General features: G+C 32.5%; 51 protein-coding genes, 2 tRNA genes and 3 pseudogenes (2 of these 56 running past the window's edge). 41 read left to right on the forward strand and 15 right to left on the reverse strand.

Annotation, left to right across the window (positions count from 1 at the left end; all coding sequences use genetic code 11):
* The 5 genes in view from AC3VI6_RS08355 to AC3VI6_RS08375 are tightly spaced (at most 57 nt apart) and all read right to left on the reverse strand, a layout consistent with a single transcriptional unit that may run on beyond the window.
* Positions 1–256 carry the start of a hypothetical protein gene (locus AC3VI6_RS08355; protein WP_497705838.1) on the reverse strand. Its footprint begins 725 nt before the window's first position, so 256 of the gene's 981 nt are visible here — the first part of the coding sequence; its start codon is at positions 254–256; its stop codon lies off the left edge, out of view.
* Between the two features lie 57 nt (positions 257–313).
* Positions 314–910 carry a hypothetical protein gene (locus AC3VI6_RS08360; protein WP_497705839.1) on the reverse strand — a complete coding sequence of 199 codons (597 nt, stop codon included), beginning with the start codon at positions 908–910 and terminating at the stop codon, positions 314–316.
* A gap of 11 nt (positions 911–921) precedes the next feature.
* Positions 922–1,839, reverse strand: coding sequence for a hypothetical protein (locus tag AC3VI6_RS08365; protein WP_497705840.1), 918 nt, complete (start codon positions 1,837–1,839; stop codon positions 922–924).
* Between the two features lie 11 nt (positions 1,840–1,850).
* Positions 1,851–2,720 (reverse strand): DUF4412 domain-containing protein, encoded by an 870-nt coding sequence (locus tag AC3VI6_RS08370; RefSeq protein ID WP_435254307.1) that lies wholly within the window; start codon positions 2,718–2,720, stop codon positions 1,851–1,853.
* A complete protein-coding gene (locus tag AC3VI6_RS08375; protein WP_497705841.1) occupies positions 2,717–3,766 on the reverse strand; it encodes a hypothetical protein in 1,050 nt (349 codons plus the stop codon). Before AC3VI6_RS08375 ends, AC3VI6_RS08370 begins: the two co-directional genes overlap by 4 nt.
* A 363-nt stretch (positions 3,767–4,129) precedes the next feature.
* Between AC3VI6_RS08375 and AC3VI6_RS08380 the strand changes: the two genes are divergently transcribed.
* From AC3VI6_RS08380 to AC3VI6_RS08390, 3 genes are all read left to right on the forward strand, one after another.
* On the forward strand, positions 4,130–4,870 hold the full coding sequence (locus AC3VI6_RS08380; RefSeq protein WP_298999700.1) for a LytR/AlgR family response regulator transcription factor: 741 nt from the start codon (positions 4,130–4,132) through the stop codon (positions 4,868–4,870).
* Positions 4,871–4,877: 7 nt separating this feature from the next.
* Positions 4,878–6,374 (forward strand): sensor histidine kinase, encoded by a 1,497-nt coding sequence (locus AC3VI6_RS08385; RefSeq protein WP_497705842.1) that lies wholly within the window; start codon positions 4,878–4,880, stop codon positions 6,372–6,374.
* 112 nt (positions 6,375–6,486) lie between these two features.
* Positions 6,487–7,275 carry a tRNA pseudouridine synthase A gene (locus AC3VI6_RS08390; protein ID WP_497705843.1) on the forward strand — a complete coding sequence of 263 codons (789 nt, stop codon included), beginning with the start codon at positions 6,487–6,489 and terminating at the stop codon, positions 7,273–7,275.
* A 48-nt stretch (positions 7,276–7,323) separates the two neighbouring features.
* On the opposite strand, the gene AC3VI6_RS08395 is transcribed toward AC3VI6_RS08390, so the two are convergent.
* Positions 7,324–8,466: an acyl-CoA dehydrogenase gene (locus tag AC3VI6_RS08395; RefSeq protein ID WP_274635115.1), complete on the reverse strand. Its 1,143-nt coding sequence runs from the start codon at positions 8,464–8,466 to the stop codon at positions 7,324–7,326.
* Positions 8,467–8,560: 94 nt separating this feature from the next.
* On the opposite strand from AC3VI6_RS08395, the gene AC3VI6_RS08400 reads away from it, so the two are divergent.
* The 35 genes and pseudogenes from AC3VI6_RS08400 (at position 8,561) to rfbB (ending at position 41,596) form a co-directional block, all read left to right on the forward strand.
* The gene (locus AC3VI6_RS08400) at positions 8,561–9,625 is read left to right on the forward strand and encodes an anhydro-N-acetylmuramic acid kinase (RefSeq protein WP_497705844.1); all 1,065 of its coding nucleotides are present in this window, start codon (positions 8,561–8,563) and stop codon (positions 9,623–9,625) included.
* Between the two features lie 180 nt (positions 9,626–9,805).
* Positions 9,806–11,033: pseudogene (locus AC3VI6_RS08405) on the forward strand (Glu/Leu/Phe/Val dehydrogenase dimerization domain-containing protein).
* Between the two features lie 175 nt (positions 11,034–11,208).
* Positions 11,209–11,892 carry a MotA/TolQ/ExbB proton channel family protein gene (locus AC3VI6_RS08410; RefSeq protein ID WP_274635118.1) on the forward strand — a complete coding sequence of 228 codons (684 nt, stop codon included), beginning with the start codon at positions 11,209–11,211 and terminating at the stop codon, positions 11,890–11,892.
* On the forward strand, positions 11,892–12,284 hold the full coding sequence (locus AC3VI6_RS08415) for an ExbD/TolR family protein (RefSeq protein WP_299011675.1): 393 nt from the start codon (positions 11,892–11,894) through the stop codon (positions 12,282–12,284). The genes AC3VI6_RS08410 and AC3VI6_RS08415 overlap by 1 nt, the downstream gene beginning before the upstream one ends.
* On the forward strand, positions 12,285–13,103 hold the full coding sequence (locus tag AC3VI6_RS08420; protein WP_497705845.1) for an energy transducer TonB: 819 nt from the start codon (positions 12,285–12,287) through the stop codon (positions 13,101–13,103).
* Positions 13,104–13,195: 92 nt separating this feature from the next.
* Positions 13,196–14,521, forward strand: a complete 1,326-nt coding sequence (locus AC3VI6_RS08425; RefSeq protein ID WP_497705846.1) for a UDP-glucose dehydrogenase family protein — start codon at positions 13,196–13,198, stop codon at positions 14,519–14,521.
* Positions 14,521–15,531: an NAD-dependent epimerase gene (locus AC3VI6_RS08430; protein ID WP_497705847.1), complete on the forward strand. Its 1,011-nt coding sequence runs from the start codon at positions 14,521–14,523 to the stop codon at positions 15,529–15,531. Before AC3VI6_RS08425 ends, AC3VI6_RS08430 begins: the two co-directional genes overlap by 1 nt.
* A 34-nt stretch (positions 15,532–15,565) precedes the next feature.
* Positions 15,566–16,774 (forward strand): bifunctional folylpolyglutamate synthase/dihydrofolate synthase, encoded by a 1,209-nt coding sequence (locus tag AC3VI6_RS08435; RefSeq protein ID WP_497705848.1) that lies wholly within the window; start codon positions 15,566–15,568, stop codon positions 16,772–16,774.
* Between the two features lie 617 nt (positions 16,775–17,391).
* Positions 17,392–17,466, forward strand: a tRNA-Val gene (locus tag AC3VI6_RS08440).
* A gap of 94 nt (positions 17,467–17,560) precedes the next feature.
* A tRNA-Val gene (locus tag AC3VI6_RS08445) sits at positions 17,561–17,635 on the forward strand.
* Between the two features lie 46 nt (positions 17,636–17,681).
* A complete protein-coding gene (locus AC3VI6_RS08450) occupies positions 17,682–17,933 on the forward strand; it encodes a GIY-YIG nuclease family protein (protein WP_497705849.1) in 252 nt (83 codons plus the stop codon).
* A 124-nt stretch (positions 17,934–18,057) separates the two neighbouring features.
* The gene (locus tag AC3VI6_RS08455; RefSeq protein ID WP_497705850.1) at positions 18,058–18,309 is read left to right on the forward strand and encodes a GIY-YIG nuclease family protein; all 252 of its coding nucleotides are present in this window, start codon (positions 18,058–18,060) and stop codon (positions 18,307–18,309) included.
* Between the two features lie 124 nt (positions 18,310–18,433).
* A complete protein-coding gene (locus tag AC3VI6_RS08460; RefSeq protein ID WP_497705851.1) occupies positions 18,434–18,574 on the forward strand; it encodes a GIY-YIG nuclease family protein in 141 nt (46 codons plus the stop codon).
* 234 nt (positions 18,575–18,808) lie between these two features.
* Positions 18,809–19,060, forward strand: coding sequence for a GIY-YIG nuclease family protein (locus tag AC3VI6_RS08465; RefSeq protein ID WP_497705852.1), 252 nt, complete (start codon positions 18,809–18,811; stop codon positions 19,058–19,060).
* Between the two features lie 807 nt (positions 19,061–19,867).
* Positions 19,868–20,008, forward strand: a complete 141-nt coding sequence (locus tag AC3VI6_RS08470) for a hypothetical protein (protein ID WP_497705853.1) — start codon at positions 19,868–19,870, stop codon at positions 20,006–20,008.
* Positions 20,009–20,797: 789 nt separating this feature from the next.
* Positions 20,798–21,781 (forward strand): SDR family oxidoreductase, encoded by a 984-nt coding sequence (locus AC3VI6_RS08475; protein WP_497705854.1) that lies wholly within the window; start codon positions 20,798–20,800, stop codon positions 21,779–21,781.
* Between the two features lie 189 nt (positions 21,782–21,970).
* On the forward strand, positions 21,971–23,254 hold the full coding sequence (locus tag AC3VI6_RS08480; protein ID WP_497705855.1) for a nucleotide sugar dehydrogenase: 1,284 nt from the start codon (positions 21,971–21,973) through the stop codon (positions 23,252–23,254).
* Between the two features lie 5 nt (positions 23,255–23,259).
* Positions 23,260–23,831, forward strand: a pseudogene (locus AC3VI6_RS08485) (acyltransferase).
* 2 nt (positions 23,832–23,833) lie between these two features.
* A complete protein-coding gene (locus tag AC3VI6_RS08490) occupies positions 23,834–24,928 on the forward strand; it encodes a DegT/DnrJ/EryC1/StrS family aminotransferase (protein ID WP_497705856.1) in 1,095 nt (364 codons plus the stop codon).
* A gap of 8 nt (positions 24,929–24,936) precedes the next feature.
* Entirely contained in the window at positions 24,937–25,908 is a 972-nt protein-coding gene (locus AC3VI6_RS08495) for a Gfo/Idh/MocA family protein (RefSeq protein ID WP_497705857.1), read from the forward strand.
* Between the two features lie 150 nt (positions 25,909–26,058).
* Positions 26,059–27,138 (forward strand): hypothetical protein, encoded by a 1,080-nt coding sequence (locus AC3VI6_RS08500; protein ID WP_497705858.1) that lies wholly within the window; start codon positions 26,059–26,061, stop codon positions 27,136–27,138.
* Positions 27,135–27,893, forward strand: a complete 759-nt coding sequence (locus AC3VI6_RS08505; protein ID WP_497705859.1) for a hypothetical protein — start codon at positions 27,135–27,137, stop codon at positions 27,891–27,893. The genes AC3VI6_RS08500 and AC3VI6_RS08505 overlap by 4 nt, the downstream gene beginning before the upstream one ends.
* An 82-nt stretch (positions 27,894–27,975) precedes the next feature.
* Positions 27,976–28,365 carry an O-antigen polysaccharide polymerase Wzy gene (gene wzy, locus AC3VI6_RS08510; RefSeq protein WP_520436162.1) on the forward strand — a complete coding sequence of 130 codons (390 nt, stop codon included), beginning with the start codon at positions 27,976–27,978 and terminating at the stop codon, positions 28,363–28,365.
* Entirely contained in the window at positions 28,337–29,299 is a 963-nt protein-coding gene (locus AC3VI6_RS08515) for a glycosyltransferase (RefSeq protein WP_497705861.1), read from the forward strand. The genes wzy and AC3VI6_RS08515 overlap by 29 nt, the downstream gene beginning before the upstream one ends.
* A 75-nt stretch (positions 29,300–29,374) precedes the next feature.
* Positions 29,375–30,013, forward strand: a complete 639-nt coding sequence (locus tag AC3VI6_RS08520; RefSeq protein ID WP_497705862.1) for a PIG-L deacetylase family protein — start codon at positions 29,375–29,377, stop codon at positions 30,011–30,013.
* A gap of 14 nt (positions 30,014–30,027) precedes the next feature.
* Positions 30,028–30,849, forward strand: a complete 822-nt coding sequence (locus tag AC3VI6_RS08525) for a hypothetical protein (RefSeq protein ID WP_497705863.1) — start codon at positions 30,028–30,030, stop codon at positions 30,847–30,849.
* 135 nt (positions 30,850–30,984) lie between these two features.
* Positions 30,985–31,383, forward strand: coding sequence for a MaoC family dehydratase (locus AC3VI6_RS08530; protein WP_497705864.1), 399 nt, complete (start codon positions 30,985–30,987; stop codon positions 31,381–31,383).
* A 25-nt stretch (positions 31,384–31,408) separates the two neighbouring features.
* The gene (locus AC3VI6_RS08535; protein WP_497705865.1) at positions 31,409–32,632 is read left to right on the forward strand and encodes a glycosyltransferase family 4 protein; all 1,224 of its coding nucleotides are present in this window, start codon (positions 31,409–31,411) and stop codon (positions 32,630–32,632) included.
* A gap of 2 nt (positions 32,633–32,634) precedes the next feature.
* Entirely contained in the window at positions 32,635–33,585 is a 951-nt protein-coding gene (locus AC3VI6_RS08540) for an MraY family glycosyltransferase (RefSeq protein ID WP_497705866.1), read from the forward strand.
* 7 nt (positions 33,586–33,592) lie between these two features.
* Positions 33,593–34,177 (forward strand): PglD-related sugar-binding protein, encoded by a 585-nt coding sequence (locus AC3VI6_RS08545; protein WP_497705867.1) that lies wholly within the window; start codon positions 33,593–33,595, stop codon positions 34,175–34,177.
* A 27-nt stretch (positions 34,178–34,204) separates the two neighbouring features.
* Positions 34,205–35,206: pseudogene (gene galE, locus AC3VI6_RS08550) on the forward strand (UDP-glucose 4-epimerase GalE).
* A 1,782-nt stretch (positions 35,207–36,988) separates the two neighbouring features.
* The gene (gene rfbA / locus AC3VI6_RS08555) at positions 36,989–37,864 is read left to right on the forward strand and encodes a glucose-1-phosphate thymidylyltransferase RfbA (RefSeq protein ID WP_497705868.1); all 876 of its coding nucleotides are present in this window, start codon (positions 36,989–36,991) and stop codon (positions 37,862–37,864) included.
* Between the two features lie 3 nt (positions 37,865–37,867).
* A complete protein-coding gene (rfbC, locus tag AC3VI6_RS08560) occupies positions 37,868–38,422 on the forward strand; it encodes a dTDP-4-dehydrorhamnose 3,5-epimerase (RefSeq protein WP_497705869.1) in 555 nt (184 codons plus the stop codon).
* 1,253 nt (positions 38,423–39,675) lie between these two features.
* Positions 39,676–40,548 (forward strand): dTDP-4-dehydrorhamnose reductase, encoded by an 873-nt coding sequence (rfbD, locus tag AC3VI6_RS08565; protein WP_497705870.1) that lies wholly within the window; start codon positions 39,676–39,678, stop codon positions 40,546–40,548.
* Position 40,549: 1 nt separating this feature from the next.
* Complete coding sequence (gene rfbB / locus AC3VI6_RS08570) at positions 40,550–41,596, forward strand: dTDP-glucose 4,6-dehydratase (protein WP_497705871.1); 1,047 nt, start codon at positions 40,550–40,552, stop codon at positions 41,594–41,596.
* A 1,872-nt stretch (positions 41,597–43,468) separates the two neighbouring features.
* Here rfbB and AC3VI6_RS08575 read toward each other — a convergent pair.
* The 6 genes from AC3VI6_RS08575 to porV form a co-directional block, all read right to left on the reverse strand.
* Positions 43,469–44,293 carry a hypothetical protein gene (locus tag AC3VI6_RS08575; protein WP_497705872.1) on the reverse strand — a complete coding sequence of 275 codons (825 nt, stop codon included), beginning with the start codon at positions 44,291–44,293 and terminating at the stop codon, positions 43,469–43,471.
* On the reverse strand, positions 44,256–45,293 hold the full coding sequence (locus AC3VI6_RS08580) for a LysM peptidoglycan-binding domain-containing protein (RefSeq protein ID WP_497705873.1): 1,038 nt from the start codon (positions 45,291–45,293) through the stop codon (positions 44,256–44,258). The genes AC3VI6_RS08575 and AC3VI6_RS08580 overlap by 38 nt, the downstream gene beginning before the upstream one ends.
* 35 nt (positions 45,294–45,328) lie before the next feature.
* Positions 45,329–46,864, reverse strand: a complete 1,536-nt coding sequence (gene guaA / locus AC3VI6_RS08585) for a glutamine-hydrolyzing GMP synthase (protein ID WP_497705874.1) — start codon at positions 46,862–46,864, stop codon at positions 45,329–45,331.
* Positions 46,865–46,935: 71 nt separating this feature from the next.
* Positions 46,936–48,000: a 3-oxoacyl-ACP synthase III family protein gene (locus tag AC3VI6_RS08590; RefSeq protein ID WP_497705875.1), complete on the reverse strand. Its 1,065-nt coding sequence runs from the start codon at positions 47,998–48,000 to the stop codon at positions 46,936–46,938.
* A 174-nt stretch (positions 48,001–48,174) separates the two neighbouring features.
* On the reverse strand, positions 48,175–48,657 hold the full coding sequence (gene cdd, locus AC3VI6_RS08595) for a cytidine deaminase (RefSeq protein WP_497705876.1): 483 nt from the start codon (positions 48,655–48,657) through the stop codon (positions 48,175–48,177).
* Between the two features lie 80 nt (positions 48,658–48,737).
* Positions 48,738–49,838, reverse strand: coding sequence for a type IX secretion system outer membrane channel protein PorV (gene porV / locus AC3VI6_RS08600; RefSeq protein ID WP_497705877.1), 1,101 nt, complete (start codon positions 49,836–49,838; stop codon positions 48,738–48,740).
* Positions 49,839–50,192: 354 nt separating this feature from the next.
* On the opposite strand from porV, the gene gldJ reads away from it, so the two are divergent.
* Together gldJ and AC3VI6_RS08610 are read left to right on the forward strand one after the other, a co-directional pair.
* A complete protein-coding gene (gldJ, locus tag AC3VI6_RS08605; protein ID WP_274635211.1) occupies positions 50,193–51,896 on the forward strand; it encodes a gliding motility lipoprotein GldJ in 1,704 nt (567 codons plus the stop codon).
* Between the two features lie 63 nt (positions 51,897–51,959).
* Positions 51,960–53,213, forward strand: a complete 1,254-nt coding sequence (locus tag AC3VI6_RS08610; protein ID WP_497705878.1) for a UDP-N-acetylmuramoyl-tripeptide--D-alanyl-D-alanine ligase — start codon at positions 51,960–51,962, stop codon at positions 53,211–53,213.
* Here AC3VI6_RS08610 and AC3VI6_RS08615 read toward each other — a convergent pair.
* On the reverse strand, positions 53,210–54,061 hold the full coding sequence (locus AC3VI6_RS08615; protein WP_497705879.1) for an N-acetylglucosamine kinase: 852 nt from the start codon (positions 54,059–54,061) through the stop codon (positions 53,210–53,212). The two genes, AC3VI6_RS08610 and AC3VI6_RS08615, sit on opposite strands and share 4 nt — an antisense overlap.
* Before the next feature lie 150 nt (positions 54,062–54,211).
* Here AC3VI6_RS08615 and AC3VI6_RS08620 point away from each other — a divergent pair, with 150 nt between their 5' ends.
* A complete protein-coding gene (locus AC3VI6_RS08620) occupies positions 54,212–54,967 on the forward strand; it encodes a tyrosine-protein phosphatase (RefSeq protein WP_497705880.1) in 756 nt (251 codons plus the stop codon).
* Positions 54,968–54,995: 28 nt separating this feature from the next.
* Here the strand turns inward: AC3VI6_RS08620 and AC3VI6_RS08625 are convergent, their stop codons facing one another.
* Both AC3VI6_RS08625 and AC3VI6_RS08630 read right to left on the reverse strand, forming a co-directional pair.
* Positions 54,996–57,371 carry a GumC family protein gene (locus AC3VI6_RS08625; RefSeq protein WP_497705881.1) on the reverse strand — a complete coding sequence of 792 codons (2,376 nt, stop codon included), beginning with the start codon at positions 57,369–57,371 and terminating at the stop codon, positions 54,996–54,998.
* Positions 57,372–57,378: 7 nt separating this feature from the next.
* A protein-coding gene (locus AC3VI6_RS08630) for a polysaccharide biosynthesis/export family protein (protein WP_497705882.1) crosses the window boundary here: on the reverse strand, positions 57,379–57,671 show its 3' end. Its footprint extends 475 nt past the window's final position; 293 of the gene's 768 nt are visible here — the last part of the coding sequence; its start codon lies beyond the right edge, outside the window — the gene reads right to left on this strand; the stop codon is at positions 57,379–57,381.

The raw sequence follows: 57,671 nt of genomic DNA on the forward strand, positions 1-57,671 counted from the left end.
GGAGTTTATCCATCAAAATGAAATGTACTTCGTTGGATAAGTTTTTATACCTTAAATTATTCCAGCCAGATTTAAGTGTGTCTACCGATTGAAAATCCATGTTTTGGGTTATTACCTCGAAATAATCACTTTCGACTTTTGTTTCTGTCTTTAAATCACTACTTGCATCTTTTTTTTCGGTTTTACAGTTACTAAATACGATAGAAAATAGCAGTACTATTGCAAATGTACTTAGGAGTTTTTTTGTTGTTAACATGTTTGTTTATTATTAGTTAATTGATACCTAAATATACGTGTTTGTTTTTTGTGCTACTTAGAGCTCGTTAAGTTTACTGTTGTCTAACCTTTTAATAAGTTCCCAAAGCTCATCATTACTTAAGCCATAACTTTCTACAGTTATACCAAAACGCATATCATATAAAAATAACACTCTGTAAAAGTTATCTTTTTTTACATAAGTTTCTAAAACTTTTAATCCGTTTCGTTCATAGGTTTTTTCGTAGCCAGATGCTTTTTTGCTATTAATTTTTATGTTTTGAGCCATATAATGAGTGTTTATAGCTAATAAACCGTCTTTACTTGCTCCGTCGACTATGGAAATTTCTAGTTTATGATTTTCATCGTTTTTGTAAATAGCGCCTGCGGAAGCGATATTGTCTTGTGAAATACGACTTGTTGTAAATGTTTCTCTTTTAAAATCACCCAAGTTTTCAGGTAACCAGTTTTTAAGTTGTGCTTCAGTGGCGGGCTCTGTAGCTTTTAAACGTTCTCTAAAATCATTAGTCTTAGGTGCTTTCTTTACTGCTTTTACAGTTTCTTGAAGAATTTCTTTGTTTTCTTTTTTATCGGTATTGCATGACCAAATAAAGAATAAGTACAGTATGATAAAATATGTTTTTTGTGGTTTCATTTGTATAGTTGTTATTTAGATATGCATTTAAGCTTTCCGTTTTCATTTGCTATTTCAAGTGTTTTTTTTACTAGAAACTCTGGAGTGAACATTTTGCCGACAAAGTTTACTATAGGTTGCCCTGCTTCAGAATTTGCCAAGTTATTTAACTCTAATTGTTCATTAGCAAACTTGAATTTATAATATAATACCATATGAGGAAGTTCATGTTTTACGGTTTCACTGAAATCAAATTGTAGTTTCTTTAACCATAAATTAAATGTCTCTTTATCTTTTGGGTCAAGATCTGAATATCTTCTCTTACCTTTATCTTTTAAAAATTTAGCTAAGGCGTCATTATACATGTTTTTTGCTCTATTGCCTAATTCGAAAAGCTCTATTTGGTTTTCACCCAAAACTATAGAGTCGTCATATAAAGTTTGATTTCCAAAAAAGTAGTTCCTAATTTTTATCTCATATTGTTTAGAAACTCCATCATCTTTATCACCATCGGCAGATAACCCATAAAATTCTTGCGGGCAGTAATTAATTGCAGTACCAGCAAAGAGCACCATGGATTCTATTCCTAACCAATCTTTCTTTTTGCACGGATCAGTTTCAGTTTCTGCCTTTAAATCACAGTAAGCCAACATTTCTGCATATGCTCCCATTATTTGTAAGCATTTTCCTGTTTTAGATTCGTTAGAGAATTTATTTAAAGCTTCAGAAAAATTTCCCATTAAGTTTTTAAACTTCCGATCTTCAATTTTTTTGTTTATTTCTTTCATGGTATTTCCCCATTCAGCGTCCGTATCTGCCTGTTCTTTTCCTGCGTCTTTTGCTTCTCCAAAAGCATCTTTGGCTGCATTCAATATATCACTTAGTTCTTGTGCTTGTAATGAGCTGCAAAACAGCAATAGAATAATTATGATGTCGCTAATTTTTTTCATGATATTTGATTTTAGTTGTTAGAAAAACCTTGAGCTTTGTATTCACTTTTGTTAATAACTAGGTTTTGTTGTTTAATATCTGTACAAACCATACTAAAAGCGCCCTTTTTGTCTTTTTTAGAAGTATGATTCATTTCCATTAGCATCGTATTTTCACCAAGAGGTAAAATACTATTTGCTGCTTTACCCATGCCACTTATTCCTCCTAAAAAGCCTACTGGAGTTTCATCAGTAATCCAAATTCTTGTCACTCCTTCTTTTGAGGTTATTTGAAATCCTTTACAGAAATAGCCTAAAATTGTTTTGCTGGGTATAGAAGTTATTTTAACATCACTATTTTTTACATCAGCTTTTTGGTTTAGCTTTTTAGTGTATTTGGCCATCATGCCATAATTCATTGGTAAATTCATTGCTGTTTTTTGTTCTCCGTTGTCACTAAATAGTACCATGAGTTTGTTTTTCATGTCCATTACTGTAATATTATTTTGTTTTCCATCAGTCATAGAATTTCCAAAATATGCTTTGTTTGGTTCCAACCAATATTTCATGTCTGTTTCTTTTTTATCCGTATCAACCTTCATAGTACACAGGTATGAGAATTTATAGGTATCAGGAACAGCATCAAGTCCGCCACCAAACATTTTTGACATTTTTTGCTGCATAGCACCTTCTTTTCCTTTGTTTTTTTTCGAAGGATTACTAGTTGTAGCACTGTCTATAACCTGCTCTGTTTTTTTGGTAACGACTTCATCTGTTTTTTTTAAAATGGTTTTTTCTGCTGCTTCTTGAGCTTTCTTTTTTAATTTTTTAAAAAATTGGGCTTCTGCTGTATAACTCATACTTAAAAAAAGTAAGGTTAATATTATGTGTTTTGTTTTCATGGTTTTAGTTTTTTTATGGTTTTTAAAACAACTATTCCGTTTTTATTTTCTTTAATTTTTGTTTTAGTAATTCTTATATCAAACTGATCACCAGAGATGAATTGATCTCCTGGAATAAACTGATCGCCCGGGATAAACTGATCACTAGGAATAAACTGGTCACCGGGGATGAATTGATCTCCAGGTATATAACTATTTTTAATATCAAAAGCTAATACAGTATTATTTGTAGGAACTAAAGAGTAATTTCCGTAGAGCATTCCTTTGTAAAAGGAACTATTAGGATATTTCTTTTTAACTATTTCTGGGTTCTGCATCGTTTCAAAAAGCTCAATATTTTGTATTTTATTTGTATTGTTGTCTACAATTAAGATAATTTTTGAACCGCTAAGATTAGAAGAGTTGTTTTTAATACTTGTTATTCTAAAATTAGCAATCCCTACTTTAGCATCGTATTTAGAATCATTAATAGCCCCACCAATAGAAACCATGGTAGGTTGCATTTTAAATCGAGGTAAGTTTAAAATTAATTTATTGTCTAAAAATATTTTGAGGTTACTGTTTTTACATGCTATTTTAACATGACGCCAAATAGGTTCTAATGTATGTAGATCTTTAAAAAAGTTCTCGGCTTTACCTGATTCGGGTTGTAACCAACTAGTAGATATTCCATTTCGTTTTATAACAAAAGGATTATAACAAATAGTACCTTGTTTATGGCTGTATTTTCCGTTCCATAACCTAACAATAATACGTTGACCGTATATAGAACTTGTTTTACCAAAAAAAGCATCAAACTCTATGGTAAAATCACCATTAATATAATGGTTAGTTTGGTTGTTAACCACGGGTTTAATAATACTGCCATGTAGTAAACTTATAGTATTAAAACCTTCAATTGTCTCAACAGTTGCCATACCAGTAATTACATCCCATTTACTGGGGAAATCCCCCATAGTTTCCCCTGAAACATCATCAAAAAATATTTGAGAATAGCCTACATGTGAAGCTATAATCATGATTAAGAATAAAAACTTTGCTTTCATAGTATCTGTTTTTAGTTATTACTATTTGGAGGAGTAAAAGAGGGATGATGTTTATTTGTATTAATAAACATAAATGCAAAAGGATGAAGTTAAAAGGAGTATAATTTCAAAAGAAACTATTTAACTACATGCAACTTAAAAGTAAAATTAATAGTTAAGTTGTTAAGAGGTTTATTTATAGTTTGTTTTAACCAGTACATACTTTGTATGCTGAAACTTATGAATCGTTTTTTGCAAAGTTACAAGATGAAGTTTTCAAATTAGGAGGGTTTTTGTTGATTTTATAAAGTGAAATACACTAAAAATGAAGTGGTTATGTTATACTGAATTTTTATAAGTATATTTAAGGAAACGATGTAAGGTATGATTCGAGCAATTATTATAGACGATGAATTTAATGCCGTTAAAAACTTAAAATGGGAAATAGAAAGCTTTTGTAGTGATATAGAAATATGTGACACATTTACCAATCCTTTAGAAGCAATATCGGGGATTAACTATCTAAAACCCGATTGTGTTTTTTTAGATATTGAAATGCCAGAGATGGATGGTTTTCAGTTGTTAGAAAGATTAACTTTTAGAGATTTTGACTTGATCATTACTTCAGCATACGATAATTATGCAATAAAAGCTTTTAAAGAACATGCGGTAGACTATTTACTAAAACCGATAGATTCAGAAGACTTGCTTAAGGCAATAAATAGAGTGCGTCAAAACCAACAAGGAAATACACTAGGTAATCAGTTAAAAAATATTATAAAATCATACATACCTGAAAAAAAGTTCGCACGTTTGGCAATGCCACTTTTAGGAAAAACCATTTTTGTTGATTTTAAAGATATTATATACTGTAAGTCTGAAGGAAGCTATACAGAAATACATTTTAACGAAGATAATATGGAGTTACTTTCTAAAAAGTTAAAAGAGATTGAAGCGCAAACAGACGATTCATTTTTTAGAGTACATAATTCGTATTTAGTTAATTTATATTACGTAAAAGAGTATGTGAAAAATGACGGACCTTATTTGGTATTAACAAACGGGGCGACAATCCCGATATCAAGAGCCAAAAAGAATGAATTATTGCAGTTGTTAAATTCCTAACATCACATTGGAACAATCTTCGCTAACATATTTTTTTAGCCAACCGCATCAAAATGGCTTTTTAGTATTTACTTTAGGGATACTTTTTATTTTAACAGTTTATCACTTTTTACTGTATTTTCAGCATAAAGACAAGCTCTACCTTTTGTACGGGGGCTATACGTTTTTTATTTTTTTATCACAATTACAATGGCTTAGAGAGGTGTTTTTATACCACTTTTTTAAACCAGTAGAAGAAGTAATTAAGTTTCCTGAAATTTTTACAGAAACCTACTATATAATGTATGTTTTCTTTGCTTTTAAATTTTTAGAGATAAAAAAGGAGCAACCTCTTTGGTATAAATGGAGTTTTAACGGACTGTATGTAATCATAGTGTATTGTGTGCTTAAACTCTTAGTTTTTATAATTACAGGAAATAGGAATATATTATTCTCAGGATACTTCTATTTTACGGTGATGATGACAGTTTTAGGAATCATTATGTACATTCCTTTTTTTAAATCGAAAAGTGTGTTAAAGTATTATATGATTGGCGGATCTATGGTACTTTTCATAACATCGGTTTCATCATTGTCTTACTACTTATATTTAAATAGAATTGGAGAAAATGTAGAGCCTGCGTATAGTATTTTATATATAGGATTTATTCTAGAAAACATCATTTTTTCATTGGGATTAGGACACAAACAAAAGCTAATTTTAGAAGAACGAAACGAATCGCAAAGACAATTAATTCAGCAGTATGCAGAAAATGAAGAATTGCGAAAAGAGGGTCAAAAAAAGTTAGAATTAGATATTGAAGCGCTGAGTAAACAAACAGAACTTAAAAAGTTAGAAGAGGTTAAAATGCAATACGATAAAGAGTTGGCAGAATTAAAAGTAGCAACATTGCGCAACCAAATGAATCCGCATTTTATTTTCAATTCGTTAAATTCTATCAAACGATACATTATTGATAACGATAAAGTAGAAGCCGTTTTTTACCTCAATAAATTTTCAAAGCTGATTCGAAAAATTTTAGCGAGCACTATAGATACAGAATCTTCTTTACAAGAAGAATTGGAGATTTTAGAGTTATACATGAGCATAGAAAATACAAGACTTGATAATACAGTAGATTTTTCGTTAAGTGTAGATGAAGCACTGAATTTAAGAATGATAAAAGTTCCGCCTTTAATAACCCAACCGTTTATTGAAAATGCGATTTGGCACGGACTCGCATTAAAAAAAGGGAATCGGAAACTAACCGTACAGGTTTTTAAAGTAAACGAGAATCAAGTGCAAATAGATATTGTAGATAATGGGATTGGTAGAGTGAGATCAAGAGAGATTAAAGAGAAAAAAATACACCAACGATCTTCTATCGGAATTAAACTTACCGAAGAACGCTTGCAACATTTTGCTAAAAATTATAAAAGTAAATCAACGATTGTTTTTACAGATTTGTACGCAAAAAATCAACCTGCAGGTACTAAAGTGTCATTGTTAATTCCTTTGATGTAGTCCAAAACATTTATACAAAAGTCATCATATTAATCTTGTTAAAAGCTGTAGTTTTGTCTAGTAAAAAAACAAGTTGTTATGATTTTACATCTCAAAACGGATAAAATACAGAATGAATTATAAGTATGCTTATTTAGTTCGATTTCAATATTTAGGATTTCGATTACACGGTTGGCAAAAACAACCTAATTTAAAAACAGTTCATTTTTTTGTAGATAAAACGTTGAAATTTGTTTGTAAAGGAATCCGTTGTAAATCGGTGGGAGTTGGAAGAACAGATGCCAAAGTTTCATCAACCGATTATTATTTTCAGTTGTTTATTGATGAAAAGCTAGACGAGGCTTTTTTTATGGAAGATTTCAATCGAAATTCTCCTTCTGATATTCGTGTGGTTGCTGTTGAGCAAATAGAGGATGAAACATTTAATATCATTCAACATCCAAAAACAAAAGAATACCGCTATTATTTTTCTCACGGAGAAAAGAACCATCCGTATGGTGCAGCTTTCTTAACAGGATATTTGGAAGAGTTAGATGTAGAATTGATGAAACAGGGAGCACAATTGTTTCAAGGCTTTCATAATTTTAAGCATTACTGTACCAAACCATCACCTGAAACAAAAGTTGAGAGAGAGATAGATGTTTGTAAGATTGAAGAAAACACAGAGCTAACTGCTTCATTTTTTCCAGAGAAAAGCTATGTGTTAATCATTAGAGGAAGTGGTTTTTTACGTAACCAAATCCGTTTGATTATGGGAGCTTTAGCAGAACTAGGTAAAGGGAATTATGATTTAGAGTTTATAAAGAGAAGTTTGAGTCCTGAAAATAGTGATATTGACTTTATGAAAACTATTGCTCCAGCTTCTGGGTTACATTTACATAAAGTAGAATTTAAAAAATAAAGCTTGTCAATCGACAAGCTTTATTTATACTATATTTTTAAAGTAGAATTACTCTTTAATTAAACTTCTTGAGATTACAATCTTCTGAATTTCTGAAGTTCCTTCGTAAATCTGAGTAATTTTTGCATCACGCATTAAACGCTCAACGTGGTATTCTTTAACGAAACCATTACCTCCGTGAATTTGAACTGCCTCAACAGTTTGTTCCATTGCTACTTTAGAAGCGTATAATTTTGCCATAGCCCCTTCACGATCGTAATTTTCACCAGCATCTTTCTTGCAAGCAGCAGCCATTACTAAATGACGAGCAGCAGCAATTTCAGTATACATATCTGCTAATTTGAAAGCGATAGCTTGGTGGTTACAAATTTCAGTTCCGAAAGCTTTACGTTCTTTAGAGTATTTTAAAGCTAATTCGTAAGCTCCAGAAGCAATTCCTAAAGCCTGAGCAGCAATACCGATACGTCCACCAGATAAGGTTTTCATTGCAAATTTGAATCCGAATCCGTCTTCACCAATACGATTTTCTTTAGGAACTTTTACATCGTTAAATTGTAACGTGTGTGTGTCAGAACCACGAATACCTAATTTATCTTCTTTTGGTCCAACGTGAAAACCTTCCATACCTTTTTCAACGATAAAAGCATTGATTCCTCTATGACCTTTAGCTCTATCTGTTTGAGCAATTACTAAGTAAACATCTGCACGACCACCATTAGTAATCCAGTTTTTAGTACCGTTTAATAAGTAGTGATCTCCTTTGTCTTCAGCAGTAGTTGCTTGCGAAGTTGCATCAGAACCCGCTTCTGGCTCACTTAAACAAAAAGCTCCTATTTGCTCACCAGTAGCTAATTTTGTTAAATATTTTTGTTTTTGTTCTTCAGTACCATAAGCTTCTAAACCATAACATACTAATGAATTGTTTACAGAAACCATTACTGAAGCAGAAGCATCTATTTTAGATAATTCTTCCATAATTAACACGTAAGAAACCGCGTCCATTCCGCTTCCTCCGTATTTAGGATCTACCATTACTCCCATAAAACCTAACTCTCCCATTTTACGTACTAACTCGTCTGGGAATTGTTGTTTCTCATCTCTTTCTATAACTCCAGGCAATAATTCGGTTTGAGCAAAATCACGTGCAGCATCACGAATCATTAAATGCTCTTCTGTAAGATTAAAATCCATTATGTTTTTATGTTTTATTAAATTATTCGTAAAAATTGTGCTCAAAGATACTTTTTTAATAGCAAATTTTCAATAGAGTTGCTATTTTTACTTTATGCAAGAAAAATATATTTACTGCATCGGATTGATGTCGGGAACTTCGCTAGACGGAATTGACTTGGCGTATATAAAAATGCACGCTTCTTCATACAAAGATTTTGAAATTTTAAAGGCGGAAACCATACCATATTCCAAAGAATGGAAAACGAAACTGCAAGTAGCAGTTGCTTACAGTAATGATGAGTTGAAATTAGTAGATGTAGCTTATGGTAATTTATTGGGTGAAGTACTAAATGATTTTCTTAAGAAGAATGCTATTAATAATTTAGATTTCATAGCATCGCACGGACACACTATTTTACATCAACCTGAAAACGGAATCACGCTACAAATAGGAAATGGACAGGTTATAGCCAATAATACTCAGCAAAAAGTAGTATGTGATTTTAGAACACAAGATGTACAACTAGGAGGACAAGGTGCGCCTTTGGTACCGATTGGAGATAGCTTGTTGTTTGCTGATTATGACTATTGTTTAAACTTAGGAGGTTTTGCAAATATTTCCTATGAGAAGGAGAATCAAAGAATTGCTTTTGATATTTGCCCTGTAAATATTGTGTTGAATCATTACACACGTACAATAGGACTGGAATATGATGATGAAGGAAGAATAGCTTCCGAAGGAAAAATCAATACTCAATTATTAGAACAACTGAATTTACTTTCTTTTTATCAAGAAACACCTCCGAAGTCATTGGGGTTAGAGTGGGTTCAGAAAAACATTTTTCCTTTAATAGATGAATACGAAACGGATATTCCTACAGTTTTAAGGACTTTTATTGAGCATACAGCTCTACAAATAGGGAATGTTGTAGAGGATGAAGCTACTATTTTGGTAACAGGCGGAGGAGCTTTTAATACTTTTTTAATGAGTAGGGTTGAGTTTTATGCAAAAACAAAAATCAAACAAGCAGATAAAGAACTTATCAATTATAAAGAAGCGCTCATTTTTGCATTATTGGGGCTGTTAAAAGTTCAAAACAAAGTAAATTGTTTACAATCAGTAACTGGGGCAAAAAAAGATCATTCTTCTGGTAAAGTTTTTTATCCGAAGAAATAATGTAAAGTATTTTGAGGAATATTGTTTTTTATGATAAATTTGTTCGGAAACAACTACACATTAAAACTATAGTAAAATGAATCAACTTTAGCTTCCCCAAAGGGGAAAAATCACAACTCAATTTTTAAGCAAGAAAAAGAAACAGATAAAGTTGAAAATCATCTATTATAACATTAAACAATGAAAGAATTATTAAAGCAATACGAAGAAAAGCAACCAGAAATAGTATTTAATTGGAAAGACCCTGAAACTGAAGCAGAAGGATCGAACCGTTATAAACTCGTTAAGAGGAGGTGCTGCTGGTGGTGGTACACGTATGCGTAAAGGATTAGATAAATATGAGGTAACATCGCTTGCAAAAACGATGGAAGTAAAGTTTACCGTATCAGGACCAGCAATTGGAGGAGCAAAATCAGGAATTAATTTTGATCCGCAAGATCCTCGTAAAAAAGGCGTTTTAGAGCGTTGGTACAAAGCGGTAGCTCCATTATTAAAAAATTACTACGGAACAGGGGGTGATTTAAACGTTGATGAAATTCACGAAGTAATTCCAATTACGGAAGATAGCGGTGTTTGGCATCCACAAGAGGGCGTTTTTAACGGACACTTCAAGCCAACAGAGGCTGATAAAATCAACCGTATTGGTCAGTTACGTAACGGAGTAATTAAAGTACTAGAAGATAAAAACTTATCACCAGATATTATTAGAAAATATACGGTAGCTGATATGATCACAGGCTACGGTGTTGCTGAAGCAGTGCGTCATTACTATGATATTTATGGAGGAACTGTAGTAGGAAAGCGTGCTGTAGTTCAAGGTTTTGGTAACGTAGGTTCTGCTGCTGCTTATTATTTAGCGCAAATGGGAGCTAAAGTAGTGGGAATTATCGACCGTGTTGGTGGAGTTATCAAAGAAGAAGGATTCTCTTTTGAAGAAATTCAAGAATTATTTTTAAACAAAGATGGTAATACCTTAGTATCTGAAAACATGATTCCGTTTGAAGAAATGAACGAGCGAGTGTGGAATTTACCTTGTGAAATTTTTGCGCCTTGTGCAGCTTCAAGATTAGTTACACAAGAACAAGTTAACAAAATGATCGGTTCTGGTTTAGAGGTTATTTCATGTGGAGCGAATGTTCCGTTTGCAGATAAAGAAATTTTCTTCGGCTCAATTATGGAAGATACAGATAAAAAAGTAAGTTTAATTCCAGATTTTATATCTAACTGTGGTATGGCAAGAGTATTTGCGTATTTTATGGAAAGAAGAGTAGAAATGACGGATCAAGCTATTTTTGAAGATACGTCAAATACGATTAAAAAAGCGTTACAAAGAACACATGCTAGAAGTGCAGCAAAAACTCAAATAAGCGAAACTGCTTTTGAAATTGCGTTGAAAGAACTAGTGTAAAACTAACAGTTTTTACAAGAGTTACATAGCTGTTTTTAGCAAACAAGCACAATAAAAAATAAAAGTCTTCCTTTAATGTAAATAATAAGGAAGACTTTTTACATCAAACAATTTTAAACAAAACAAATCGTTAATTATTTAGCGAAAACATTACATAAACCCTAATTTAGTATTCATGCTATTATTTCAAGAAACTCAAGAGTTGGTAGAGGAAGTTCCTCAAGAAAAAACCTTATCAATCTATAATTTAATTATGGATGGCGGTATAGGTGGGCAAATTATTATTGCGTTGTTATTTGTGTTGTTAGCAGTGGCGTTATATATTTATTTTGAACGTTTTTTTGCCATCAAAGAAGCTTCTAAAGTTGATGTTAATTTCATGGATCAAATTAGAGACCATGTAACCAACGGAAGAATAGATAGCGCAAAATCACTTTGTGATAATACGGTAACCCCAACAGCTAGATTAATAGGAAAAGGAATTTCTAGAATAGGAAAACCTTTAGAAGATATTAACACAGCTATTGAAAATGCGGGTAAATTAGAGGTGTATCAATTAGAAAGAAATGTTTCAGTATTAGCAACCATCGCTGGAGCTGCCCCAATGATTGGGTTTTTAGGAACTGTAATTGGAATGATAGTTGCGATTCATGAAATAGCAAATTCAGGGGGACAAATTGATATTAAGATGTTATCGGATGGTTTGTATACAGCAATGACAACGACAGTTGCAGGATTAATTGTAGGAATTATTGCATATATAGCTTACAACCATTTAGTAGTTCGTACAGATAAGGTTGTTTATCAAATGGAAGCAAAGTCTGTTGAGTTTTTAGACTTATTAAACGAGCCAGTATAATGAATTTACGAGGAAGAAATAAAGTCAATCCAAATTTCAATATGTCATCAATGACTGATATTGTTTTTTTGTTATTGATCTTTTTTATGCTAACATCAACATTGGTTACAGTGAGTGCGATTGATGTGTTGTTGCCTAAAGCAGGAGGAAAAACTGAAAATCAAACTTCGGTAGCAGTAACCATAACAAACGATGCGTCATTTTATATAGACAAAACAAAAGTTAGTAACGTAAATTTAGAAAGAGAGTTGTTAACTAAAGTAGGTGTAGACAAAAAGAAGACAGTGGTAATTCGTGGCGATCAAAATGTGCAATATAAAAATGTAATGCAGGTGATTGATATTGCGAATAGAAACAAGTTAAAAATGATTTTAGCTGTTAAAGGTAAATAAATGACAGTTTTAGATACCCAACATAAACGCAAATCAGCTGTTATAACAGCAATTATTCTGATATTGTTCATTATTGGAATATTCAATTACGGAATGAAATATCTCGATCCACCAATTGAATATGGTTTAGCGATTAACTTTGGTACTTCTGAAGTAGGAAGTGGAGAACCTGTTGAAAAAACCAAAGCTCAAGCAACTCCACAACAAGAAGAAGTTGTTGAAGAACAAGTAGAAGAGACTCCAGAGGAAACAATAAAAGAAGAAATTATTACAAATGATACTGCTGAAGAAGTTCCAGTGCTTGAAAAAAAAGAAGCAAAGAAAGAGGCTGTAAAAGAAACTCCGAAAGAAGAAAAACCTAAAGAGCAACCAAAGCCAAAACCATCTAAAGAAACAACAGATGCTTTAAATAGTTTATTAAACGGAACATCAAAAGATGGAGCAAATTCCGGCGAAGGAGATGATAAACAATCAGGTGTAAAAGGAAACGAAAAAGGAGACCCAAATTCAGATAAATACTACGGAAATTCTGGAAGTGGTTCAGGAGGTAATTATAACCTTGCAGGAAGAAAAGCTTTGTCAAAACCTATTGAAAAACCCGATTGTCAAGAAGAAGGGACAGTGGTGGTAAGCATCGAGGTTGATAGAAATGGAAAAGTAACAAAAGCAATCCCTGGAGCTAAAGGGACTACAAATTCAGCTTCATGTTTATACGAAGCGGCAAAAAAAGCAGCTTTAAGAACGAAATGGAATGCTGATAGTAATGCGCGAGTAAAAGAGATAGGGACAATTATCTACAAGTTTTCTCTATCAAAATAAACTATCTTTGCCAAATAGTTGCAACAAAAAGGTATTCAAGTAGGTTGTGCAAACTGAAGGCACAACTGTTGAAGAAATAAAAATACAAATACATGAAACTAACTGTCATCGGAACAGGCTATGTAGGATTGGTATCAGGAACTTGTTTCTCAGAAATGGGGAATAAAGTAACCTGTGTAGATATCGATCAAGAAAAAATAAACAAACTGCATCAAGGAATCATTCCTATCTACGAACCAGGATTAGAAAAAATGGTGTTGAAAAACGTAGAAAAACAAAACTTATTCTTTACGACGAAACTAGAAGAGGCGATTGAAGAAGCCGAAATTGTTTTTATTGCGGTCGGAACTCCAATGGGAGAAGACGGTTCTGCAGATTTACAATACGTGTTAGCGGTAGCAAAAGAGATTGGTCAAAAGATGAATCACAGATTAATTGTAGTTGATAAATCTACCGTACCTGTGGGTACAGCCGATAAAGTAAAAGCAACAATTCAAGCAGAATTAGATAAAAGAAATGTAAAAATTGAGTTCGATGTAGTTTCAAATCCTGAATTTTTAAAAGAAGGAGATGCAATCAACGATTTCATGAAGCCAGATAGAGTCGTAATTGGAGCAGAGTCGGACTATGCGTTTGAAAAAATGCGTCAGTTATACACGCCATTCACCATGTCACACGAACGTTTTATAGCAATGGATGTTCGTTCTGCGGAAATGACGAAGTACGCAGCAAATGCCATGCTAGCAACAAAAATTTCGTTTATGAATGAAATGGCTAATATTTGCGAACGAGTAGGAGCTGATGTAAACAATGTTCGAGCAGGAATCGGTTCTGATTCAAGAATAGGGTACAGTTTTATTTATCCTGGAGCTGGTTATGGAGGTTCTTGTTTTCCGAAGGATGTGAAAGCATTGAAAAAAATTGCGGAAGAAAACGGTTATGAGGCACAATTGATAAGGTCAGTTGAAGAGGTAAACAATCGCCAGAAGTTTGTAGTAGCAGAGAAAATCATCAAAAGATTTGGAGAAGATTTAACAGGAAAAACTTTTGGTTTATGGGGATTAGCATTTAAGCCAGGAACCGATGATATGCGTGAGGCTCCAGCAATTTATGTCGTAAAAGAACTGGTAAAAAGAGGGGCAAAAGTGCAAGCTTATGACCCGAAGGCGATGGAAGAAGCACAACATTTTTATTTAAAAGATGTTGAGAATATCGCCTATAAAAATTCAAAATACGAAGTGTTAGCCGATGCTGATGCATTGATATTATTGACAGAATGGAAAGAATTCCGTTCCCCAGATTTTTCTGAAATTGAAAAACAATTGAAAACTCCCGTTATTTTCGATGGAAGAAATCAATACAATAGCTATAGTTTAGAAGAAAGAGGATTTGAATATTATCAAATAGGAAAGAACTAATGAAAATTTTAGTAACAGGAGCAGCAGGCTTTATTGGATTTCATTTAAGTAAAAAATTATTAGCATTAGGGCATACAGTTGTCGGGATTGATAATATCAATGATTATTACGATATCAATTTAAAGTACGCTCGATTAAAAGAGTTGGGAATTGATAGAGAGAATGCTGAGGTTTTTTATCAAGAATCGATTAGTTCGACAAATGAAAACTTCAAGTTTATCCGATTAAACTTAGAAGATAAAGAAGAACTACTTCAATTATTTACTGCTGAAAAATTTGAAGTGGTTTGTAACCTTGCAGCACAAGCAGGGGTCCGTTATAGCATCGAAAATCCTGATGCATACATTCAAAGTAACATTGTTGGTTTTCTAAATATTTTAGAATGTTGCAGATATCATGAGATTAAACATTTGGTGTATGCGAGTAGTTCAAGTGTGTACGGAGCCAATAAAAAAGTACCTTTTTCCGAAGAAGATAGTGTAGATAATCCTGTGAGTTTGTACGCAGCAACGAAAAAGAGTAACGAACTCATGGCGCATACCTACAGCCATTTGTATAAGATTCCAACAACAGGATTACGATTTTTTACCGTTTACGGACCTTGGGGAAGACCTGATATGGCACCGATATTATTTGCTGATGCTATTTCAAATGATCGTCCAGTCAAAGTGTTTAACAACGGGGATATGGAACGTGATTTCACCTATATAGATGATATTGTAGAAGGAGTAAAGCGAGTAATAGAAAAGTCGGTTGAAAATAGAGAGCTGTATAAAATCTATAATATAGGAAATAATGATTCCGTAAAACTGTTAGATTTTATCACCCAAATGGAAATGAGCTTAGGGAAAGAAGCAACCAAAGAAATGTTACCGATGCAGATGGGTGATGTAAAAAGAACTTGGGCAAATGTTGATGGTTTAATCAGTGATTACGAATACAAGCCTCAGGTAAAGGTAGCAGAAGGAGTACGTCGTTTTGTGCAATGGTATCAAAAATATCATAGTTAGTTTATAAAGGTTTCAATTATAATATAATTGTTTAATGACTTACCAAGAAGTACTAGATTGGATGTTTGCTCAGTTGCCAATGTACCAACGTCAAGGACAAACAGCATTTGAAAAAGATTTAACCAATATTGTTGCATTGTGTGAAGAGCTTGGGAATCCACATAAAAAGTTCAAAACGATTCATGTAGGAGGAACGAACGGGAAAGGATCCACTAGTCATATGCTAGCTTCTATATTACAAGAGGCGGGTTATAAAGTTGGATTGTATACGTCTCCACATTTAAAAAACTTCACAGAACGCATTCGAATCAACGGAGAAGAGATTTCCAGAGATGCGGTAATTGATTTTATAGTAAACAATAAAGCCTTTTTAGAAAAGCAAGGATTGTCTTTTTTTGAAATGACAGTAGGGATGGCGTTTGAAGAATTTGCCAATCAAAAAGTAGATATTGCGATTATTGAAGTAGGTTTAGGAGGAAGATTAGATTCTACCAATATAATTACGCCTGAAGTTTCGGTAATTACGAACATCGGGTTGGATCACACCCAATTTTTAGGAGAAACCTTACCAGAAATAGCTTTTGAAAAGGCAGGAATCATCAAACAGAATATTCCTGTAGTTATTGGTGAACGTCAAAAAGAAACAGAGAATGTTTTTATCGCTAAAGCGGAAGTATGTAATGCTTCTATTGTTTTTGCTTCAGATAACCCAAAAAGCTATACAACGGATTTACTAGGAGACTATCAAAAGCACAATGTAGCCACAGCGGTAACTACGATTCAACAAGTAAAAGAGTATAAAGTTTCTGAAGAAAATATCAAAAACGGATTGTTAAACGTAGTAAAAAACACCAATTTAAAAGGACGTTGGCAGGTGTTACAGAACAATCCGAAGGTAATTTGTGATACAGCACATAACAAAGAAGGATTATTTTATACCTTAGAACAATTAAAAAAGGAAAATTATAAGCAATTACACATCGTTTTAGGAGTAGTTTCAGATAAAAATTTGAGTGAAATTTTACCCATGTTTCCAAAAAATGCGATGTATTATTTCTGTAAACCAAATATTCCTCGTGGGTTGTCAGCAGATGAATTAAAAGCCCAAGCTAACGAATTTGGATTGGTAGGAGAGGTGTTTGATTCTGTAATTCAGGCACTTGAAAAGTCTAAAGCAAATGCATCTGAGAAGGATGTAATCTACGTAGGTGGAAGCACATTTGTAGTGGCAGAAATTTTATAGAAAAAAAAATGAAAAAAGTTATTGCCAATCTCTAAAACTGTTATATATTTGCATCCGCAATTAACAAGTAAGATTGCGTAGCTCAGTTGGTTCAGAGCATCCCGATTAACATCGGGAGGGTCAGGGTTACTACTCGAATCCTTAACGAGTTTAAATAAAAAAGGGCGCGTAGCTCAGTTGGTTCAGAGCATCCCGATTAACATCGGGAGAGTCAGGGTTACCACTCGAAACCTTAACGAGTTTAAATAAAAAAGGGCGCGTAGCTCAGTTGGTTCAGAGCATCCCGATTAACATCGGGAGAGTCAGGGTTACCACTCGAAACCTTAACGAGTTTAAATAAAAAAGGGCGCGTAGCTCAGTTGGTTCAGAGCATCCCGATTAACATCGGGAGAGTCAGGGTTACCACTCGAAACCTTAACGAGTTTAAATAAAAAAGGGCGCGTAGCTCAGTTGGTTCAGAGCATCCCGATTAACATCGGGAGAGTCAGGGTTACCACTCGAATCCTTAACGAGTTTAAATAAAAAAGGGCGCGTAGCTCAGTTGGTTCAGAGCATCCCGATTAACATCGGGAGAGTCAGGGTTACCACTCGAAACCTTAACGAGTTTAAATAAAAAAGGGCGCGTAGCTCAGTTGGTTCAGAGCACTTGGTTTACACCCAAGGGGTCAGGGGTTCGAATCCCTTCGCGCCCACAACTCTTAAAAGAGTTAAATGTAATCATCATCCAGATTAACATCGGGAGAGTCAGGGTTACCACTCGAAACCTTAACGAGTTTAAACAAAAAAGGGCGCGTAGCTCAGTTGGTTCAGAGCACTTGGTTTACACCCAAGGGGTCAGGGGTTCGAATCCCTTCGCGCCCACAGATAAAACCTCTACAAAATGTAGAGGTTTTTTTATTTTACAGCTATGAATTACTTCGTTTATATTTTGTATTCAAAAACTTTAGATAAATATTATATCGGTTCTACGAATGATGTGGAAAACCGATTAAGAAAACATTTGTCAAATCATAAAGGATATACATCAAAAGCAAAAGACTGGATTGTGGTGTATCAAGAAGTGTGTGGTTCTAAAGAGTTAGCGGTTAAAAGAGAGTTTTCGATTAAAAAATGGAAGAGTAGAAAGATGATAGAGGTTTTAATTGAGAAGAATAGGTAGAGAGTCAGTGTTTATCCCGATGCTAATCGGGAGGTTCGAATCCCTTTCCCGAAATGAATTCGGGACAAGCAGCGCCCACAGATAAAACCTCTACATTTTGTAGAGGTTTTTTTATTTTACAGCTATGAATTACTTTGTTTATATTTTGTATTCAAAAACTTTAGATAAATATTATGTCGGTTCTGCGAATGATGTGGTAAACCGATTAAAAAAGCATTTGTCAAATCACAAAGGGTATACATCAAAAGCAAAAGACTGGATTGTGGTGTATCAAGAAGTGTGTGGTTCTAAAGAGTTAGCGGTTAAAAGAGAGTTTTCGATTAAAAAATGGAAGAGTAGAAAGATGATAGAGGTTTTAATTGAGAAGAATAGGTAAAGGGTCAGTGTTTATCCCGATGCTAATCGGGAGGTTCGAATCCCTTTCCCGAAATAAATTCGGGACAAGCAGCGCCCACAGATAAAACCTCTACAAAATGTAGAGGTTTTTTTATTTTACAGCTATGAATTACTTCGTTTATATTTTGTATTCAAAAACTTTAGATAAATATTATATCGGTTCTGCGAATGACGTGGAAAACCGATTAAGAAAACATTTGTCAAATCATAAAGATATACATCAAAAGCAAAAGACTGGATTGTAGTGTATCAAGAAGTGTGTGGTTCTAAAGAGTTAGCGGTTAAAAGAGAGTTTTCGATTAAAAAATGGAAGAGTAGAAAGATGATAGAGGTTTTAATTGAGAAGAATAGGTAAAGGGTCAGTGTTTATCCCGATGCTAATCGGGAGGTTCGAATCCCTTTCCCGAAATAAATTCGGGACAAGCAGCGCCCACAGATAAAACCTCTACAAAATGTAGAGGTTTTTTTATTTTACAGCTATGAATTACTTCGTTTATATTTTGTATTCAAAAACTTTAGATAAATATTATATCGGTTCTACGAATGACGTGGAAAACCGATTAAGAAAACATTTGTCAAATCATAAAGGATATACATCAAAAGCAAAAGATTGGATTGTGGTATATCAAGAAGCGTATATTTCCAAAGAAGTAGCAGTTAAAAGAGAATTTGAGATTAAAAAATGGAAGAGTAGAAAGATGATAGAGGTTTTAATAGAGAAGAATAGGTAGAGGGTCAGTGTTTATCCCGATGCTAATCGGGAGGTTCGAATCCCTTTCCCGAAATGAATTCGGGACAAGCAGCGCCCACAGATAAAACCTCTACATTTTGTAGAGGTTTTTTGCTTTATAGCTATGAGTTACTTTGTTTATATTTTGTATTCAAAAAGTTTGATATTTCAAAGTGTTTCCGACCTACCGAAAATTTAGATAAAGGTTCGTAAGTCTAGATTTTTTTGGTTCGTTTTTTCATCGATGGAAAAAATGAACAGCATAAAAGAAAATTAAGTCATTTCGACTGTAAGGAGAAGTCTTTAGGTTCAGCGTAGCTAAATCCTTAGATTCAGTGTAGTTAATCTCAACCCCGACCTATTTTCATTTAGTAGAACCCAAGAATAATAACTTCTTTTTCATAAGAATAGTACGCAAAAGCTTCGAGATTCAGGTGAGCATCGCCGCGAAGTTTTGCGTACGGTTCTGCATGGCAGAAATTCCTATTGAAAAAGTGTCCTTTTTTGATTCGTTTTTTGGACAAGCAAAAAATGAATGGAGGGTAAAAAAAAGATCCTTATCACAAACTAACACTGAACGCTGTACCCTGAGCGTATTCGAAGGGTAATTAAAAGAAAGAGTGCTTCATCCTGTTCCGAAATTTCGGAAGATTTCAGGATCTCATTGTATAGAACCGTCAAAAACAACCCCGACCTACTTTTCATTTTAGTAGAACCCAAGAATAATAACTTCTTTTTCATAAGAATAGTACTCAAAAGCTTCGAGATTCAGGCGTGAAACGCCGCGAAGTTTTGCGTACGGTTCTGCATGGCAGAAATTCCTATTGAAAAAGTGTCTTTTTTTGATTCGTTTTTTGGACAAGCAAAAAATGAATGGGGGAATAAAAAGAAAAGACCGTTACCACAAACTGATACTGAACGCAGCACCCTGAGCGTAGTCGAAGGGTAATCAAAAAGAAAGGATACGTCATCCTGTTCCGAAATTTCGGAAGATTTCAGGATCTCATTGTATAGAACCGTCAAAAACAACCCCGACCTATTTTCATTTAGTAGAATCCAAGAATAATAACTTCTTTTTCATAAGAATAGTACTCAAAAGCTTCGAGATTCAGGTGTGAAACGCCGCGAAGTTTTGCGTACGTTTCTGCATGGCAGAAATTCCTGTTGAAAAAGTGTCCTTTTTTGATTCGTTTTTTGGACAAGCAAAAAATGAATGTGGGGAATAAATAGAAAAGACCGTTGCCATAAACTGATACTGAACGCTGCACCCCGAGCGTAGTCGAAGGGTAATCAAAATGGCAGTAATACAATTTTAAGGACAAGAGCGTAAAAGAATAACCCCGACCTACCGAAAATTTATCGTAAAATTTGAAGTGAAGTTCCCGTAAAATTTTAGGCTGTTTGAGCCTAAACGGAGTTTTATTTAAAGTACTGCTTTGTAAAGGCGAGTTCCTAAAATTTAGAGAACGAGCAAGAAATTTAGATAAAGGTTCGTAAGTCTAGATTTTTTTGGTTCGTTTTTTTATCAATGGAAAAAATGAACAGTATAAAGATTGTCACATCAAGTGATTTCTCGGAGAGAAGGGGAGAATCCCGACGCCTCGGAAGTATCTTTATATCTTGTGGAATAAAAAAATAACTTATACAGCCTTTTTTGTTTTATAACCTTTTATTAATATTGTTTTTTGTAGTTTTGCGGACTAATAAAAGAGAAAAAGAAATTTTTAACTTCTTAAAAATGAATATAGATCTTTCCGAAAAGAAAATAGTAGTTACTGGAGGTGCTGGTTTTATAGGTTCCAATCTTTGTGAGGTACTATTAGAAAAGAACAACAAAGTAGTGTGTTTAGATAACTTCGCTACAGGAAAAAGAGAAAATATAACGCACCTTCATGATAATCCAAATTTCAAGTTAATAGAAGGTGATATAAGAAACTTAGAAGATTGTAAGAAAGCTGTTGAAGGAGTAGACTATGTACTACATCAAGCAGCTTTAGGTTCGGTGCCTAGATCAATTAACGATCCTATTACTTCTAACGATGTAAATGTGGGAGGATTTCTAAATATGCTAGTAGCTTCAAGAGATGCAGGGGTAAAACGTTTTGTATACGCTGCCAGTTCTTCAACCTATGGAGATTCAAAAGGGTTGCCAAAAGTAGAAGATGTGATAGGGAAACCATTATCTCCTTATGCTATCACAAAATATGTGAATGAATTGTATGCAGATGTTTTTGCAAAAACCTATGGTTTAGAAACGATCGGACTCCGTTATTTCAATGTATTTGGTAGAAAGCAAGATCCAAATGGAGCGTATGCAGCAGTAATTCCAAAGTTCGTAGGGCAATTTATGAAAGGTGAGTCACCTACAATTAACGGAGATGGGAATTATTCAAGAGATTTCACCTACATTGATAATGTAATTCAAGCAAACTTATTGTCTTTAGTAGCGGATAAACCTGAAGCAATAAATACAGTATATAATGTAGCGTACGGAGATAGAAACACGTTGAATGATTTGGTAGGGTATTTAAAAGATTACTTATCAGAGTTCGACGACTCTATAAAGAATATAGAGGTACAACATGGACCTAATAGAGTAGGGGATATTCCTCATTCTTTGGCAAGTGTAGAGAAAGCAACAAAATTATTGAATTATAATCCACAATACTCACTTCAGCAAGGGTTAAAAGAAGCGGTGAAGTGGTATTGGGAAAATTTGTAATTGGAAGGTATTTAGTCTAAGAATAAATTATATTTCAGAAGTAGACTTTTTAAAAGTTTTAGAAACAATAATTAGCTTGCAAATAAGAATAGTTGGATTAAGAAAGAAAATAGTTAATAAGTAAAATAAGACCAGTCTAAGTCTAAGTCATAGTCTTTGTTTTAGTCATAGTCATAGTCAAAAAAAATAATGAAGCAACCAAAAATAGCCGTTATAGGATTAGGGTATGTAGGATTACCGTTAGCAAGATTATTCGCTACAAAATATCCTACCGTTGGTTTTGATATCAATAAAGAACGTGTAATTGAATTAATGTCGGGAACAGATACTACTTTAGAAGTAGAGGATGAGATATTACAATCAGTATTAGTAGAAAAGCCTTCAGATTCAAATGGATTGTTTTGTTCTACTTCTTTGGAAGATATTAAAGAGTGTAACTATTATATAGTAACAGTACCAACTCCTGTTGATAAGAACAATCGACCTGTATTAACTCCCTTGGTAAAAGCGAGTGAAACGGTAGGGGCAGTGTTAAAGCAAGGAGATATTGTAGTATATGAGTCGACAGTGTATCCTGGTGCAACTGAGGAAGAATGTATTCCTGTGTTAGAAAGAGTATCTGGATTAGAATTCAATAAAGATTTTTACGGAGGATACTCGCCAGAACGTATCAATCCAGGAGACAAGGAGCATACGGTTGAAAAAATTTTGAAAGTTACTTCAGGGTCTACACCTGAAATAGGAAAAAGAGTAGACGACTTGTATAAATCGGTGATTACTGCAGGGACACATTTAGCACCAACAATTAAAGTGGCGGAAGCAGCCAAAGTGATTGAAAATTCTCAAAGAGACATCAATATTGCTTTTGTAAATGAGTTAGCTAAAATTTTTGGATTGATGGATATCAATACACACGATGTGCTAGAAGCAGCTGGAACCAAATGGAACTTTCTACCATTCAAACCTGGATTAGTTGGAGGGCATTGTATAGGAGTTGATCCTTATTATTTAGCACAGAAAGCGCAAGAGTATGGATACCATCCAGAAATAATCTTGGCAGGGCGTAGATTGAATGATAGCATGGGTGAATATGTAGCTTCTGAAGTGGTAAAGCTGATGATTAAAAAAGATATTCGCGTAAAAGATGCGAACGTTTTAGTGTTAGGAGTAACCTTTAAAGAAAATTGCCCTGATGTACGAAATACTAAGGTAGTGGATGTGGTTGCTGCGTTAAAAGAGTACGGAACGGATATTACTATTTACGATCCTTGGGCAAACGAAGAGGAAGTAAGGCATGAGTACGGATTGGTTTCAACAAGGGAGCTACCAAAAGAATCTTTTGATGCGATTGTATTAACAGTAGCACATAAAGAGTTTGAAGACTTAGACTTTTCATCATTACGAAATGAAAAATCAGTAGTATACGATGTAAAAAACGTATTAGCTACTACTATAAAAGATAAAAATCTGTAATTAAAATGGAGTATTTTGTTCACGAAACAGCTATAATCGATAAAGAAGCTGTAATAGGAAAAGGTACAAAGATTTGGTGTTTTTCACATATTATGTCAAATTCTACTATAGGGGAAAAATGTAATATAGGACAGAATGTAGTAGTGTCACCAGATGTTGTTTTAGGAAATAATGTTAAGGTACAAAATAATGTTTCTATATATACTGGGGTAATTTGTGAAGAAGATGTTTTTTTGGGCCATCCATGGTATTTACTAATGTGATTAACCCAAGAAGTGCTGTTAATAGAAAAAGCGAGTACAAAAAAACAATAGTAAAAAAAGGAGCTAGTATTGGAGCTAATGCAACCATTGTTTGTGGGAATGATATAGGAGAGTATGCTTTTATTGGTGCGGGAGCTGTTGTGACAAAAACAATCAAACCTTATGCTTTGGTTGTAGGCAATCCATCAAGACAAATAGGTTGGGTAAGTGAATATGGACATCGTCTCCATTTTAATGATCAAGGATTTGCGGTTTGTGAAGAAAGTGGTCAGAAGTATAAAATCGAAAACGAGAAGGTTAGTAAAATAAAATAGGTATGAACATAGACTTTGCAAACTTAAATTTAGCATATCAAGAGCATAAAAATGAACTTGATTTAGCATTAAAGGGGGTAATTGATAACTCATCCTTTATAATGGGTAAAGAAGTGTATGATTTAGAGAAATCGCTTAGTGAATTCATTGGGGTAAAACACTCAATTGCTTGTTCTAATGGAACGGATGCTCTATTGTTAGCAATGATGGCTTTGGATATAAAGCCAGGAGATGAGGTTATCACAACTCCATTTACTTTTATAGCTACAGCAGAAACCATAGCTTTTTTAGGAGCTGTACCAGTTTTTGTTGATATTGATGAAGTGACTTATAATATAGACGCTTCTAAAATAGAAGCTAAAATAACAGAAAAAACTAAAGCTATTATGCCTGTCTCTTTGTATGGTCAAACGGCAGATATGGATAGTGTTAATGCTATTGCAGATAAGTATAGTTTAGCTGTAATTGAAGATGGTGCGCAGAGTTTTGGAGCTACTTATAAAGGGAATAAAAGTGGAAACTTATCAACGATTGGAACTACAAGTTTCTTTCCAGCTAAACCTTTAGGTTGTTTTGGAGATGGAGGTGCTGTTTTTACTAATGATGATGTTTTAGCTGAGAAAATGAAGAGTATGCGTGTACATGGACAAACAAAACGTTATCATCATAAATACATTGGTATGGGAGGAAGACTTGATACGCTACAAGCAGCAGTGTTAAACGTTAAGTTAGCTCATTATACCAAAGATATAGAAAGAAGACAACATGTTGCAGAAGAGTATACGGAGCTATTAAAGGGTAAACTAAAAACCCCAGTAGTTTTAAAGGAAAGAACTTCTGTTTGGGCTCAGTATTCTATTCGAGTAAAAAATAGAGATAATATACAGCAAAAACTAAAAGAAAAGGGTATTCCTACAGCTGTACATTATCCAAAGCCATTACACCTACAAGAATGTTTTTCTTATTTAGGAGGTAGTGTTGGAGATTATCCTATTTCTGAAAAAATAGCTACTGAAATTATGAGCTTACCTATGAATCCGTACTTAACATTGGAAGAACAAAAATATATAGTAAAAAACTTAATTGAATTAATATAAAATTGACAATGAAAAATTTTGCATTGATAGGAGCATCAGGTTATATAGCTCCAAGGCATTTAAAAGCAATTAAGGATACAAATAATAATTTAGTTGCCGCATTAGATAAGTTTGACAGTGTAGGGATTATGGATAGTTATTTTCCAGATGCTGATTTTTTTGTAGAAACTGAGCGTTTTGATAGACATATTGAAAAACTAAAGTATGATAAAGGAGTAAAACTTGATTATGTGAGCATTTGTACTCCAAACTATTTACATGATTCCCACATTCGTATGGCATTAAGAAGGGGAGCCGATGCGATTTGTGAAAAGCCTTTGGTGTTGAACCCATGGAATATTGATGCTCTTGAAAAAATGGAGAAAGAATCAGGACAGAGAGTGTGGAATATTTTACAATTAAGAGAGCATCAAAGCATTATAGAATTAAAAAATAAAGTAGATAATGCTCCAGGCGACAAAATTTTTGATGTTGATTTAACTTATTTAACTTCAAGAGGAAACTGGTATTATACATCTTGGAAGGGAGATGTTCATAAGTCAGGAGGTATTGCTACTAATATAGGTGTCCATTTTTATGATATGCTTTCTTGGATTTTTGGAGAAGTAAAGCAAAACATTGTACATGTACACACTCATGATAGAGCTGCTGGATATTTAGAGTTTGAACGAGCAAGAGTACGTTGGTTCTTGTCAATAAACTATGACGTGTTACCAAAGGAGATTAAAGCTAAAGGACAAAGAACGTATCGCTCAATAACGATTGAAGGTGAAGAATTGGAGTTTTCAGGTGGGTTTACAGATTTACACACAAGAGTATATGAAGGAATAATAAATGGAAAAGGGTATGGATTGTCTGATGCTCGTCAAGCAATTGAAATTGTTCACGATATAAGAAGTTTAAATCCTGTAGGGTTAAAAGGAGAATACCATCCTTTTGCAAAAAAAGAATTAGTTAAGCACCCATTTAATATAATTTAATTGATTAAACTAATTATAAAAAATAAGGCATACCTAACTTTACTGTTAATTAATTTATTTTCTGCTTTAGGAGCAATATTGTTATACCGAGGGATAAACGAAAAATATGGTGAAGTAGATATGTATTTATTTACTTATTACAAAAGAATAATGTCTTTTTTAGCTCCAGTATCTTTAATAGGCCTAGGGGTTACTTTGGTAAGGAAGGTAAGTGTAGATGTTGAAAATTCTATTAATTATGTAGTATTGTCTTTATTAGCTACACTAATTTTGCCAATTGTTTTACTATGTGTGTTCATTATTTCTCCTGATATATTTGATAAGATCTTTTTTGCAGGAGAACCTTATGGATATCTGGTAATACCTCTAATAGTTAATTTAATAGGGTTAAGTTTTTTTGCCATTTTAATGAGTTATTTAAGGGGGGTTAGTAAGTTTATTTATGCAAGTAGTTTGAATTTGGTTTTTGTAATCTGTATTCCCTTTTTGTTGTTATTATTTAAATTAAACTTAGTAACTTATTTAAACCTTTACGGAGTATTATTGATTATAGCTTCATTTTTAATAGTTTTAGAATTAAAAAAAGAAAAGGTAGAATTCAAAGTTATTAAATACAGAGACTTTTTTATAGAAGGTTTACATAGACTAATTGGAGATATAAGTTATTACTTTTTATTATTAGCTCCTTCGTATTTTTTATTGCTATTTACTAAAGATATTGTCATTACAAGTGCAATAGGTTTTTGTCAGGTAATAATGAACTCAACTACAATTTTAATTAAACCTATATCATTTGTTAAGCTAACTAGTTCTGCAAAGATGAGCTACAATAAAGACTATTATCTTCTAAAAAAAGATTTTTTTAATGTAACTTTTTATACTTTTATAATATTTGTAATTATTACTATTATTTTATCTCTGTTAATTGAGCTAATAATAGGGCATCTTTTTTCTAAAAATATTTTAACCTTTTTAGAAGATATAAAACTTTTTTTAGTAGTTATACCTTTTTTTGGTGTTTATGTAAGTGGTAGAAGTTATATTGATGGAATTACTAATAAGGCAGTTATGTCTTTTGTGAATTTTATGGGGTTATTAGTGTTTCTGTTGTTAACACTTTCTTTGACGAATTGGCTGTCTTCTTTTTTAGTCATTACTTTAGCATTTATATCGGCTTTTGTAGCAATGGATTTAATAATGATTTTTTATATGAAAAAGTATAAAATATGATTTTGTTGTTTGTCTATTTATTAATCATTAAACTAGTTTTAAATAAATTTGAAAAAAAACTAGGCATTTTCAATTTTATTTTCTTTTTCACAGTTTTTCATGTCGCTTACACATTAATGATTCCATTAGAATTACTTTTTTTAGATGTTAGTAGGTTTGATGTTATTTACTTAAAACCTAATAAATACATTTTTTGGTCATTAATTTCTTATCTAGGGTTCATCATTCCATTTTATTTATTTAGAGTTGAAAACTTCATTAATACAACAGAGTTTAAGGTTTCTACGAATAGAATTAAAAGAATAAATTATATTTTAGGTTTTTATTTTTTTTTAGGAATAGTTTTTTTTAGAAATTCATTATTAAAAGTTAATACATATCAAGGAAATATTGAATTATCAGAGAACTCGTTATATAAATTTTACATAAACTTAGGTATATTTTTTTCTTCTATACTTATATCTCTCTACATCAGAAATAAAAAATATAAGCAAGGAGGTGTATTAATAATAATATTAGTGTTATGGGGTCTTTATTCAAGTGATAAGAATCCTATTTTAATTGGAGGTTTAGGCTTTTTGTTTGGAATTAATAATAGGTTTAAAAAGAAAAAGTCTTTTCTTTTTCTTTTTTTTATAATATTAATTATTCCTGTTTTATCGATACTTTTTAGCAGTTATAGAGCTGGAAATATAAGCAATGTTGATATTTATAGAAGTATGTATAGTAATTCAGATCCTAAAGTGACCATTTAGGAGTGTTATTTATGCAGAACAAAACTTAGAAAAAAATGAACTTTTATATGGGGAAAGCTACTTGAACTCATTGGTAACTTGGGTGCCAAGTAAAATTTGGAAAAGTAGGCCTGAAGATCTATCAATCAAATTTGCAAAAGAAAATATATCAGACTATCATAAAGGTTTGGGGTTAGGTTTTAGCCCAGTAGCTGAAGGCGCTGTTAACTTCGGTTATATAGGTCCCTTTTTTCATTATTTATTAACAGCTAGCAGCTTAGTTATATTAATTTTTTTTCTAAAACAGTTAAAGTTAAACCAATTGAGTAATTACAGTTTAATTTTTTTTGTAATGGTATATGTTGTTTTAATGCATAGATCTCCTTTTAATTTAATGGCTGACATTATAAGAGTGTTGGTTCCTACTTTATTATTTTTTCATTTTACAAAATTTTCTTTTCAACATGAAGGTGTTACACGTTTATCCAATTAATAAAGAAGGAGAAAAGCCTTCAAGCTTCAGAAGAAGTCAGATTAACTCTTTAGAAAAATACGTAACTAGTAATAGTTTTTTTCCAGTTTTAAAGCGAAAAAGTATTTTTCATTTAATAATCTATGGTGTGAAACTAAGAAAATATATAAAGAAAGAAAAAATTGATATTGTACATTGTCATTGGGGTACAACCTTGGCTTTTTTTGGAGTATTATTTTCACAAGTACCATTTATTGTTAGTTTTTGTGGTAGTGATTTACTGGGAAATTATACGATTGGTAAAAAAAGAACATTGAAAGGTAGAGTAAGTACTTTATTTAGTATTTTGGCATCGTATTTATCAAGTCATATTATAGTTAAAAGTAAAGAGTTGTTAGAAGCTCTTCCCAATGTGGTTAAAAGTAAAACAGATATATTACCTAATGGAGTAGATTCATCTTTTTTCTATAAAAGAGATAAAGTAGAATCACGGTTGAAATTAGATCTACCTTTGGATAAAAAGATAATAATTTTTGTTAATAGACCAGGAGCTTGGGTAAAAAATCCAGACAAAGCTAGGCGAATAGGAAGTATATTAGAGTCTAGGAATTGGGGTATATTTAAGGAAATTGCAAATGTTAAACACGATCTTATACCTTATTACTTTTCAGCAGCTGATTTTTTGTTAATAACTTCAATACATGAAGGTTCTTGCAATGTGTTAAAAGAAGCTCTTTTTTGTAATTTAAAAATAATCACAACACCTACTGGTGATTCAAAAGAAAGGTTAAAAGGTATTCCAGAATGTTTTATTTCAAACTCTGATACCGATATAGTAAATTTCGTGTTAAATTCAAAAGATGATGAATTTATAACTCCTCAATTTGCTCTAGAACCTATAGAACTTGGTAGTATAGCAAAAAAAATAATAGATATTTATTCAAAGTATAAATAATAATGTTGAAAATTTTGTTTTTAACATAGACATAATATTATATAATATATTAATTGTTAATTAAGAATATAAATAATGATGTTTAAAGATATTGATAGAGTTTTAGTTTTAGCTCCACATACAGATGATGGAGAATTTGGTTGTGGTGGGACAATTTCAAAGCTAATTGGGGAAGGAGTTGAGGTGCATTATGTTGCGTTTAGTGCTTGTGAGCAGTCAGTATTGCCTCAATTTCCTTCAGATATTCTAATAACGGAGGTAAAAGAAGCAACAAAAGTATTGGGGATTAAAAGAGAGAATTTACATCTGTTAAAATATGATGTAAGAACATTTAATTATAAAAGACAAGAAATTCTTGACGATATAATAAAGTTTAAAAAAGATATTAATCCTGACTTAATATTTATACCCTCTCTAAATGATATACATCAAGATCATGCTACAATAGCAAATGAAGCTGTGAGAGCATTTAAGTTTACAAATATTTTGTCGTATGAAATGCCTTGGAATAATTTTAATTTTGCAACTACAAATTTTTTTGTCTTAACAGAAAATAATGTTCAAACCAAGGTAGAGGCATTAAAAAAATATAAATCCCAAGAGCATAGACCTTACGCAAATGAAGAATTCATCAGATCTTTAGCAAGAACAAGAGGGGTGCAAATAGGAAAACAATATGCAGAAGTTTTTGAAGTAATTAGATTGATTAACTAAAATTTTATAAGATAATGTTGTACTCAAATAATTTTAAAATTAAATCCTCCGAACTACTAAAGTTATTTAATAAAAATCAAATACATGGTTTTAAAGATATTATGCTATTAAAAATAGCTTCATTAGATAAACCCTCAGATAACTCAATTTTTTTTATTAAAAAAAAATCAGATAACACTATAAAATTACTAAAAGAAGTAAAAAACTCAGTTTTTTTTGTAGATGAAATTATTCAGAGTGTAGATAATATTATTATAAAAACACCTAACCCCAGACTTGATTTCACGAAGTTTGTGGAGTATATTTATAATAATTATGATGATGATTATAGTAGGGAAGGAGGAGAGATGTTGGAGTCTAATATTTTTATATCCAAAAGCGCTAAAGTACATCATAGCGCTAAAATATTTCCTAATGTTTATATAGGCCCAAATTCAATAATTGGAAAAAACACTGTTGTTTACCCGAATGTTTCCATTATAGGGAACTCATTCATAGGAGACAACTGTAATATTGGTGCTAACACAGTTATAGGTAATCATGGATTTGGTGGTGAAAGGGGGGGGAATGATGAAATTTTTATGATGCCTCATCTTGGAGGAGTCTTTATAGATGATAATGTTAGAATAGGAGCTAATAATACAATAGTTTCAGGGACAATAAACCCAACAAGAATTGGAGAGAACACAAAGTTTGATGATCATGTACATTTTGCACATAATTGTATTGCTGGTAAATCATGTTTCATTACAGCAAGCGCTCAATTTAGCGGTAGTGTAGTCTTGGGTGATAGAGTGTGGGTTGCTGCTGAATACATCAATAATTCAAGGAATTAAAATAGGTAATGACTCGACAATTGGAATTGGAGCGGTAGTTACAAAGGATGTGGAAGAAAAACAAGTAGTGGCTGGTAACCCAGCAACTGATCTTAAAACATTTATAAAGCAAAGGAAATTTTTAAAAAAAATATAATGAAAGATATAAAAATTAACCAAATAGCATCATTCTCTAAGACATTAACAGAATATGATGTTTTGTCATTTGCCGGAATTACTGGAGACTTTAATCCAGTACATGTTGATAAAATCAAGGCAAAAGAATCAATATTTAAAGATAGAGTGGCTCATGGTATGTTAACGGCGAGCTTTATTTCGACTGTTATCGGAATGTATTTACCAGGTACAGGAAGTATATACTTAGAACAAAATATTAAATTTTTAAAGCCTGTTAAAATTGGAGATACGATTACTGCGTTTGTTGAGGTAATAAAAATTGACTATAAAAAAAGTATTTACACATTGTCTACTTATGTGAAAAATAATCAAGGAGAGATTGTGGTTAATGGAGATGCGAAAATTCTTTATAAATAGTTTTAAGTAGGTAGAGTTTGAGAATATGAAGAAAAATATATGGTTAATTAATCAATATTTGTGTACTCCAGAGCTTAATGGAGATGAACATAGACACTCTTTTTTGGCTGAAGAATTTATTAAGAAAGGTTATGATGTAACTCTTATTACATCATCTTTTTCCCACGTACCGTATAGAGAGAATAAATTTTCTGGAATTTTTAAACTTTTGGAGGGAGATATTCGAACTCTTTTAATAAAAGGAAATACTTATAAAAGTACTCAGGGTTTTTCTAGAGTACTTAGTTGGTTGATCTTTTGTTTCTTATTGTTTTTTATACCATCTCGTAAACTTCCAAAACCCGATATTATTATAGTTTCATCTAATTCTTTACTTCCTATTTTAAACGTAGTTTTTTATTTTAAAAAAAGATTTAAAAAAGTTAGGTTTGTATTAGAAATTAGAGATATTTGGCCTTTATCATTAATTGAAATTGGTAATTTTTCTGAAAAAAATATTATGATTCGCTTTTTAGCTTGGGTAGAAAAAATAGGGTATAAAAGAGCAGACTATATAGTTTCTTTATTATCAGATTGTGATAAACATATTGAGAAGGTTTTAAAGCATAAAGATTTTAAATATTCATGGATTTCTAATGGCTATCAATTAAAAGAAGAATCATATTATGAAGAGTTGCCTGTTTCAATGACAAAAGTAATCCCAAAAGATAAATTTATAATAGGTTATGCTGGTTCTTTAGGGAAGGCAAACGCTATGGAGCATATTATACAGGCGGTTAATGAAATTCAAGATGATAATGTAGTATTATATATATTAGGTAATGGAGATGAAAGAAATAACCTTATTAAGTTATCACAAGGAGCTAATAATATTTTCTTTTTAGATAGAGTTCCAAAAAATCAAGTTTTATCTTTTTTAGAGAAATGCGATTTATTATATTTTAGTTCTAAAAACTTATCTCTATATTCTTATGGTATATCAGCTAATAAGTCTTTTGATTATATGTATGCTGAAAAACCAATATTGATATCAGCACCCCACCACAAAAGTGTTGTTGATCTTTCAGGTTGCGGAAAGCTAATTCCTGCAGAAGATGTAACAGAGCTAAAAAATACCATTAAAAAATTCTCTACAATGGATGATAAAGAGTTAAAAATAATGGGAGAAAAAGGGAAAAAATATTTAAAGGAAAATTTTACTTATGAATTATTAGCTGAAAAATTCATAAAAATTTTTGAAAGTTTTTAATTATGAGTTATATCTTACTTTCATTAGTGTTAATTGTTTTTTCTGTTATTTATTTAAAGTTAGCAGATAAATTAAATATTATAGATAAACCAAACCACAGAAGCTCACACACCTCACCAACAATTAGGGGCGGAGGTATTTTATTTTTTTTAGCAATACTTATTTTTTTTGTTAGTTCAGGATTTCAGTACCCTTACTTTGTACTAGGAGTTTCATTAATTGCTATTGTAAGTTTTGTAGATGATATAATTACACTAAGTTCTAGCTTTAGATTACCTTTTCAGTTTTTGGCAATAGTTTTATGTTTGTATCAAATAGGGTATTCTCCAAATGATTTGTTAGTTTTAATTCCATTGTTAATTGTTGGAGTAGGGTTTATTAACATATATAATTTCATGGATGGAATTAACGGGATAACGGGACTGTATAGTATTGTAAGTTTATTAGGAATTTTACTTATAAATAGTAAAGAAAATATAATTGATAATAATTTAATTGTTTATAGTTTAATGTCTCTAGTTGTTTTTGGATTCTATAATTTTCGGAAAAAAGCAAGAATGTTTGCAGGTGATATTGGAAGTATCTCTATAGCAGTATTACTATTTTTTATAGGGGTTTACTTTATAAAAGAGCTAAAGGCTCCAGTAATTATTCTTTTAGTAGCTGTTTATGGAGCAGATACAATATTAACTATAATATATAGAAAATCGATAGGGGAAAGTTTAACTCAAGCGCATAGGCTCCATATCTATCAAAAAATGGTGCATACCTTAAATTTATCACATTTAAAGGTTTCAACAATTTATGTGTTAATACAAATGATAATTAACACTATAGTGTATTATACTTATGACTTAAAAATTTCTTATCAATACTTAATAATCGTATTAGTTTCACTAATATTAGCAGTTTCCTATTATTTTATGTTTAAAAGTGTAGAAAAAATAAAATAATAGCATAATGAGAAAAATTGCAATAGTAGGTTCGGGAGGACTGGGGAGAGAAGTTTTAGGAATTCTAGAGAGTATTAATAGGAAAAAAAAGCACTGGGATATTATAGGTTTTTTTGATGATAACTTTCATGATGATTTGATAAATGGTTTGCCTATAATTGGAAATATAGATTCGATAAATCAAATTAACGAAGATTTAGCGATTGTTATAGGGGTAGGAAATCCAAATATAAAAGAAAGAATAATAAACAGAATAGAGAATCAGAACATAAGTTTTCCAACTATTTTGCATCCAACAGTAGAAATTTATTCAGAGAATACAATAAGTTTAGGAAAAGGAATTGTAATTGGAGCTAATTCTGTTTTAACTACAAATATTAGTGTTGGAGATTTTGTATACATAAATACAGCTTCTATTATATCGCATGATACTAAAATAGGAAAGTATAGTATGATTATGCCTGTAGTGTCAATTTCGGCAGGAGCTACAATTGGAAAAAAAGTATATATAGGTAATGGAACAAAAATTGATCAGCCAGTTATTATTGAAGATAATGGTTTTATTAAAGCAGGAACAGTTTTTTCTAAATAAGGTTTAATACGTACAGAATGAAAAAAAATACTAGTAACAGGAGGTTTAGGTTTTATCGGTTCACACGTAGTGGTAGAACTACAAAGTGCAGGCTTTGAAGTAGTAATTATTGACGACTTATCGAATTCTAAAATTGAAGTATTAGAGCAAATTACTGAGATTACCAATGTTAAACCAGACTTTCACCAGATAGATTTACGAGATAAAGAAGTTGTAAGTAGCTTTTTTAATGAGAATATAATTGATGGAGTGATACACTTTGCAGCTTTTAAAGCGGTAGGAGAGAGTGTGCAAAAACCGTTGGATTATTATGAAAATAATATCAATGCCTTAGTATATCTGTTACAAGAAATGAAAGATCGAAATATAGATCATTTTATCTTCAGTTCATCGTGTACTGTATATGGACAAGCAGATGAGTTACCAATTACAGAAGAAGCACCTATTAAACCAGCAGAGTCTCCTTATGGAAATACCAAACAGATAGGAGAAGAAATTATAAAAGATAGTTGTAAAGCGTATGACATGAATGCCATAGCTTTACGATACTTTAATCCGACAGGAGAGCATGAGTAAATTAAAATTGGAGAGTTACCATTAGGAGTACCACAAAATTTAATTCCATTTATCACACAAACAGCGGCAGGAATCAGAGAAGAACTAGCAGTTTTTGGAGATGATTATCCAACCCCAGATGGTACTGCAATTCGTGATTATATCCATGTAGTTGATTTAGCAAAAGCGCATGTAAAAGCTTTGGAACGCTTGTTGAATAAAGAGAATGAAGAAAATTTCGAATTTTTCAATGTAGGAACAGGAAAAGGAAGCTCTGTAATGGAAATCATAAAAACCTTCGAAACTGTAACGCAACAATTGTTGAATTATAAAATAACTGATAGAAGAGAAGGAGACATTACAGCTGCCTATGCAGATACTACAAAAGCCAATAAGGTATTAGACTGGAAACCCCAAGAAACATTAGAAGAAGCCTTATTTTCAGCTTGGAAGTGGCAACAAAAACAGAAATAATAAGAGAAACTTGTCATTTCGACCGTAGGGAGAAATCTTTAGGTTTAGTGTAGTTAAATCTTTAGGTTATGAGTTACTCCTCTTAATAAGATTTCTCACATTCGTTACCACTCATGTTCGAAATGACATTTTGTTTGTTATTTCGAATGCAAGGAGAAAATTTCTTTTTCAAAGAATAGGATGCAAAAGCTTCGAGATTCAGGCGTGAAACGCCGCGAAGTTTTGCGTACGGTTCTGCGTAGCAGAAATTCCTATTGAAAAAGTGTCCTTTTTTGATTCGTTTTTTGGACAAGCAAAAAATGAATGAGGAATAAAAAGAAAAGACCGTTACCACAAACTGATACTGAACGCAGCACCCTGAGCGTAGTCGAAGGGTAATCAAAAAGAAAGGGTACGTCATCCTGTTCCGAAATTTCGGAAGATTTCAGGATCTCATCATATAGAACCGTCAAAAACAACCCCGACCTATTTTCATTTAGTAGAATCCAAGAATAATAACTTCTTTTTCATAAGAATAGTACTCAAAAGCTTCGAGATTCAGGTGTGAAACACCGCGAAGTTTTGTGTACGGTTCTGCGTAGCAGAAATTCCTATTGAAAAAGTGTCCTTTTTTGATTCGTTTTTTGGACAAGCAAAAAATGAATGAGGGAATAAAAAGAAAAGACCGTTACCATAAACTGATACTGAACGCTGTACCCTGAGCGTAGTCGAAGGGTAATCAAAATGGTAGTAATACAATTTTAAGATAAGAGCGTAGAAAATAAATTCCGACCTATTTTCATTTTAGTAGAATTCAAGGTTATGGAGTACAAGAGAATCCAAAGAGTTTACGGTCTGGTTTCGAATACGGAATACAACGTAGAATTCAAAAAAAGGAAAATACGTCTAGATTTTTTTGGTTCGTTTTTTCATCAATGGAAAAAATGAACAGTATAAAAGAAAATCACATCATTTCGACCGCAGGGAGAAATCTTTAGGTTCTGTGTAGCTAAATCCTAAGGTTATGAGTTACTCCTTTTAATAAGATTTCTCACATTCGTAACCACTCATATTCGAAAAGACGTTTTGTTTGTTATTTCGACCGCAAGGAGAAATTTTTGTGTTAAACGTAGTTAAATCTTAAAGTTGTAAGAGATTCCATTTGATAAGATTTAGCTGCGCTGAACCTAGCGGTTTCTCACATTCGTTATCACTTAGTTCGAAATGATGTTTTGTTCATTATTTCGATTCAAACGAGAAACCTCTTTTTCAAAGAATAGGAGGCAAAAGCTTCGAGATTCAGGCGTGAAACGCCGCGAAGTTTTGCGTACGGTTCTGCTCGGCAGAAATTCCTATTGAAAAAGTGTCCTTTTTTGATTCGTTTTTTGGACAAGCAAAAAATGAATGGGGATGAAGAGAAAAGTTTGTTTTTCATCAATGGAAAAAATGAACAGCATAAAAGAAGACCACGTCATTTCCACAGTAGGGAGAAACCTTTAGGTTAATCGTAGCAAATTTTATATCGAACTAAAGATTTTGAAATTCTTCATCACTTTGTTTGAATCCCTCACTAAAAACTAAAAATTGAGAAGCTCAAAACCCCTAATAGTTTATTTTTTCTATACTTTAGCAATACCATTTGTATAAATTAAACCTATTTTTTATTGGTAGTGTTTGAAAAGAACAAGTGTCAGTTCGAGTGATTCCGATAATAAATCGGAATAGTATCGAGAACAGTTGTATAGGAAAAATACTAAGAATTAAGTTGTTTTATAGTAAGCAAATAAATCAAAATTGTACTACATGAAAGGCATTATACTAGCAGGAGGATCAGGAACAAGATTATATCCTATTACTAAAGGAGTCTCTAAACAGTTACTTCCAGTATATGATAAACCTATGATTTATTATCCACTATCAGTATTGATGTTGGCAGGTATTCGAGAAATATTGATTATTTCTACCCCAGATGACGTACCAAGTTTTCAAAAATTATTAGGAGATGGTAATGATTTAGGAATAAACTTAAGTTATGCAGAACAACCTTCTCCTGATGGATTGGCGCAAGCATTTATCATTGGTGAAGAATTTATAGGGAATGAGGATGTATGCCTCATCTTAGGTGATAATATTTTTTATGGCCACGGTTTGCCTGAAATGTTACAATCTGCAATTGATAATATAAAAGAAGAAAATAAAGCCACTATTTTTGGCTATAATGTAAAAGATCCTGAACGCTATGGAGTGGTAGATTTTGATTCAAACGGAAATGCAATTTCGATTGTTGAAAAACCAGAAAATCCGAAATCGAATTATGCGGTGGTTGGACTGTATTTTTATCCAAATGATGTGATTCAAGTAGCGAAAAATGTAAAACCATCAAACAGAGGAGAGTTGGAAATCACATCTGTAAATCAACATTATTTAGAAAACGAACAGTTAAAAGTTGAATTAATGGGACGTGGTTTTGCGTGGTTAGATACGGGAACACATGATTCTTTATTAGAAGCTAGTCAGTTTATTGAAACAATAGAGAAACGTCAAGGTTTAAAGGTGGCATGTCTTGAAGAAATAGCTTTATATATGGGATATATAAACAAACAACAAGTTAAAAAACTGGCTGAACCTTTGCAGAAAAATAGTTACGGACAGTATTTGTTAAACTTAGCAAAAGAATAAAGGATGATTTTTACAAAAACAGCTATTCCTGAAGTTATCATTATTGAACCAAAAGTTTTTGGAGATCATAGAGGATATTTTTTCGAATCTTTCAATCAAAAAGAGTTTGAAGAAAATATAGGAGAGATAAATTTTGTTCAAGACAATGAGTCAAAATCAACTTTTGGGGCTTTACGAGGGTTACATTTTCAAAAACCACCTTACGCCCAAGCAAAGTTGGTGCGTTGTATTCAAGGAAAAGTGTTGGATGTAGTAGTAGATGTAAGAAAGCACTCACCTAGTTACGGAAAACACATAGCTGTAGAATTATCCGAAGAAAACAAAAAACAACTGTTTATTCCGAGAGGGTTTGCACACGGATTTGTAACTTTATCTGAAGAAGCCATTTTTGCGTATAAGGTGGATAATTGGTATGCTCCTGAATACGATGCTGGAATTATATGGAACGATCCCACATTGAACATCGATTGGGAAATTAATCCCGAAGACGTAATTTTCTCTTCAAAAGACCAACAACTCCCAACTTTTAAAGAATTAGTAACTCCATTTGTGTACTAACCATTACCCTGTTTAGTAGTTATCAAAAGCTTCGAGATTCAAAGAATCACCCGACCTATTTTTCGTTTTAGTAGAATTCAAGAAAAAACCTCTTTTTCATAAGAATAGTACTCAAAAGCTTCGAGACTTAAAGAATCACCCGACCTACCGAAGATTTATCGTAAAATTTGAAGTGAAGTTCCCGTAAAATTTTAGGCTGTTTGAGCCTAAATGAAATTTTATTCAAAGTACTACTTTTTAAAGGCGAGTTCCTAAAATTTAGAGAACGAGCAAAAAATTTAGATAAAGGTTCGTAAGTCTAGATTTTTTTGGTTCGTTTTTTCATCAATGGAAAAAATGAACAGTATAAAAGAAAACCACGTCATTTCGACTGTAAGGAGAAACCTTTAGGTTCAGCGTAGTTAAATCTTTAGGTTCAACGGAATTAAATCTCAACCCCGACCTATTTTCATTTTAGTAGAATTCAAGAATAATAACCTCTTTTTCATAAGAATAGTACTCAAAAGCTTCGAGATTTAAAGAACGACCCGACAAACCGAAGATTTATCGTAAAATTTGAAGTGAAGTTCCCGTAAAATTTTAGGTTGTTTGAGCCTAAATGAAATTTTATTCAAAGTACTACTTTTTAAAGGCGAGTTCCTAAAATTTAGAGAACGAGCAAAAAATTTAGATAAAGGTTCGTAAGTCTAGATTTTTTTGGTTCGTTTTTTCATCAATGGAAAAAATGAACAGCATAAAAGAAAACCACGTCATTTCGACTGTAAGGAGAAACCTTTAGGTTCAGCGTAGCTAAATCTCACCCCCCGACCTATTTTCATTTTAGTAGAATTCAAGAAAAAACCTCTTTTTCATAAGAATAGTACGCAAAAGCTTCGAGATTCAGGCGTGAAACGCCGCGAAGTTTTGCGTACGGTTCTGCGCAGCAGAAATTCCTATTGAAAAAGTGTCCTTTTTTGATTCGTTTTTTGGACAAGCAAAAAATGAATGGGGATGAAGAGAAAAGTTTGTTTTTCATCGATGGAAAAAAAGCACAACATAAAAGAAAACCCGTCATTGCGATCCCAATACTTCGAGAGAAGCAATCTGTGAATCGATGAGTTAAAAAACAATGAATTTTATTATACAGCCGTTTTAACTCTCAATACTCAATATTAATCCCTCAATACTCAACAAACCATACACAAATAATTTTCGACAGAAAATCCCATAAAGTTTAGGTTATTTGTAACTTTGGATTTACATAGGAAACATTCATGAAGAATATATTAGTTACAGGAGCTAATGGACAATTAGGTTCAGAGATCAAAGAATTATCATTAAACTATGAGGGTTTTAATTTCTTCTTTGAAGATTCAAAAGGCTTAGATATTACCAGTGCTGCTTTTGTTGATGATTATATAGAAAAAAACAAGATTAATGGAGTTATCAATTGCGCAGGGTATACGGCGGTAGATAAAGCAGAAGAAGACTTAGAAGAGGCTGAAAAGGTAAATGTTTTTGGAGTTGAAAACTTAGTTAACTCAATAAAAAGCAGAGGAGGAAAATTAATTCATATTTCTACCGATTATGTGTTTAATGGTGAAAGTTTTTTACCCTATAAAGAAGAAGATAATATAGCCCCTTTAGGGGTGTATGGTTCTACAAAGAGAAGAGGAGAAGAGATTGTAGAGTCTTCATCTATTGAAGCTCTCATAATTAGAACGTCATGGGTGTATTCTGCCTACGGAAATAATTTTGTAAAAACGATGATGAGGTTAGGGAAAGAAAAGGAATCACTAAATGTTGTTTATGATCAAATAGGTACTCCAACCTATGCTAGAGATTTAGCGAAAGTATGTTTACAACTTATTACTTTAGATCGAAAAATAGATAGAGATTCAAAAATATATCATTTTTCAAATGAAGGTGTTGCTTCGTGGTATGATTTTGCAAAAGCAATTATGGAGTTTGGAAACATATCATGTTCAGTAAAACCAATAGAGTCTAAAGATTACAAAACGTTAGCTAAACGACCCCATTATTCAGTATTGAATAAACAGAAAATAAAAAATGATTTTACCATAGAAATACCTTACTGGAGAGATTCTTTAAAAGAATGCATATTGAAGATTCAAAATGAAAAATAGTATGAAAAACATAGTAGTTACAGGAGGAGCAGGCTTTATAGGGTCGCATGTGGTTAGGCTATTTGTTAACAACTACCCTGAATATAATATCATCAATTTAGACCTTCTTACGTATGCAGGAAATTTAGAGAATTTAAAAGATATTGAAGGGAAACCGAATTATACGTTTGTTAAGGCTGATATTTGTGATTATGATACAGTAGCTAGTATTTTTTCAAAGCACAAGATAGATGCAGTAATTCACTTAGCGGCTGAATCGCATGTAGATCGTTCGATAAAAGATCCTTTCTCATTTGCAAGAACAAATGTAATGGGAACATTGAGCTTATTACAGGCAGCTAAAAATTATTGGGGAGGCAATTTTGAAAACAAGTTATTTTATCATGTATCTACAGATGAGGTGTATGGTTCTTTAGGTGATGAAGGTTTCTTTTTAGAAACTACAGCGTACGATCCACATTCTCCTTATTCAGCGTCAAAGGCTTCGTCAGATCATTTTGTAAGAGCTTTTTACGATACCTACGGTTTGCCTGTTGTGATTTCTAATTGTTCAAATAATTATGGTTCATACCAATTTCCCGAAAAGTTAATTCCGTTATTTATCAATAATATTTGTAATAACAAGCCTTTACCTGTGTATGGTAAAGGAGATAATGTGAGAGATTGGCTGTTTGTAAATGATCACGCAAGAGCAATTGATGTTATTTTTCATAAAGGAAAATTAGGAGATACTTATAATATAGGTGGATTCAATGAGTGGAAGAATATAGATTTAATTAGGGTATTAATAAAAACAGTAGATAAGCTTCTTGGGAGAGAAGAAGGTACTTCTGAAAAGTTAATTACTTATGTAACAGATAGAGCTGGACACGATTACCGTTACGCTATAGATTCTTCAAAATTAAAAAATGAATTAGGATGGGAACCTTCTTTACAGTTTGAAGAGGGAATTGAGAAAACGGTAAAATGGTATTTAGAAAATGAAGACTGGGTGCAACATGTTACTAGCGGAGAGTATCAAAAGTACTACCAACAAATGTATGAGTAGTAACTAAGCTATTGTAAAAAAAACACTTTTTGTCAAATCGAGCCTGTCGAAGGATAATCAAAAAAAAGGATAGGTCATCCTGTTCCGAAATTTCGGAAGATTTCAGGATCTCATCATATAGAACCGTCAAAAACAACTCCGACTTATTTTCATTTTAGTAGAATTCAAGGTTATGGAGTACAAGAGAATCCAAAGAGTTTACGGTCTGGATTCGAATACGGAATACAACGTAGAATTCAAAAAAAGGAAACTAAGTCTAGATTTTTTTGGTTCGTTTTTTCATCAATGGAAAAAATGAACAGCATAAAAGAATGTCACATCGAGTGATTTTCCGGACTATAAGGAGGAATCCCGACGCCTCGGGAGTATCGAGATGTCTTCATTATTTGAGTCATTGTGCGATGCTGAAATCTTCCGAAATTTCGGAACAGCATGACGTATCAATTTAGACATTAAGAACAAAAACTTCTCTTTTTCAAAGAATACTACTCAAAAACTTCAAGATTCAAAGAATTATCCGACCTACCGAAGATTTATCGTAAAATTTGAAGTGAAGTTCCCGTAAAATTTTAGGCTGTTTGAGCCTAAACAAAATTTTATTCAAAGTACTACTTTTTAAAGGCGAGTTCCTAAAATTTAGAGAACGAGCAAAAAATTTAGATAAAGGTTCGTAAGTCTAGATTTTTTTGGTTCGTTTTTTCATCAATGGAAAAAATGAACAGCATAAAAGAAAACCACGTCATTTCGACTGTAAGGAGAAACCTTTAGGTTCAGCGTAGCTAAATCTTTAGGTTCAACGGAATTAAATCTCAACCCCGACCTATTTTCATTTTAGTAGAATTCAAGAAAAAACCTCTTTTTCAAAGAATAGTTCTCAAAAGCTTCGAGATTTAAAGAATCACCCGACCTACCGAAAATTTATCGTAAAATTTAAAGTGAAGTTCCCGTAAAATTTTAGGCTGTTTGAGCCTAAACGAAATATTATTCAAAGTACTATTTTTTAAAGGCGAGTTCCTAAAATTTAGAGAACGAGCAAAAAATTTAGGTAAAGGTTCGTAAGTCTAGATTTTTTTGGTTCGTTTTTTCATCAATGGAAAAAATGAATAGCATAAAAGAAAACCCGTCATTTCGACCGTAGGGAGAAATCTTTGTGTTAAACGTAGCTAAACCTTAAAGTTGTAGTGATTCCATTTAATAAGATTTAGCTGCGCTAAACCTAGCGGTTTCTCACATTCGTTACCACTTAGTTCGAAATGACGCTTTGTTTGATATTTAGATTAAAACGAGGAACCTCTTTTTCATAAGAATAGTACGCAAAAGCTTCGAGATTCAGGCGTGAAACGCCGCGAAGTTTTGCGTACGGTTCTGCGCAGCAGAAATTCCTATTGAAAAAGTGTCTTTTTTTGATTCGTTTTTTGGACAAGCAAAAAATGAATGAGGGGAATAAAAAGAAAAGACCGTTACCACAAACTGATACTGAACGCAGCACCCTGAGCGTAGTCGAAGGCTAATGAAAAAAAGGGTACGTCATGCTGTTCCGAAATTTCGGAAGATTTCAGGATCTCATCATATATAACCGTCAAAAACAACCCCGACCTATTTTCATTTTAATAGAATTCAAGGTTAAGGAGTACAAGAGAATCCAAAGAGTTTACGGTCTGAATTCGAATACGAAATACAACGTAGAATTCAAAAAAAGGAAACTAAGTCTAGATTTTTTTGGTTCGTTTTTTCATCAATGGAAAAAATGAACAGCATAAAAAAAGTACGTCATTGCAATTCTAATATTTCGCGAGAAGGAATCTGTTTAAATAGTAAATAAAAAGCCGAAACTAACTTAGTTTCGGCTTTTTATTTACTGTATTTTTTAGTTTATCTCAACCTACTTAAACTAAGATCTTTATTGTATTTCACAACAAACAAACCATTATTGCTACTGCTTCCAAATACTTTTTTACGATAGTCGAATTTATTTTCTACACGTAAAGAAGCTCCCTTTTTAAAGGTAGTGTCAAGATCTTCACCAGAAGCTAAACGCATTAAGATATCGTAAGTAATATCAAACCCTTTAATAGCATAATCAGAAGGAATCGTATTATTAGCTTGTAAATATTTTTCGGTAAAAGTTTTAGTCTCTATAGCTTCTTCATCAGTATAAGTATCCGAAACATAGGTAAAGTTAATGTTTGCTAGTTTATTGTTGTCAATTCTGTAATAAGCACTTCCTTTGTTTGGAGAAAATACTTGAACATTAACTTCATCAGGTAAGCCAATCATACTATTTAAAGCGTCAGCAACTACAACATTATCTTCAGAAGCAATGATTACCCAATTATGTCTTTTTGAAGACATTTTTTTTGTAAAACGTTCTCTTTTGATATATCCTTTTTCAGGCTTTAAAATATGAATGTTGTTGATGCTGTCATGTTGTTTTAATTCAGAAACAATTTTTGAAACCAAACGATTAGATTCGTTTTTATCATCACCAACAACAAAAATTTCTTGATCTTTATAACTGTCCTTTAAATAAGAAATTAAATAGTCTGCATACCTGTTTTTTTCAGGAGCTGTTTTTACTAATTTAGAAGAAGAAAATTTTTCTTGATTATTAGAATAATGAGGGAAAATTACAGGAACATTCACTCCTTTAGCAACAACTTCAGCTTTGTCTGAGTAAAAAGTGACCAATAACCACATCTGTATTTTCTAATTTATTTTCATTTAGAATAGCCTCAATGTTATTTCCTCTGTTACCAGTGTCAAAAACATTAACATGTACATTTACTCCTTGTTTTTTGATAGAATCAATAGCGATTTCTGCACCCATATAAAAATCGGTTACCATATTTGCTAATTGATTTTTTTCAAAAATATCTTTACTTGATTTTTCTACATACTCATCTGCTCTAAAAGGAAGTAAGATAGCTAAGTTGATAGAAGTATCTTCTTCGATAAAGTCTTTGTAAAAAGTATAATTTTCAGCTTCGTTTACTTCTTCAATAGGTTTTATTTTTAATAATTGCCCAATTGATAGTTTGTTATCTGCTAAATCAGGATATTCAGGATTTAAACGTAAAATATCTTCTTTTGAAACATTGTAAAAACGTGTTAAACTATACATGGTTTCTTTGCTTTTAACCGTGTGGGTTAAAAATTTTGCTAAAACCTCTTCTTTGTCAATAGTAATCGTTTTTTTAATTTCTCTGACTTTTAATACTTGACCAATACTCAAATTGTTACTTTCAATATTGGTGTATTCAGGGTTGTATTTAAGTAAGTCGTCTTTGGTAATTCCATACTGTTTGGTGATTCGGTATACGGTTTCACCTTTTTGTACCTCATGAGTTTCGTACTCAATAATGGTTTGTTGATAAACAGTATCATTTTCTTCAGGTTCAGAAATTGAATCTTCAATAGTTTCAATAGTGGTTGGTTCTTCTTCTGAAGAAGGAGTAGATGTAGAAGTACTATTTTTAAGCTTAGGATTTGGAATTACAATTACCGTATTTGCTTCTGGACGTCTGCTAACATCAGGATTTAAACGTAATAAATCTTTTGTTTTCATGTCCAAACGATCAGCAATGTCGCGCATCGTTTCGCCTTCTTGAACTTTATACGATACATAACGTTTTTGCTGTCCGCAAGAAACGGTAAAAGTTAAAATACAAACTAATAGTAAAAACTGTAATTTCTTCATCTACTCTTTTTTTATTTTAAATTAATTGAAGGGGGTTATTCCCATTCAATTGTTGCTGGTGGTTTAGAACTGATGTCATACACAACTCTATTCACACCTTTTACATTATTTATTATTTTATTCGACGTTTTTTGTAAAAACTCATAAGGTAAATTTACCCAATCAGCGGTCATACCGTCGGTACTTTCAACTGCTCTTAACGCAACTACCTTTTCATAGGTTCTTTCATCACCCATCACTCCAACTGAGTTTACTGGTAATAAAATAGCACCTGCTTGCCATACTTTATCGTACAGTCCGCTTTCTTTTAATCCGTTGATGAACACTGCATCGACTTCTTGCAAAATACGAACTTTTTCTGCAGTGATGTCTCCTAAGATTCTGATAGCTAAACCAGGACCTGGGAAAGGGTGACGACCTAATAATTCTGGGTCAATTCCCATAGATGCACCTACACGACGAACTTCGTCTTTAAAAATCATACGTAAAGGCTCTACTACTTTCAACTTCATGAAATCTGGTAAACCACCTACGTTATGGTGACTCTTAATGGTTGCTGATGGTTCACCGTTTACAGAAACTGATTCAATTACATCAGGATATATTGTTCCTTGTGCTAACCATTTTGCATCTTCTATTTGGTGTGCTTCATCATCAAAAACATCGATAAAAACTTTACCGATAGCTTTACGTTTTGCTTCTGGGTCACTTAATCCAGCTAACTCGCCCAAAAAGCGTGCCGAAGCATCAACTCCTTTAACGTTTAGTCCCATGCCTTCGTATTGTTTTAATACGTCGGTAAACTCATTTTTACGTAATAACCCGTTGTTTACGAAAATACAGTGTAAGTTACTTCCAATAGCCTTGTGTAATAAAACAGCAGCTACGGTAGAATCTACTCCTCCAGATAATCCTAAAACAACTTTATCATTGCCTATTTTAGCTTTCAACTCAGCAACAGTTTCATCTACAAATGAATCTGGTGTCCAAGTTTGAGCAACTCCAGCTATACTAACTAAAAAGTTTTGTAATAATTGTTTACCATCAGTAGAATGATATACTTCTGGGTGGAATTGTATTGCATAGGTAGTTTCACCTTCAATCTTATAAGCTGCATTTTCAACATCGTGCGTGCTGGCTAATAAGGTTCCTCCAGTAGGTAATTCTTTAATGGTGTCTGAGTGACTCATCCAAACTTGACTTCCTTGAGAAATTCCTTTAAAGAATTCTTCACCTTCTTTAATGAAAGATAAGTTAGCTCTACCATACTCACGAGTATTTGAAGGAGCTACCAATCCGCCAGAAAAATGCGCTAAGTACTGTGCTCCATAACAAACCGCTAATAAAGGTTTTTTACCTCTAATTTCAGATAAATCTGGATGTGGAGCTTCTTCAGAACGAACCGATGACGGACTTCCAGAAAGGATAACAGCTTTAAAATCGTTTAAATTTTGTGGTATTTTGTTGTAAGGGTGAATTTCACAATAGATGTTTAATTCTCTTACGCGGCGCGCAATTAACTGCGTGTATTGCGATCCGAAATCTAATATAAGTACGTTGTGTTGTTGCATGCGCAAAAATAGTACTTACATTTTAGATTTGCGAGAATATTTAACAAGAAATTCTTCCTATTTAAGAAACTTTAATACTTGTAAACAACAGCGTTAATATTCATACCTGCTCCAACAGAGGCAAGAATGATGACATCACCTTTTTTTACTTCTTGGTTTTCAATATTTCCTTTTAACACCAAATCAAGTAGGGTAGGGACGGTTGCTACAGAACTATTACCTAATTTATGAATACTCATAGGCATAACACCTTCAGGAATTGGTTTCTTATACAGACGATAAAAACGTTTGATGATGGCTTCATCCATTTTTTCATTTGCTTGATGAATAAAAACTTTTTTAACATCATCAATTGAAACGCCACTTTTATCTAAAGCAGTTTGCATGGCTTTAGGTACATTGGTTAAGGCAAATTCGTAAATTTTTCGTCCGTGCATTTTAATGTAACGAACATCTTTGTCTTTGCTTTTATCGTTAGAATTTCCGAAGAATAAATAATAAGCTTCATCTTTGGTGAAGGTTTGTGAAGCATGACTTAAAATTCCACTGTCATTTTTATCAGTAGCTTCAACAATACAAGCACCTGCGCCATCGCTATAAATCATAGAGTCTCGATCATTGATGTCAACGACTCTCGATAAGGTTTCACCGCCAATGACTAAACATTTTTTTGCGATACCAGCTTTGATAAAAGCTTGCGCTTGAATAACACCTTCCACCCAACCAGGGCAACCAAATAAAATGTCGTAAGCAACACAGTTTGGATTTTCAATTTGTAGTAAATATTTTACACGAGTAGCTAAACTAGGTAGGATATCACTTTGAATAGCGTCTTTTTTTACATCCCCAAAATTATGTGCAAAAATAATGTAATCTAATTCCTCTGGATTAATATTAGCATCTTCAATGGCTTTTTTAGCAGCAAAATAACCTAAATCAGAGGCTTTGTACTCGTCTTTTGCATAACGGCGTTCTTCAATACCCGTAATGGATTTGAATTTTTCAATAATTATAGGGTTAGGGTTATCAAACGAGGTTCCGTCTGCATTTAAAAATACATGATTGTTAAAGTTAGCATTCTCTTTTTTTATAGAGGGGATGAACGAACCTGTTCCTGTAATTACTGAGTGTTTCATTGAAATAAATGATTTTTTAGGGTTGAGTAATTACAAATAAAGCATTTTTATTGAGGATAACCCTTTTATGAAGAAGCTATTTTAAAGATTTGTTAGATTCTTAAAAAATGGAGTTTAAATTGTTTTTTTAGGAATTAGGAAACGTCTTTTTTGTGATTTTGATGTCTGGTAACTTTATAAATAAGAACTATCAAAGGAAAATGGTAGTAACGAAAGTAACGATTCCGTTTTTACAATTTGTCCAACTTCTCCCATGAAAAGTATTTCAATAGGTTGTTTTTGATTGATTTCGTATTCTGATAAGGTTTGTCGACAAGCACCACAAGGACCGACAGGTTTATCAACTGTTGAGTTTTCAGAAGCAGCGGTAATGGCTATTTTTTTTACTTTCATATTCGGATACTCAGAACCTGCTTTCCAAATAGCCACACGTTCGGCACACATACCTGAAGGATACGCTGCACTTTCTTGATTGTTTCCTAAAATGATCTCTCCGTTGTCAAGCAGTAAAGCAGCACCAACATTAAATTTTGAATAAGGAGCATAGGCTTTTTGTCTGGCTTCAACTGCTTTTTCTAATAAGAAAGCATCTTCGGTTGACAATTGAGAGATATCATCAAACAACGTAGCGGAGGTGTTTATAGTAATTTTCTTCATAGTGAATAAATTAGTCAAAAAAAGCAGTCGGTTAGACTGCTTTTGTATTCTGATACGAATTTATAAAAAAAATATGAGTTTTAATAAATTTCATAAAGCTCTCCTAAATCAAAAGAAAGAGAAAAGCGTAAGGTGTTTTCTAAAGGGTTGTTAACCTCAGATGTATTAATTAAATATGATAAGTCAATATTAAATGCTTTAGTGGTAAAACCAGTACCTAATGTAAAATACTGACGTTGTCCTTTTTTTGGACTCTCATGGAAATACCCTGTTCTTAAAGCAAAAGAATTATTGTATAAATATTCAGCGCCTAAAGCCCAAGTGGTTTCTTGTAATTCTTCCTCAAAGCTTCTATCACCTAATGAAGTAAACATTCCTTCAAACCACCCTCTATCCGAATTAGGATTAGAAGGAACTAATAGTTTTGTGAATTCTAAATTCAATCCGAAGATATTCATATCATCAAAAATAAAATCGAATCCACCACCAATTTTAGCGTTTGTAGGAATAAAGTTTGGTACTCCAGGAGTATACTCTACTTTTGGACCGATGTTCGCAATGTTAAATCCTAATCGGTAACGACCATTAAAACTTCCGTAGTTTGCTTCTTTTGATTGGTAATACCCAGAAACATCTACTGCAAAAGAGTTAACAGCTTCTATGCTAGAATCATTACTTCTAATTTTATAATTAGAATGCACGTATTTAAGACCAATACCCATAGAGAAGGTTTCACTCAGTTTTAACGAGTAAATTCCTGTAATAGCTAGTTCGTTTGGTTTTTCTGTACCGTTAGAAACACCTCCTAGGTCATATAGAGCTACTTCTCCTAAAGAAAAATATTTTAAGTCTATTCCCCAAGCTGATTTTTCACTATACCTATTTACATAAGAACCACCACCTACAAAAATATCATCAGTAAGGTTTCTAAGCCATGGGGTGTAGTTAACACCAAGGCTAATTCTATTTTGATTAAAAGCAGTTTTTGCAGGGTTGTGAAAAATTGCAAAAGCATCTGAAGATGTTGCAACACCAATGTCTCCCATACCACCAGCGCGAGCATCGGGTGTAATCAATAAAAACGGCATTGCCGTTGTGTTTATTGACGTTTCATTTTGGGCCTGTACTTTGTTTTGAAGGGTAAAGCACACAAAAAATAATACGATCGATAATTTTTTCATGTAAAATTTGATTAATTGTTTAGCAAATATATAACTTTAATTGAAGGATTATCGGGGCTGTAATAGGAAACTTACGTATTTCTAATTACTTTAATTCTGTAGTACATTAACGACAAGATAAAGAATATATTATATAAGGTGTTTTAATTTGTCTTTTTTTAGAATGTGAGAAATAATGAAGTTAAACAACCTTTATTTTAATCTTTTTCTTAGATTCGTAATACTAAAGTTTTAAATACATCGTTTGTAATCTTGCAAGGCTAAGGTTGCGAAAAGAGAATTTGTGACTAAATTAGTTGTAAGAAATTAGAAATATTGTAAATTGCGACACCCTTAAAAAACAGTTTAAAATACATGAAAAGTACGTTAAAATTATTTAGTTTATTAGCGATCACCGGCTTGCTGATTACTTCTTGTAAGAGTAATGGAGGTAGCGGTTCAAGTAAGTCCTCTCTAACTGGTTGGAACTTTAACGATCCTAGTTATGGTGGTTATTTAAAAGGGAAGTACAAAGAAGGTAAAAATGTTCCCCCAGGAATGGTTCATATTGAAGGTGGTACCTTTACTATGGGACTAGTACAAGACGACGTAATGTTTGATTGGAATACAACACCTCAAAAAATGCACGTACGTTCTTTTTATATGGATGAAGTAGAGGTAACCAATGCAGAATATGGTTTGTTTATGCAATATACCAAAGATGTATTTCCTCCAGAAGATCCTCAATTCAAAGATATTTATCCTTCAATCTTACCAGATACTTTAGTTTGGAGAAAAGGTTTAGGAAACACAAACTTATTATCTGAAAGTTATTTACGTCACCCATCGTATGCAGAATATCCTGTGGTTGGGGTTAGCTGGATTCAAGCTAATAAATACTGTAAGTGGCGTACCAATGCATTGAACTTGAAAATTTTAATGGATAAAGGGGTGATTAAAAACATCTTTAAAGACGATTCATTAAGCTTCAGAGGACAAAATAATTTTGATACGGATACCTATTTAACTGATCCGTATGCAATTTTTGATGGAGATTCTACTATCTATAAAAAAGGTATTCCTGTACCAAGAGTAAAAGGAGAGCCAAAACCAGCGAAGGGATCGTTTACAGGAAGACAAGTAACTTCTTCTGATGGTATTTTAGCTCAGAAATTCAGACTTCCTACGGAAGTTGAATGGGAATATGCTGCAAAAGCTATTTTTGAAAACCGTGAGTATAACAACATTAGAGGTAGAAAAAAATATGCTTGGAGTGGAAAATATACACGTGATAGAGATAAGCGTAGAAGAGGAGATCAGTTAGCTAACTTTAAGCAAGGAAAAGGGGACTATAGTGGTATTGCTGGATGGAGTAGTGATGGTTCTGATATTCCTAACGCAGTAAGAAGTTACCCTCCAAACGCATTCGGTTTATACGATATGTCTGGTAACGTTGCTGAATGGGTAGAAGATGTATACAGACCAATTATCGATTCAGAAGCAAATGACTTCAACTACTTTAGAGGAAATATCTTTACGAAGAAGTTAATTAACGAAGAAGGTAAAGTTGTAATCGTTGGAGATGGAGAAGTAGAGTATGATACTTTAGAAAATGGAAGAATCGTACCTAAAGACTTACCAGGAAGTGTGAAGTATATTCCAATTACTAAGGAAGATACTTACATGAGAAGAAACTATAACTTAGCGAATAACTCTAGTTTAGGAGATGGAGATCAAGCTTCTTCTAAGTTCTACGGATTAGATAAAGATCAACTAGATCGTTCTTCTAGAATGTATAACTCTCCTCAAAAACCAGAAGCAGAAGTAGATTCTTTAGGAAATGCTATTGAGAATTACAAATATGACGATAAGAGAAGAACTACGTTGATTAGTGATAAGTCTAGAGTGTATAAAGGAGGTTCTTGGGCTGATAGAGAATATTGGTTAGATCCTGCCCAAAGAAGATATTTCCCAGAATATATGGCAACTAACTACATCGGATTTAGATGTGCTACTGACAAAATGGGGCCAATGGTGTTAAACAAAAGAAAAACTGCAACACCAGATAAAATAAAATAAGTACAGTTTTAATTATAGAAAAAACCTCATTGAATCTCAATGAGGTTTTTTTATTTTTACAAGATGAAGATTGAAGACTTATACCAGTTATATAGCATTTATGGGTTAGTGGATACTGATACCAGAAATATTAGACAAAACACAATGTTCTTTGCCTTGAAAGGAGAGAATTTTAATGGAAATAAATTTGCTGAAGAAGCATTAGCAAACGGAGCGAGTTACGCTGTAGTTGATGAAGCTGCATATAATACTTCTGAAAAGACTATTCTGGTAGACGATGTTTTAGAAACGCTTCAAAAGTTGGCGAATTACCATCGTAATCAATTAGGGTTGCCTATTATCGCGTTGACAGGAAGTAACGGTAAAACAACAACCAAAGAACTAATCAATGCGGTACTTTCAACAAAGTATAAAACGACTGCTACGGTAGGAAATTTGAACAATCATATTGGTGTTCCATTGACTTTATTGTCAATGAATAAAGATACTGAAATTGGTATCGTAGAAATGGGAGCGAATCATCATAAAGAAATCGCTTTTCTATCAGAAATCGCAGCACCAGATTACGGATATATAACTAATTTTGGAAGCGCACATTTAGAAGGTTTTGGTTCGCTTGAAGGTGTGGTAAAAGCAAAATCTGAACTGTATGATTATCTTAGAAAACACAACAAAAAAGTAATCGTCAATCCTAATGATGCTAAACAGATGGAGCGTACCAAAGGTATGGATAGTGTATGGTTTAGCGAGGATATTAAGTATTTAGAGGCAGATCCGTTAGTCCGATTTTCTTATCAAGATAAAACAATAACAAGCAATTTAATAGGAGCATATAATTTTGCGAATATCTCAGCAGCGATTACCATAGGTAATTATTTTGAAGTTACTTCGGAACAGATTAAACAAGCAATTGAAGGTTATATTCCGTCAAATAACAGATCGCAAGTTATTAAGACAGAGAGTAACACCATAATTTTAGATGCTTATAATGCGAATCCAACTAGTATGAAAGCTGCTTTAGAGAGTTTTAAAGCACTTAAATCTGCTCATAAAACAATTATTATAGGTGACATGTTTGAATTAGGATCGTATAGTTCAAAAGAACATCAAAATATTGTAGACATAGCTAAAGAATTTAATTTCAACAACGTATTCTTAGTAGGAGAAAACTTTTACAAAACCACTACTGACTTCAAAAAGTTTAAAACTTTTTCAGAGTTAGCAGAGTATTTGAAATTAAACCCTATAAATAAGAGCACAGTCTTAGTAAAAGGATCAAGAGGAATGGCTCTTGAAAGAGTAGTTGAGTTTTGTTAAAAGGTGTTGTTTCTATGAAATTCTACTAAGTTATCAATAGGACGTTGGATAACATCAGTAATAACTAGCTTATTTTTTGTAGCCACTTTTTCTAAGATGTCTCTGAAATAGTAGGCAACAGAACCAATAAAATAAATTGGGGTTTTTGAGTCTTTTTCAAAAGGAAGTATTCTGTAGTAAAAAAAGTCTTGAAACCCTTTTTTTATCATTCTTCGGATGTATTTTTCTTCTTTGTATTCAAACATAAATCGAGCGAAAGAAGCCAAATACATATTAGCGTTTGGTTTTCTGTACAAGTTCATTTTTACGATATCCGTATCTAATTCAAAAGAAGTTTCAAATGCAGTAGCTATTTTTTTAGGCATTTTTTTGTAGTAATAATCACGTAGCAATTGCTTTCCGAAGTAATTCCCACTAGCTTCATCCATTAGCGTGTAACCAAGTGAAGGAGCAGTAGTAATCATTTTTTTTCCATCAAAATAACAACTATTAGAACCTGTTCCTAAAATACAAACTATACCAGGGTTGTTTCCAGAACTAGCGTAAACAGCAGCTAGCGTGTCCTCAGAAATAAAAACGGTAGCTTTCTCAAAAATGGATTTTAAAACTTGTTGTAAATTTTCCGCAGCTTTGGGGCTACCACAACCGGCTCCATAGAAATGAATTTGTTGCACTTCGTTTTGTATTGAAAGTAATTCTTCTGTACTGTTAATCGTACGGAGCATTTCTTCTTTTGTTAATACAGAAGGGTTCAAGCCTAAAGAAGTAGTTCTAAAAACTTCTTTTTTGTCATTGTTAAGCGTAATCCAATCGGCTTTTGTAGAGCCGCCATCAGCAATTAAAATCATATTATTCGTCTGTTACAGCCCAAAGATATAGCATCATAATGAGATGACAGCGATTAATTTAATCTTGAACAAAAAAAGGAATGGATTTTGATACTACACAATACATATTATTCGTTTATTTTTGTAGTTAAATAGATATTTCGCCTTATTATGTTTTTTTTAAAGAAAAAGGAACTTCCATTACATGAAGTTTTTCCGGATGGTTTTGTAGATATTCACTCACATTTGTTGCCTGGAATAGATGATGGAGCTAAAGATTTAGAGAATTCAATTTCGTTAATTTCTAAGATGTATTCTTACGGAATTAAAAACTTTATAACAACGCCTCACGTTTTGGGAGATGTATATCCGAATTCTTCTGAAACGATAAAGAATAAGCTAGAAGAGGTGAGAATTGAGTTGAAAAAGCAAGGGTTTAGTGATGTAAATATAAATGCTGCTGCTGAATATATGATGGATGAACGTTTTGTAGAACGATTAAAAGCAGATGATATTTTAACATTAAAAGATAATTATATATTAGTTGAAATGTCTTACTTCAATGCTCCGTATAACTTATATGACATCTTGTTCGAAATTCAGCTAAAAGGGTATAAACCTGTTTTAGCACATCCAGAACGCTATAATTTTTATCATGGCGATTTTCAGAACTTTTATAAATTAAAAAAAGCAGGTTGTGTTTTTCAATTGAATTTATTGTCGTTAACGGAACAATATGGAAAAGGCGTACAAAAAACAGCTCAGAAGTTATTAAGCGAGAATATGTATGATTTTGTAGGGACAGATACGCATCATCATAATCATTTAAAGCTTTTACAAAAAATAGGGAATGTGAAAATAAAAAATCAAATAGAACATTTATTAAATAACAATAAAAAGTTTATACAAAAAAAGGAAGCTATTTAAGCTTCCTTTTTTATTTAGTCATTAGAGATTAACTAAATATTTTTTTATACCAAGGTTTATTGTCTTCTTCGTTAGCACCGTAACCGTAGCCATAACCATATCCGTAACCATATCCATAACCACGTTTTAAGTCTGTGTCATTTAAAATGATTGCTAGGTTAGGTAATTTTTTGTCTTTATATAAGGTCTGAGGAACAATCAACATTCGTTTGTCTAAATAATTAGCTCGAGCTACATACATAACAAGATCTGAGTATTTAGCTATTAATAAAGTGTCAGTAACCAAACTAACAGGTGCAGTATCTATAATCACATAATCGTAATCTGCTTCTAATTCAGCGAATAAACGTTCTACCTTTTCAGTCATTAGCAGTTCAGCTGGGTTAGGAGGAATAGCACCTGAAGAGATAATATCTAAATTAGGGATTTCATCAATAGAAAACTTTAATGAATCTATCGTAATACTATCATCTGTAATATAATTCGTAACTCCTTTTCTTTCAGGAAGTTCAAGGTATTCTGTAATTTTAGGAGCTCTTAAGTCTAATCCGGCAAGTACAACTTTTTTTCCAGATAAAGATAGAGAAGCAGCTAAGTTTATTGAAGTAAACGATTTCCCTTCTCCACTGGTTGTTGATGTTACAAAGATTACTTTACCTTTATTTTCATCTTTGTTAGAAAGCATAAAGTCAAGGTTCGTTCTTATTAATCTGAAAGCTTCAGCAGTACCAGAACGGGCACTAGAATTGATGACGATCTTTTCTTTTGTTTCAGAATGTGGAATATCCCCTAAGAAAGGTATTGAGGTTAAATCTGCAATATCTTTTCTTGTATGAACTTTTGTATCTAATAAATCCCTTAAGTAAATAATAATGAAAGGAATAATTAAGCCCAGTAATAATGCGGCTAAATAAATAATTTTTTTCTTAGGACTCACAGGAATATCAGAACCGTAAGCTTTATCAATAATTTTAGCATTAGGAACCGCAGTAGCAGTTAAAGAAATAGCTGTTTCTTCTTTTTTCTTTAATAAGTAAGAATATAAACCTGCAATAATTTCTTTTTGTCTAGCGATATCTAAAAACTCTCTTTCTTTTGTAGGGATAGAAGAAATTTTAGTATCAAATCGGTTAGCTTCACGCTGCAAGCTACCTACTTTTATTTGTAAAGATCTAACAGTATTTTCAAGACTTCTTTTTAAAGAACTTCTTAAGCTAGCTAGGTTTTCTTGAACATTTATAAGTACAGTATTTTTTGATCCAGCACTTTTCTCTAAACGTTTTAGTTGAGTCATTAACTGGTTGTACTCATTTATAGAACTTCCAATATTTGAGTCTGATAAACCTAAGTTGGCAGGTAAATAATCATTGTTGTCTAACTCTTTGTTTAAAGATTTTGCTAGGCTTAATTCTGTAGAGGCTTCAATTAATTTTTTGCGATTCTCTGTGTTGGTTTGCAAGACTAATTGAGCTTCAGACTCGATATCAGTTATGTTATTTTTATCCTTAAAAGTCTTAACATTATCATCAAGTCTTCCTAGTTCTGAAGCAACATTACTTAGGCGTTCTGAAATAAAACTATTTGTTTTTTCTGAAACTTCTTTTTTATCATTAATAGCATCTAAATTATACTGTCTAACCAACTCATCTAAGATGTCTTCAGCTTTTTCTTTTATAGAAGATTGTAAGGATAATTTTAAAACACTAGACTTTTTACTAATAGGCGCAATGTTAATTGCTTGTTGGTAACCATCAATCACTTTATTTATAGAACGTACAACTATTTTTACAGCATTTCCAGTTTTTTCGTCTTTAAATACTGAAGATTTTTCTATTTTAAAACTTCCTAAAGTAGTGCTTTCTATAGTTTTACTGAATTCATTTTCAGAAATAATATAACCATTTATATCTTTTAAACGAAACCTATCTGCCGATAAAACTTCAACATTAAAAGTAGTATCAACTTCATGTAAAGCTGTAGATGAAGAATCAATTTGAGTGAAAATAATAGGGCTATTTTTATAAACTTCAGATTCTTTAATTCTACCCTCAGTTAGGTAACTAATGTTTAAATTTAAAGTTTGAATAACGTCATTGATAAGTTTACGAGATTTTATAATTTCAATCTCATTATCAATATTTTTACTAGAACCACCAACAATTCCTAAATCTTCAAAAGCGGCAAGTTCTTCTGAAATACCACCTTGTTTATCATTTTTTATTAAAATGGTAGTAGCAGCGCTGTATTTAGGAGTACTATATCGTAAAAATAAAAAAGCACCTATTAGTGTTAATAATACACCTAAAGCAAACCATTTCCAATGAATTAAGTATTTTTCTAATTCAGCTCTAATATTAATTGTGTCGTTTTCTTCTAACTGTGGAGAATACTGTTCGTTGCTCATAGCAATATTATCTTGTAAGGATTGAAATTAATGAAATGACTACGGAACCTAAAGAAATAAAAAGACCTGTGTTTTTATTATAAGCTGCGTCTTGAGATGAAGATCTGTTAGGTTCTACATAAACCACATCATTTTGTTGTAAATAATAAGCAGGAGAGTTGAAAACCTCGTTAGAGCGTAAATCTAACTTATAACTCTTTATTTCGTTATTTTCCTCTCTTTTAACTTCAATCGTTCTAATTCCTGACATGTTTAAATCACCTGCTAAACCAACAGCTTCTAATACTGAAATTCGTTCAT

Source organism: Tenacibaculum sp. TB-56 (assembly GCF_059716275.2).

Coding starts and splice junctions, on each gene's coding strand:
- AC3VI6_RS08545 (WP_497705867.1), top strand. CDS start 33,593: ATGAGAAAAATTGCAATAGTAGGTTCGGGAGGACTGGGGAGAGAAGTT.
- AC3VI6_RS08390 (WP_497705843.1), top strand. CDS start 6,487: ATGAATTATAAGTATGCTTATTTAGTTCGATTTCAATATTTAGGATTT.
- AC3VI6_RS08500 (WP_497705858.1), top strand. CDS start 26,059: ATGTCTTTTTTAGCTCCAGTATCTTTAATAGGCCTAGGGGTTACTTTG.
- AC3VI6_RS08490 (WP_497705856.1), top strand. CDS start 23,834: ATGAACATAGACTTTGCAAACTTAAATTTAGCATATCAAGAGCATAAA.
- cdd (WP_497705876.1), bottom strand. CDS start 48,657: ATGAAGAAAATTACTATAAACACCTCCGCTACGTTGTTTGATGATATC.
- AC3VI6_RS08415 (WP_299011675.1), top strand. CDS start 11,892: ATGAATTTACGAGGAAGAAATAAAGTCAATCCAAATTTCAATATGTCA.
- rfbD (WP_497705870.1), top strand. CDS start 39,676: ATGAAGAATATATTAGTTACAGGAGCTAATGGACAATTAGGTTCAGAG.
- AC3VI6_RS08450 (WP_497705849.1), top strand. CDS start 17,682: ATGAATTACTTCGTTTATATTTTGTATTCAAAAACTTTAGATAAATAT.
- AC3VI6_RS08580 (WP_497705873.1), bottom strand. CDS start 45,293: ATGAAGAAATTACAGTTTTTACTATTAGTTTGTATTTTAACTTTTACC.
- AC3VI6_RS08435 (WP_497705848.1), top strand. CDS start 15,566: ATGACTTACCAAGAAGTACTAGATTGGATGTTTGCTCAGTTGCCAATG.
- AC3VI6_RS08460 (WP_497705851.1), top strand. CDS start 18,434: ATGAATTACTTCGTTTATATTTTGTATTCAAAAACTTTAGATAAATAT.
- AC3VI6_RS08400 (WP_497705844.1), top strand. CDS start 8,561: ATGCAAGAAAAATATATTTACTGCATCGGATTGATGTCGGGAACTTCG.
- rfbC (WP_497705869.1), top strand. CDS start 37,868: ATGATTTTTACAAAAACAGCTATTCCTGAAGTTATCATTATTGAACCA.
- rfbB (WP_497705871.1), top strand. CDS start 40,550: ATGAAAAACATAGTAGTTACAGGAGGAGCAGGCTTTATAGGGTCGCAT.
- AC3VI6_RS08370 (WP_435254307.1), bottom strand. CDS start 2,720: ATGAAAACAAAACACATAATATTAACCTTACTTTTTTTAAGTATGAGT.
- AC3VI6_RS08465 (WP_497705852.1), top strand. CDS start 18,809: ATGAATTACTTCGTTTATATTTTGTATTCAAAAACTTTAGATAAATAT.
- AC3VI6_RS08395 (WP_274635115.1), bottom strand. CDS start 8,466: ATGGATTTTAATCTTACAGAAGAGCATTTAATGATTCGTGATGCTGCA.
- AC3VI6_RS08540 (WP_497705866.1), top strand. CDS start 32,635: ATGAGTTATATCTTACTTTCATTAGTGTTAATTGTTTTTTCTGTTATT.
- AC3VI6_RS08610 (WP_497705878.1), top strand. CDS start 51,960: ATGAAGATTGAAGACTTATACCAGTTATATAGCATTTATGGGTTAGTG.
- gldJ (WP_274635211.1), top strand. CDS start 50,193: ATGAAAAGTACGTTAAAATTATTTAGTTTATTAGCGATCACCGGCTTG.
- AC3VI6_RS08615 (WP_497705879.1), bottom strand. CDS start 54,061: ATGATTTTAATTGCTGATGGCGGCTCTACAAAAGCCGATTGGATTACG.
- AC3VI6_RS08515 (WP_497705861.1), top strand. CDS start 28,337: ATGAAGGTGTTACACGTTTATCCAATTAATAAAGAAGGAGAAAAGCCT.
- AC3VI6_RS08425 (WP_497705846.1), top strand. CDS start 13,196: ATGAAACTAACTGTCATCGGAACAGGCTATGTAGGATTGGTATCAGGA.
- AC3VI6_RS08505 (WP_497705859.1), top strand. CDS start 27,135: ATGATTTTGTTGTTTGTCTATTTATTAATCATTAAACTAGTTTTAAAT.
- AC3VI6_RS08470 (WP_497705853.1), top strand. CDS start 19,868: ATGGCAGAAATTCCTATTGAAAAAGTGTCTTTTTTTGATTCGTTTTTT.
- AC3VI6_RS08380 (WP_298999700.1), top strand. CDS start 4,130: ATGATTCGAGCAATTATTATAGACGATGAATTTAATGCCGTTAAAAAC.
- AC3VI6_RS08365 (WP_497705840.1), bottom strand. CDS start 1,839: ATGAAAAAAATTAGCGACATCATAATTATTCTATTGCTGTTTTGCAGC.
- AC3VI6_RS08575 (WP_497705872.1), bottom strand. CDS start 44,293: ATGTGGTTATTGGTCACTTTTTACTCAGACAAAGCTGAAGTTGTTGCT.
- AC3VI6_RS08625 (WP_497705881.1), bottom strand. CDS start 57,371: ATGAGCAACGAACAGTATTCTCCACAGTTAGAAGAAAACGACACAATT.
- AC3VI6_RS08520 (WP_497705862.1), top strand. CDS start 29,375: ATGATGTTTAAAGATATTGATAGAGTTTTAGTTTTAGCTCCACATACA.
- AC3VI6_RS08535 (WP_497705865.1), top strand. CDS start 31,409: ATGAAGAAAAATATATGGTTAATTAATCAATATTTGTGTACTCCAGAG.
- AC3VI6_RS08480 (WP_497705855.1), top strand. CDS start 21,971: ATGAAGCAACCAAAAATAGCCGTTATAGGATTAGGGTATGTAGGATTA.
- AC3VI6_RS08420 (WP_497705845.1), top strand. CDS start 12,285: ATGACAGTTTTAGATACCCAACATAAACGCAAATCAGCTGTTATAACA.
- guaA (WP_497705874.1), bottom strand. CDS start 46,864: ATGCAACAACACAACGTACTTATATTAGATTTCGGATCGCAATACACG.
- rfbA (WP_497705868.1), top strand. CDS start 36,989: ATGAAAGGCATTATACTAGCAGGAGGATCAGGAACAAGATTATATCCT.
- AC3VI6_RS08455 (WP_497705850.1), top strand. CDS start 18,058: ATGAATTACTTTGTTTATATTTTGTATTCAAAAACTTTAGATAAATAT.
- AC3VI6_RS08410 (WP_274635118.1), top strand. CDS start 11,209: ATGCTATTATTTCAAGAAACTCAAGAGTTGGTAGAGGAAGTTCCTCAA.
- AC3VI6_RS08360 (WP_497705839.1), bottom strand. CDS start 910: ATGAAACCACAAAAAACATATTTTATCATACTGTACTTATTCTTTATT.
- AC3VI6_RS08525 (WP_497705863.1), top strand. CDS start 30,028: ATGTTGTACTCAAATAATTTTAAAATTAAATCCTCCGAACTACTAAAG.
- AC3VI6_RS08620 (WP_497705880.1), top strand. CDS start 54,212: ATGTTTTTTTTAAAGAAAAAGGAACTTCCATTACATGAAGTTTTTCCG.
- AC3VI6_RS08430 (WP_497705847.1), top strand. CDS start 14,521: ATGAAAATTTTAGTAACAGGAGCAGCAGGCTTTATTGGATTTCATTTA.
- AC3VI6_RS08590 (WP_497705875.1), bottom strand. CDS start 48,000: ATGAAACACTCAGTAATTACAGGAACAGGTTCGTTCATCCCCTCTATA.
- AC3VI6_RS08495 (WP_497705857.1), top strand. CDS start 24,937: ATGAAAAATTTTGCATTGATAGGAGCATCAGGTTATATAGCTCCAAGG.
- AC3VI6_RS08475 (WP_497705854.1), top strand. CDS start 20,798: ATGAATATAGATCTTTCCGAAAAGAAAATAGTAGTTACTGGAGGTGCT.
- AC3VI6_RS08375 (WP_497705841.1), bottom strand. CDS start 3,766: ATGAAAGCAAAGTTTTTATTCTTAATCATGATTATAGCTTCACATGTA.
- porV (WP_497705877.1), bottom strand. CDS start 49,838: ATGAAAAAATTATCGATCGTATTATTTTTTGTGTGCTTTACCCTTCAA.
- AC3VI6_RS08530 (WP_497705864.1), top strand. CDS start 30,985: ATGAAAGATATAAAAATTAACCAAATAGCATCATTCTCTAAGACATTA.